Annotated in this window: 55 protein-coding genes, 1 tRNA gene and 3 pseudogenes (1 of these 59 only partly in view); 28 read left to right on the forward strand and 31 right to left on the reverse strand. The window is 69.9% G+C overall.

What is annotated here, in order from left to right:
* Positions 1-38 precede the first annotated feature (38 nt).
* The 4 genes from E1294_RS08700 to E1294_RS08715 all read left to right on the forward strand — a co-directional run bounded on the left by E1294_RS08700 (position 39) and on the right by E1294_RS08715 (position 4,281).
* Positions 39-1,007 carry a hypothetical protein gene (locus E1294_RS08700; protein ID WP_132506599.1) on the forward strand — a complete coding sequence of 323 codons (969 nt, stop codon included), beginning with the start codon at positions 39-41 and terminating at the stop codon, positions 1,005-1,007.
* Entirely contained in the window at positions 1,004-2,452 is a 1,449-nt protein-coding gene (locus E1294_RS08705; protein WP_132506623.1) for an oligosaccharide flippase family protein, read from the forward strand. Before E1294_RS08700 ends, E1294_RS08705 begins: the two co-directional genes overlap by 4 nt.
* Positions 2,439-3,326: a glycosyltransferase family 2 protein gene (locus E1294_RS08710; protein WP_132506625.1), complete on the forward strand. Its 888-nt coding sequence runs from the start codon at positions 2,439-2,441 to the stop codon at positions 3,324-3,326. Before E1294_RS08705 ends, E1294_RS08710 begins: the two co-directional genes overlap by 14 nt.
* A gap of 85 nt (positions 3,327-3,411) precedes the next feature.
* Complete coding sequence (locus E1294_RS08715) at positions 3,412-4,281, forward strand: hypothetical protein (RefSeq protein WP_132506627.1); 870 nt, start codon at positions 3,412-3,414, stop codon at positions 4,279-4,281.
* Here E1294_RS08715 and E1294_RS08720 read toward each other — a convergent pair.
* Positions 4,260-5,132, reverse strand: a complete 873-nt coding sequence (locus E1294_RS08720) for a DUF6492 family protein (protein WP_132506629.1) — start codon at positions 5,130-5,132, stop codon at positions 4,260-4,262. The genes E1294_RS08715 and E1294_RS08720 overlap by 22 nt on opposite strands.
* 132 nt (positions 5,133-5,264) lie before the next feature.
* Here E1294_RS08720 and E1294_RS08725 point away from each other — a divergent pair, with 132 nt between their 5' ends.
* Both E1294_RS08725 and E1294_RS08730 read left to right on the forward strand, forming a co-directional pair.
* Positions 5,265-6,017: a YveK family protein gene (locus E1294_RS08725; RefSeq protein ID WP_132506631.1), complete on the forward strand. Its 753-nt coding sequence runs from the start codon at positions 5,265-5,267 to the stop codon at positions 6,015-6,017.
* A gap of 3 nt (positions 6,018-6,020) precedes the next feature.
* Positions 6,021-7,367, forward strand: coding sequence for an O-antigen ligase family protein (locus E1294_RS08730; protein WP_132506633.1), 1,347 nt, complete (start codon positions 6,021-6,023; stop codon positions 7,365-7,367).
* On the opposite strand, the gene E1294_RS08735 is transcribed toward E1294_RS08730, so the two are convergent.
* Positions 7,316-8,215 carry a hypothetical protein gene (locus E1294_RS08735; RefSeq protein WP_132506635.1) on the reverse strand — a complete coding sequence of 300 codons (900 nt, stop codon included), beginning with the start codon at positions 8,213-8,215 and terminating at the stop codon, positions 7,316-7,318. The two genes, E1294_RS08730 and E1294_RS08735, sit on opposite strands and share 52 nt — an antisense overlap.
* Before the next feature lie 12 nt (positions 8,216-8,227).
* Positions 8,228-8,776, reverse strand: a complete 549-nt coding sequence (locus tag E1294_RS08740) for a dTDP-4-dehydrorhamnose 3,5-epimerase family protein (protein WP_132506637.1) — start codon at positions 8,774-8,776, stop codon at positions 8,228-8,230.
* A 26-nt stretch (positions 8,777-8,802) separates the two neighbouring features.
* On the opposite strand from E1294_RS08740, the gene E1294_RS08745 reads away from it, so the two are divergent.
* Positions 8,803-9,648, forward strand: coding sequence for a glycosyltransferase family 2 protein (locus tag E1294_RS08745; protein WP_132506639.1), 846 nt, complete (start codon positions 8,803-8,805; stop codon positions 9,646-9,648).
* Here E1294_RS08745 and E1294_RS08750 read toward each other — a convergent pair.
* The 11 genes from E1294_RS08750 to E1294_RS08790 all read right to left on the reverse strand — a co-directional run bounded on the left by E1294_RS08750 (position 9,621) and on the right by E1294_RS08790 (position 21,384).
* A complete protein-coding gene (locus E1294_RS08750; RefSeq protein ID WP_132506641.1) occupies positions 9,621-10,805 on the reverse strand; it encodes a glycosyltransferase family 4 protein in 1,185 nt (394 codons plus the stop codon). The two genes, E1294_RS08745 and E1294_RS08750, sit on opposite strands and share 28 nt — an antisense overlap.
* Positions 10,795-12,102 carry a nucleotide sugar dehydrogenase gene (locus E1294_RS08755; RefSeq protein WP_132506643.1) on the reverse strand — a complete coding sequence of 436 codons (1,308 nt, stop codon included), beginning with the start codon at positions 12,100-12,102 and terminating at the stop codon, positions 10,795-10,797. Before E1294_RS08755 ends, E1294_RS08750 begins: the two co-directional genes overlap by 11 nt.
* Before the next feature lie 101 nt (positions 12,103-12,203).
* Entirely contained in the window at positions 12,204-13,223 is a 1,020-nt protein-coding gene (locus E1294_RS08760; RefSeq protein ID WP_132506645.1) for a GNAT family N-acetyltransferase, read from the reverse strand.
* Entirely contained in the window at positions 13,220-14,122 is a 903-nt protein-coding gene (locus E1294_RS08765) for a glycosyltransferase family 2 protein (RefSeq protein WP_132506647.1), read from the reverse strand. The genes E1294_RS08760 and E1294_RS08765 overlap by 4 nt, the downstream gene beginning before the upstream one ends.
* Positions 14,122-14,784 (reverse strand): polysaccharide deacetylase family protein, encoded by a 663-nt coding sequence (locus E1294_RS08770; RefSeq protein WP_132506649.1) that lies wholly within the window; start codon positions 14,782-14,784, stop codon positions 14,122-14,124. The genes E1294_RS08765 and E1294_RS08770 overlap by 1 nt, the downstream gene beginning before the upstream one ends.
* Before the next feature lie 55 nt (positions 14,785-14,839).
* Complete coding sequence (locus tag E1294_RS52530; RefSeq protein ID WP_165977179.1) at positions 14,840-15,775, reverse strand: NAD-dependent epimerase/dehydratase family protein; 936 nt, start codon at positions 15,773-15,775, stop codon at positions 14,840-14,842.
* Positions 15,776-15,786: 11 nt separating this feature from the next.
* The gene (locus E1294_RS52535; RefSeq protein WP_165977180.1) at positions 15,787-16,719 is read right to left on the reverse strand and encodes a hypothetical protein; all 933 of its coding nucleotides are present in this window, start codon (positions 16,717-16,719) and stop codon (positions 15,787-15,789) included.
* A 20-nt stretch (positions 16,720-16,739) separates the two neighbouring features.
* Positions 16,740-17,813, reverse strand: coding sequence for a 2-oxoacid:ferredoxin oxidoreductase subunit beta (locus E1294_RS08780; protein WP_132506651.1), 1,074 nt, complete (start codon positions 17,811-17,813; stop codon positions 16,740-16,742).
* Complete coding sequence (locus tag E1294_RS08785; RefSeq protein ID WP_132506653.1) at positions 17,803-19,650, reverse strand: 2-oxoacid:acceptor oxidoreductase subunit alpha; 1,848 nt, start codon at positions 19,648-19,650, stop codon at positions 17,803-17,805. The genes E1294_RS08780 and E1294_RS08785 overlap by 11 nt, the downstream gene beginning before the upstream one ends.
* Before the next feature lie 121 nt (positions 19,651-19,771).
* Entirely contained in the window at positions 19,772-19,861 is a 90-nt protein-coding gene (locus E1294_RS57955) for a putative leader peptide (RefSeq protein WP_311132193.1), read from the reverse strand.
* A gap of 32 nt (positions 19,862-19,893) precedes the next feature.
* Complete coding sequence (locus E1294_RS08790) at positions 19,894-21,384, reverse strand: polysaccharide deacetylase family protein (RefSeq protein ID WP_132506655.1); 1,491 nt, start codon at positions 21,382-21,384, stop codon at positions 19,894-19,896.
* Positions 21,385-21,494: 110 nt separating this feature from the next.
* On the opposite strand from E1294_RS08790, the gene E1294_RS08795 reads away from it, so the two are divergent.
* From E1294_RS08795 to nuoH, 4 genes are all read left to right on the forward strand, one after another.
* Positions 21,495-21,866 (forward strand): NADH-quinone oxidoreductase subunit A, encoded by a 372-nt coding sequence (locus tag E1294_RS08795; RefSeq protein ID WP_132506657.1) that lies wholly within the window; start codon positions 21,495-21,497, stop codon positions 21,864-21,866.
* A 128-nt stretch (positions 21,867-21,994) separates the two neighbouring features.
* Positions 21,995-22,528, forward strand: coding sequence for an NADH-quinone oxidoreductase subunit B (locus tag E1294_RS08800; protein WP_132506659.1), 534 nt, complete (start codon positions 21,995-21,997; stop codon positions 22,526-22,528).
* Positions 22,525-23,067 carry an NADH-quinone oxidoreductase subunit C gene (locus E1294_RS08805; protein WP_132506661.1) on the forward strand — a complete coding sequence of 181 codons (543 nt, stop codon included), beginning with the start codon at positions 22,525-22,527 and terminating at the stop codon, positions 23,065-23,067. The genes E1294_RS08800 and E1294_RS08805 overlap by 4 nt, the downstream gene beginning before the upstream one ends.
* Positions 23,060-24,001, forward strand: a complete 942-nt coding sequence (nuoH, locus tag E1294_RS08810; RefSeq protein WP_132506663.1) for an NADH-quinone oxidoreductase subunit NuoH — start codon at positions 23,060-23,062, stop codon at positions 23,999-24,001. Before E1294_RS08805 ends, nuoH begins: the two co-directional genes overlap by 8 nt.
* Positions 24,002-24,218: 217 nt before the next feature.
* Here the strand turns inward: nuoH and E1294_RS08815 are convergent, their stop codons facing one another.
* On the reverse strand, positions 24,219-25,403 hold the full coding sequence (locus E1294_RS08815) for a serine/threonine-protein kinase (RefSeq protein WP_165977181.1): 1,185 nt from the start codon (positions 25,401-25,403) through the stop codon (positions 24,219-24,221).
* Between the two features lie 313 nt (positions 25,404-25,716).
* On the opposite strand from E1294_RS08815, the gene E1294_RS55595 reads away from it, so the two are divergent.
* The 8 genes and pseudogenes from E1294_RS55595 (at position 25,717) to E1294_RS08865 (ending at position 36,534) form a co-directional block, all read left to right on the forward strand.
* Positions 25,717-27,315, forward strand: a complete 1,599-nt coding sequence (locus E1294_RS55595) for a 4Fe-4S binding protein (RefSeq protein ID WP_342775030.1) — start codon at positions 25,717-25,719, stop codon at positions 27,313-27,315.
* Positions 27,312-28,088 carry an NADH-quinone oxidoreductase subunit J family protein gene (locus tag E1294_RS08830; protein WP_246082890.1) on the forward strand — a complete coding sequence of 259 codons (777 nt, stop codon included), beginning with the start codon at positions 27,312-27,314 and terminating at the stop codon, positions 28,086-28,088. The genes E1294_RS55595 and E1294_RS08830 overlap by 4 nt, the downstream gene beginning before the upstream one ends.
* Positions 28,088-28,369, forward strand: a pseudogene (gene nuoK / locus E1294_RS57705) (NADH-quinone oxidoreductase subunit NuoK); the annotation flags it as partial. The gene E1294_RS08830 and the pseudogene nuoK, both read left to right, overlap by 1 nt.
* A 467-nt stretch (positions 28,370-28,836) precedes the next feature.
* The gene (locus tag E1294_RS08845; protein WP_132506667.1) at positions 28,837-30,783 is read left to right on the forward strand and encodes an NADH-quinone oxidoreductase subunit 5 family protein; all 1,947 of its coding nucleotides are present in this window, start codon (positions 28,837-28,839) and stop codon (positions 30,781-30,783) included.
* Entirely contained in the window at positions 30,783-32,534 is a 1,752-nt protein-coding gene (locus tag E1294_RS08850; RefSeq protein WP_132506765.1) for a complex I subunit 4 family protein, read from the forward strand. Before E1294_RS08845 ends, E1294_RS08850 begins: the two co-directional genes overlap by 1 nt.
* Positions 32,531-34,072 carry an NADH-quinone oxidoreductase subunit N gene (locus E1294_RS08855; RefSeq protein ID WP_132506669.1) on the forward strand — a complete coding sequence of 514 codons (1,542 nt, stop codon included), beginning with the start codon at positions 32,531-32,533 and terminating at the stop codon, positions 34,070-34,072. Before E1294_RS08850 ends, E1294_RS08855 begins: the two co-directional genes overlap by 4 nt.
* A gap of 117 nt (positions 34,073-34,189) precedes the next feature.
* Entirely contained in the window at positions 34,190-35,041 is an 852-nt protein-coding gene (gene htpX, locus E1294_RS08860) for a zinc metalloprotease HtpX (protein ID WP_132506671.1), read from the forward strand.
* Positions 35,042-35,061: 20 nt separating this feature from the next.
* The gene (locus E1294_RS08865; RefSeq protein ID WP_246082891.1) at positions 35,062-36,534 is read left to right on the forward strand and encodes a hypothetical protein; all 1,473 of its coding nucleotides are present in this window, start codon (positions 35,062-35,064) and stop codon (positions 36,532-36,534) included.
* Here E1294_RS08865 and E1294_RS08870 read toward each other — a convergent pair.
* Both E1294_RS08870 and E1294_RS08875 read right to left on the reverse strand, forming a co-directional pair.
* Positions 36,509-36,982: an NUDIX hydrolase gene (locus E1294_RS08870; protein ID WP_165977182.1), complete on the reverse strand. Its 474-nt coding sequence runs from the start codon at positions 36,980-36,982 to the stop codon at positions 36,509-36,511. The genes E1294_RS08865 and E1294_RS08870 overlap by 26 nt on opposite strands.
* Before the next feature lie 138 nt (positions 36,983-37,120).
* The gene (locus E1294_RS08875) at positions 37,121-37,612 is read right to left on the reverse strand and encodes a YajQ family cyclic di-GMP-binding protein (protein ID WP_132506677.1); all 492 of its coding nucleotides are present in this window, start codon (positions 37,610-37,612) and stop codon (positions 37,121-37,123) included.
* 560 nt (positions 37,613-38,172) lie between these two features.
* Here E1294_RS08875 and E1294_RS08880 point away from each other — a divergent pair.
* Together E1294_RS08880 and E1294_RS08885 are read left to right on the forward strand one after the other, a co-directional pair.
* Positions 38,173-38,257 (forward strand) — tRNA-Tyr (locus E1294_RS08880).
* A gap of 398 nt (positions 38,258-38,655) precedes the next feature.
* Positions 38,656-39,219, forward strand: a complete 564-nt coding sequence (locus E1294_RS08885; RefSeq protein WP_132506679.1) for a dihydrofolate reductase family protein — start codon at positions 38,656-38,658, stop codon at positions 39,217-39,219.
* Between the two features lie 178 nt (positions 39,220-39,397).
* On the opposite strand, the gene E1294_RS08890 is transcribed toward E1294_RS08885, so the two are convergent.
* From E1294_RS08890 to E1294_RS52540, 3 genes are all read right to left on the reverse strand, one after another.
* Positions 39,398-40,042: a tyrosine-type recombinase/integrase gene (locus tag E1294_RS08890; RefSeq protein WP_342775029.1), complete on the reverse strand. Its 645-nt coding sequence runs from the start codon at positions 40,040-40,042 to the stop codon at positions 39,398-39,400.
* Between the two features lie 628 nt (positions 40,043-40,670).
* A complete protein-coding gene (locus tag E1294_RS08895; RefSeq protein WP_132506681.1) occupies positions 40,671-41,948 on the reverse strand; it encodes an MFS transporter in 1,278 nt (425 codons plus the stop codon).
* Positions 41,949-41,955: 7 nt separating this feature from the next.
* Entirely contained in the window at positions 41,956-42,102 is a 147-nt protein-coding gene (locus E1294_RS52540) for a hypothetical protein (protein WP_165977183.1), read from the reverse strand.
* Positions 42,103-42,542: 440 nt separating this feature from the next.
* Here E1294_RS52540 and E1294_RS08900 point away from each other — a divergent pair, with 440 nt between their 5' ends.
* From E1294_RS08900 to E1294_RS08910, 3 genes are read left to right on the forward strand one after another with little or no spacing between them, the layout of a single operon-like run.
* Positions 42,543-43,148, forward strand: coding sequence for a helix-turn-helix domain-containing protein (locus E1294_RS08900; protein ID WP_132506683.1), 606 nt, complete (start codon positions 42,543-42,545; stop codon positions 43,146-43,148).
* Positions 43,145-43,624 carry a GbsR/MarR family transcriptional regulator gene (locus E1294_RS08905; protein ID WP_132506685.1) on the forward strand — a complete coding sequence of 160 codons (480 nt, stop codon included), beginning with the start codon at positions 43,145-43,147 and terminating at the stop codon, positions 43,622-43,624. The genes E1294_RS08900 and E1294_RS08905 overlap by 4 nt, the downstream gene beginning before the upstream one ends.
* Positions 43,621-44,499 (forward strand): alpha/beta fold hydrolase, encoded by an 879-nt coding sequence (locus E1294_RS08910; RefSeq protein ID WP_132506687.1) that lies wholly within the window; start codon positions 43,621-43,623, stop codon positions 44,497-44,499. Before E1294_RS08905 ends, E1294_RS08910 begins: the two co-directional genes overlap by 4 nt.
* 77 nt (positions 44,500-44,576) lie before the next feature.
* On the opposite strand, the pseudogene E1294_RS08915 reads toward E1294_RS08910, so the two are convergent.
* Positions 44,577-44,963 (reverse strand): annotated as a pseudogene (locus E1294_RS08915) (transposase family protein); the annotation flags it as partial.
* 123 nt (positions 44,964-45,086) lie between these two features.
* A complete protein-coding gene (locus E1294_RS08920; protein ID WP_132506689.1) occupies positions 45,087-45,554 on the reverse strand; it encodes an ArsR/SmtB family transcription factor in 468 nt (155 codons plus the stop codon).
* A 377-nt stretch (positions 45,555-45,931) separates the two neighbouring features.
* Between E1294_RS08920 and E1294_RS08925 the strand changes: the two genes are divergently transcribed.
* The gene (locus E1294_RS08925; protein ID WP_132506691.1) at positions 45,932-46,315 is read left to right on the forward strand and encodes a VOC family protein; all 384 of its coding nucleotides are present in this window, start codon (positions 45,932-45,934) and stop codon (positions 46,313-46,315) included.
* A gap of 157 nt (positions 46,316-46,472) precedes the next feature.
* On the opposite strand, the gene E1294_RS08930 is transcribed toward E1294_RS08925, so the two are convergent.
* Complete coding sequence (locus tag E1294_RS08930) at positions 46,473-47,348, reverse strand: NAD(P)-dependent oxidoreductase (RefSeq protein WP_132506693.1); 876 nt, start codon at positions 47,346-47,348, stop codon at positions 46,473-46,475.
* Between the two features lie 125 nt (positions 47,349-47,473).
* On the opposite strand from E1294_RS08930, the gene E1294_RS08935 reads away from it, so the two are divergent.
* The gene (locus E1294_RS08935) at positions 47,474-48,436 is read left to right on the forward strand and encodes a GlxA family transcriptional regulator (protein ID WP_425465197.1); all 963 of its coding nucleotides are present in this window, start codon (positions 47,474-47,476) and stop codon (positions 48,434-48,436) included.
* Here E1294_RS08935 and E1294_RS08940 read toward each other — a convergent pair.
* The 5 genes and pseudogenes from E1294_RS08940 to E1294_RS57085 form a co-directional block, all read right to left on the reverse strand.
* Complete coding sequence (locus E1294_RS08940) at positions 48,409-49,275, reverse strand: sigma factor (protein WP_220447629.1); 867 nt, start codon at positions 49,273-49,275, stop codon at positions 48,409-48,411. The genes E1294_RS08935 and E1294_RS08940 overlap by 28 nt on opposite strands.
* Entirely contained in the window at positions 49,272-50,087 is an 816-nt protein-coding gene (locus E1294_RS08945) for an SDR family oxidoreductase (protein ID WP_220447630.1), read from the reverse strand. Before E1294_RS08945 ends, E1294_RS08940 begins: the two co-directional genes overlap by 4 nt.
* The gene (locus E1294_RS54385; protein WP_220447631.1) at positions 50,084-50,365 is read right to left on the reverse strand and encodes a hypothetical protein; all 282 of its coding nucleotides are present in this window, start codon (positions 50,363-50,365) and stop codon (positions 50,084-50,086) included. The genes E1294_RS08945 and E1294_RS54385 overlap by 4 nt, the downstream gene beginning before the upstream one ends.
* A 303-nt stretch (positions 50,366-50,668) precedes the next feature.
* Positions 50,669-52,369 carry an MFS transporter gene (locus tag E1294_RS57080; RefSeq protein WP_342775031.1) on the reverse strand — a complete coding sequence of 567 codons (1,701 nt, stop codon included), beginning with the start codon at positions 52,367-52,369 and terminating at the stop codon, positions 50,669-50,671.
* A pseudogene (locus E1294_RS57085) lies at positions 52,355-52,957 on the reverse strand (endonuclease/exonuclease/phosphatase family protein); the annotation flags it as partial. The pseudogene E1294_RS57085 and the gene E1294_RS57080, both read right to left, overlap by 15 nt.
* A gap of 20 nt (positions 52,958-52,977) precedes the next feature.
* On the opposite strand from E1294_RS57085, the gene E1294_RS08960 reads away from it, so the two are divergent.
* Positions 52,978-53,475: a WYL domain-containing protein gene (locus E1294_RS08960; RefSeq protein ID WP_132506699.1), complete on the forward strand. Its 498-nt coding sequence runs from the start codon at positions 52,978-52,980 to the stop codon at positions 53,473-53,475.
* A gap of 32 nt (positions 53,476-53,507) precedes the next feature.
* Here the strand turns inward: E1294_RS08960 and E1294_RS08965 are convergent, their stop codons facing one another.
* Together E1294_RS08965 and E1294_RS08970 are read right to left on the reverse strand one after the other, a co-directional pair.
* Positions 53,508-54,812: a glycosyltransferase gene (locus tag E1294_RS08965; RefSeq protein WP_132506701.1), complete on the reverse strand. Its 1,305-nt coding sequence runs from the start codon at positions 54,810-54,812 to the stop codon at positions 53,508-53,510.
* The gene (locus E1294_RS08970) at positions 54,805-55,377 is read right to left on the reverse strand and encodes a TetR/AcrR family transcriptional regulator (RefSeq protein WP_165977184.1); all 573 of its coding nucleotides are present in this window, start codon (positions 55,375-55,377) and stop codon (positions 54,805-54,807) included. Before E1294_RS08970 ends, E1294_RS08965 begins: the two co-directional genes overlap by 8 nt.
* 269 nt (positions 55,378-55,646) lie before the next feature.
* Here E1294_RS08970 and E1294_RS08975 point away from each other — a divergent pair, with 269 nt between their 5' ends.
* Complete coding sequence (locus tag E1294_RS08975) at positions 55,647-56,147, forward strand: ArsI/CadI family heavy metal resistance metalloenzyme (RefSeq protein ID WP_132506705.1); 501 nt, start codon at positions 55,647-55,649, stop codon at positions 56,145-56,147.
* A 27-nt stretch (positions 56,148-56,174) separates the two neighbouring features.
* On the opposite strand, the gene E1294_RS52555 is transcribed toward E1294_RS08975, so the two are convergent.
* On the reverse strand, positions 56,175-56,406 hold the 3' portion of the coding sequence (locus tag E1294_RS52555) for a hypothetical protein (RefSeq protein ID WP_165977177.1). It continues 50 nt past the right edge of the window; only the last 232 of its 282 coding nucleotides appear in the window; its start codon lies beyond the right edge, outside the window — the gene reads right to left on this strand; it ends in the stop codon at positions 56,175-56,177.

The raw sequence follows: 56,406 nt of genomic DNA on the forward strand, positions 1-56,406 counted from the left end.
GCGCTGGGGGCGGCGGGACTGCTGAAGAGGGAGGACGCGTGAACCTGCGGGTGGGCGATCTCGTCGAGGTGCGTGGCGAGGCGGAGATCCTGGCCACGCTGGACGAGCGGGGCGAACTGGAGAGCCTGCCGTTCATGCCGGAGATGGCGCGCTTCTGCGGCCGGCGGATGACGGTGCACAAGGTCGCGCACAAACTCTGCGACACGATCAGCCGCAGCGGCATGCGCCGTATGGAGAGGGCCGTCCACCTGACCGGGGCACGCTGCGACGGCGGGGAGCACGGCGGTTGCCAGACGGCCTGCTCGTTGTACTGGAAGGAGGCCTGGCTCAAACGGGTCGATCCGGACGAGCCGCAGGCCCCGCCCACGCCCGAACCGGAGCTGCTGCCGCTCCTCCGGGCCAACACCCGCAAGGACGCCGACCACTACTCCTGCCAGGCCACCGAGCTGCTCAGGGCGGCGCCGGCCTGCCTGCCGTTCCGCGACCTCGGCCAGTACGTCACCGACGTGCGCACCGGCAACGCCGGCGTGGCGTCGGTGGTCCGCGCGTTCCTCGCCGGGCTGTTCAACCGCTTCCAGGAGCTCAGCAAGAAGGCCCTGCCGCGACGCCTGTGGATCAGGCGCGGGCTGCGCTGGGGTTTCGTCGAGGGACGGGCCGGCCGCGTCACTCCGACGGAGGAGCTCGACCTGAAACCGGGCGAGCTGGTCAGGATCAGGTCCAAGAAGGAGATCCTCGACACCCTCAACGCCGACCTGCTCAACCGCGGGCTGGGCTTCGAGGAGGAGATGGCCCGCTACTGTGGCAGGACGGCGCGGGTGCGCGCCAGGGTCGAGCGTTGCCTGGACGAGAAGACCGGCCGCATGCTCAGCATGAAGAGCCCGTGCATCGTCCTCGACGACCTCGTCTGCGAAGGCGTCTACAACGCCAACTGCCCGCGCGAGTTCGTGCCGTTCTGGCGGGAGATCTGGCTGGAGAGGCTGCCCCCGGGCGACGGGGACACCCCATGAGCGAAGCCGGCGAGATCGGCAGGAAGGCGGGGCGGGGGCTGCGCTGGAGCCTGCTGGGAAACCTGGTCATGAAGGCGGGCTCGTTCGTGATGAGCCTGGTCCTGGCCAGGCTGCTGGTGCCCGAGGACTTCGGCGTGTTCGCCATCGCCCTGGCCGCCAGCCAGTTCGTCATCTACGTCAACGACGCCGGGGTGATCTCCGCGACCGTCCAGTGGCGCGGCAGGCTGGAGGAGGTCGCGCCCACGGCCACGGTGGTGGCCATCCTGTCGAGCGCCACCCTGTACGCGCTGTTCTGGGTCATCGCGCCGTTCTACGCCCGGCTGGCCGGCAGCGAGGACGCCACCTGGGTGATCCGCATCCTCATGGCCACCAACCTCGTCTACGGGCTGACCGCGGTCCGCAGCGCCGCGCTGATGCGCACGTTCCGGCAGGACAGGCTGGCCTGGGCCAACCTCGCCGGGTTCGCCGCCAACGCCACCGTCTCCATCACCCTGGCCGCGAACGGCGCCGGGGCCTACAGCTTCGCCTGGGGCCAGCTCAGCGGGGCGGTGCTCACCGGCATGCTGGTGGTCGTCCTGGCCAGGATCAGGATCGAGCTCGGCTTCGACCGCGCGGTGGCCGCCAGGCTGCTGCGTTTCGGGCTGCCGCTCTGCGCCGGCCTCGGCATCGAGGGGCTGCTCCTCAACGTCGACGCGGTCATCGTCGGCGACGTGCTCGGGCCCGCGTTGCTGGGCTTCTACCTGCTGGCTTTCAACATCTCCAGCTGGGTGCCCGGGCTCATCGGCACGGCCATCCGCTACGTCGCGCTGCCCAGCTTCTCCCGCCTGGCCGAGGAGGGCACCGAGCCGTTGCGGGCCGGCGTACGGCAGGCGGTGCCGCTGCTGGCGACGCTGGTGGTGCCGGTCGCGGTGCTCATGGGCACGCTCGCCCCCGCGATCGTGGAGTTCCTCTACGGCGCGCGCTGGCTGCCGTCGGCCGAGGTGCTGCGCTTCCTGGCGGTCGTGATGGCCGTGCGCATGCTGACCCTGCTGATCACCGACGTGCTGGCCGCGACCGGCGCGACCAGGTCGCCCATGTGGGTGAACCTGGCCTGGGCGCTCGCGCTCGTGCCCGCGCTCATGGCGGGCGCGCGGCTCGGCGGCATCGAGGGCGCCGCCGTGGCGCACGCGGTCATCGCGGTGGTGGTGGCGCTGCCGCTGCTGGGGGTGGCGCTGCACCGATCCGGCGTGCCGCTGCGGTTGTTCGGCGCGGGGCTGGCCCGCCCGCTGGCGGCCGCCGTGCCGGCCGGCATCGTCATGGCCGGGCTGTCCGCCGTCGTCGACGGGGCGTTCGCCGAGCTGTGCGTGGCGGGCGGCGCGGGGCTGTTGGTGTTCGTGCTCGCGGCGGTGCCGCGTGCCGTGCTGGAGCGACTCGTACGTCAAGGGAGAGCACATGCCGGAACCTGAACTCGTCTCGATCGCCCTGCCCGTGCGCAACGGCGCCGACCGGCTCGAAGGCGTGATCGGCTCGGTGCTGGCCCAGGACTACCCGCGCATCGAGCTGGTCGTCTCCGACAACGCCTCCACGGACGGCACCGAGGAGCTCTGCCGCGACCTGGCGGCCGGAGACCCCAGGATCGTCTACCACCGGCATCCGCACAACGTCGGCCTGCTCGGCAACTTCACGCACGCGGCGCGGAGCTCGCGCGGCGCGTACGTCCGGTGGATCGGTGACGACGACCGGCTGGAGCCGGCCTGCGTCTCGCGCGCGATGGCGGCGTTCGCGGCCGACGAGCGCGTCATCCTGGTCACCAACCAGGTCTCCTACAGCCGGCCGGACGGGACGGTCGCCACCACCGCCTACGCGGGCCCTCACGAGGGCACGGGCCTGGGCTCCGACGACCCGGTGGAACGGTTCACCGAGATGCTCAGGCTGCTCAACGAGAGCCCGTTCCTGATCGATCCGCTCTACGGCCTGCTGCGCCGCGAGCCGGCGGTCGGCATCCCGCGCAGGAACATGTTGCGCGAGGACGAGGTGTTCGCCGCCAAGCTGGCGCTGGCCGGGCCGTGGGCGCACGTGCCCGAGGTGTTGTCGCACCGCAACTGGCGGCTCGAACGCATCTCGGGCCTGGCCCGCCGCCTCGGCGTGCCGTCGTGGCAGTCGCACGCGGCGAACACGCTGCAGTGCAGGGAGCTGCTCAGATGGGTGCGCGACGCCGACCTCACCGAGGACCGGCGCCGCCGGGCGCGCTCCGCGGTGCTGCGCATGTACGCCCGCCGCCAGCGCCGGACGATCGCCCACCGGGGCCGCAAGCTGCTGTCCATGGCGCGGATGGTGTAACGGCGTTCACGACAAGGGCGATTTCCACTTTGCATCGGTACAAAAGTCGACGGGGGCGGAAATAGTGCGCTTCTGGACAACCGTCTTGGGTCTGGCCCGGAAGAAGCTGATCGGGCCGCCTGTCGCCGTCGTGGCGATCGGGCTCGCCCTGACCGCGTACTTCCTGGTCCCGAGCCGCTACGTCTCCACCGCCTCCATGGTGCTCACCGTGCCCGCCACGGGAGGGACGCTGGAGACCGGGCCCCAGCGGCGGCCAGGGCTGACCAACCCGCTCCTGCAGTTCAACGACGCCCTGCGGACGACCGCCGGCATCCTCATCCTGTCCACCAACACGCCCGAGGTCGCCGCCGAGCTGGGCGTGACGGAGGACGGTCCTACCGTACTGACCGTCAACGACGGGCGTACCAACCCCGACCTGCTCGGCATCAGCACCAACGGGCCGTTCGTCTACGTCGAGGTGGAGAGCACCTCTCCGGCCGTGGTCAGGGAGGTCATGCGCAAGGCGCGGCTGCGCATCAGGGTGGAGCTGGCCAGGCGGCAGACGGCGCTGGGCGCGCCGGTGAGCACACACATCGCGATCCTCGACGTGATGCCCGCCTCGGTGCCCCGGCTCGTCGTGACGGACCGCCTGCTGGGGGCGGCCTCGGGCGGCCTGTTCGGGGTGGTCGCGGGGCTCGGCGTGGCCTACGGCGTGCAGCGCCTGCGTGCCGCCCGCCGTGCCGGCGAGCCCGGCCTCCGGGAAGCCCCGGACCCCGTCACCGAGCCGTCGCGGGAGAACGGCGCCGCGCCGTCTAACGGTGCGCCGCCTGACGCCGTGCCGCCCAGTGCCGCGCCGCCCAACGGCGCGCGGCCGCACGCCGAGGACCTGCCCGCCTCGCCGGTGACGGCCGAGGAGGACACCGGGCCCATCCCGGCGATCGAGCGGGAGGGAGATCAGCTCGACTCGACGACCTGAGCGCACCGCCGGATCGCGGCCATCCTGGCCTCGTGCGGGGTGTGCGACTTGGCGGAGATCATCATGCCCACCGCGTCAGGGGGCAGCCGGTCGGCGAAGGCGACCGCCTGGGTCTCGTCCCACGGCTCGTGGTGGTAGCTCAGGTGGCAGATCGTCGTGTTGACCGGCGGCGACGCCTTCAGCACCTCGTCGACGAACACGCCGTACAGGACGAACTCCGAGACGTGCAGCCGCCCGTTGAACGCGTCGAGCCAGTCGCGGCCGGTGACCTCGGTGACGTGGCGCCGCATGCCGAGCACGATCCGCGGGTCCCAGAACGTCAGCGCGGTCACGTAGTCGGGCAGCGGCGGTGGCGGCGGGGGCGGCAGGCCGAGCAGTTCGCGGGCGACCCGGTGCCACAGGAGGTGGCGCTCCATGTCGGCGGTCACGGCGTTCTCGACCCGGTGGAGGCAGAGCCGCCCGTCCACGCTGAACGACTCGACCCCGGTCGGGCGGACCAGTACGGCGTCGGAGTCGACGATGAGCAGGGCGTCGGCGTCGATCAGGCCGGCGGAGGCGATCTTGACGGTCTGCTGCATGACCCAGCCGCGCAGCGGGGGCCACGGGCGGCGGCAGTTGACGTGCACGTCGGTGAAGGGCACGCGGACGTACCTGCGGGGCAGCAGCTCCGAGCGTATCCACAGGCGGCAGCGCGGGCCCTCGAACCTGGCGAAGGCCCGCCGGTCGCGGGCGGGCACGAAGACGTGGTGGACGGTGTCGTCCGAGGTGTGGCGGAGAACGGACCTGTGCAACTCGGCGAAGAGGCCGGCGTCCGGGGCGTAGGACGGGGTGATGACCGCCAGCTTGCTCACGGGTCGACTCCCATCGTGAAACGGCCCCTGCCTTCCCCTTATCGGGGAGCCAGAGGCGGTGTTACAGGGTTTATGTAACGCTCCACCCCATTCGCGGCGACATCCATGAGGCAGGACTCGCAGGGAGGGCACGTGGATTTCTGGGGGACCGTCCTCGTCCTGACGCGACGCTGGTTCGTCGCCCTACCGGCCTTCCTGCTGGCCGTCGGCGGCGCGTTCTACGCCTACTCCACGATCCCCGTCACCTACACCGTCTCCGCGGTCCTCGTGCTCACCGCGCCGACCAGCGGCGGGACCGTGCCACCCGACCCCGACCAGCCCGTCCCGCAGGTCAACCCGCTGCTCAACTTCGACCACGGGCTCGACGTGGCCGCGTCGATGCTGATCAACGTCATGAGCACGCCGGACATGGTGGCCGAGATGGGCGTGCGCCCCGACGGCGACACCACCTACGCGGTCAGTAACGGCACCAACAACCTGGAGTCGCTGGCGACCGGCCCCCTGGTCTTCGTCGAGGGAGAGAGCCGCACGCCCGAGGCTGCCACACGGATGGCCCGCGAGGTCATCGAGCGGGTCCGGCAGGAGCTGGACGTACGCCAGCGGCAGGTGCAGGCGCCACCCGAGACCTACATCTCGATCAGCGAGACGGTGCCGCCCACCACACCCGTGCCCCAGCAGGGCAGGAAGCTGCGCTCCGCCGCCGCGGCGCTCGGTCTGGGGCTGATCGCCGCCCTCTGCGCCTCGTTCGCCGCTGAGAGCCTCTCAGAGGCGCGCAGGACCGGTTTCCCCGGGCTTCCGAGAACCCGGCGCAAACGGGACCCGGACGAGTCCGAGTCCCCGGACGCCGAGCAGGAACTGGTCACGGCCAGGAAGCCGGGGTCGTAACCGGTGGCCGCCGCGACTTCCGGCGCCCCGCCGCTGCCGGGGCGCGCCGACGGCGCCACGGTCGCCGCCGCCTTCACCGTGGTCCTGCTGATCGTGCCCGCCCGGCTGGTGCTGAAGTACCTGCCGCTCTCGCTCACACCCGCGAACGTGGTGAGCCTCGCGGCGGCGCTGCTCTGGTTGTGCGCGCAGCTCACGCTCACCCTGGGCGTCGCGAAGGGGCGCAACCCCGTGCGCACGGTCCTGTTCGCCTACTTCACCGCGATGCTGGCGACCTTCGGGTTCACCACGTACGGGTACATGGACTCCGACGAGCTCAACCTGAGCGACCACTCCTTCGTGCTGGTGATCGCGACCGTCGGCATCGCGCTCACGGTCTGCGACGGCGTGCGGGGCCTGCGGCGGCTCGACTTCGTGCTGAAGACGCTGGTGGTGGCCGGCGCGGTGATCTCGGTGATCGGCGCCTTCCAGTTCCTGTTCTCGGTGGACCTGACCAGGTTCATGGAGCTGCCGATCCTGCGCTACAGCACCGAGGGCGACTCGTTCGTCCTGGAGCGGGCCGAGCTGCGCCGCGTCGCGGCCACCACCGGCCACCCCATCGAATTCGGCGTCGCCTGCGCCATGCTGCTCCCGCTGGCCGCCCACCACGCCGTCAAGGCGCGCCTGCGCGGCGAGCCGGCGCTGCGCTGGTGGGCGTGCACGCTCCTCATCGGGCTCGGCCTGATGTTCTCCGTGTCGCGCTCCGCCATGCTGAGCCTCTTCGTGGCCGGCGTGGTGTTGTTCATCGGCTGGCCCGCGCGGCAGCGGCTGCTGGCGCTGCTGGCGGGCGCCGGGTTCGTGGCGGCCATCTGGGTCGCGGTGCCCGGCCTGCTCGGGGCCATCGCCGGGCTGTTCACCGACCTCGGCAACGACGAGAGCATCCAGTACAGGACCCACGACTACGCCGTCGCCGGCCAGGAGATCGGCCGGCACCTCTGGCTCGGCCGCGGCCTGGGCACCTGGTACGCCCCCAAACACCAGATCTTCGACAACCAGTACATCCTGTCGATGGTGGAGACCGGGCTGATCGGGACCGTGGCGTACGCATCGGTGTTCGTGGTGGCCTGCTACGCGGCGCTGAGGGCCCGGCACCTGAGCGCCGACCCCGGCGACCGCGACCTCGGACTCACCGTCGCCGCCTGCCTGCTCGTGCCCCTCGCCGGGTCGTTCACCTTCGACCTGCTGTCGTTCGCGACCGTGACCGGGATCGCGTTCGTGCTCGTCGGCGCCGCCGGCGCCCTGCTGCGGGCCGCGCGGGCCGATCAGTTCTCACCCTCGCAGACCAGCGGGCCGACGATCGAGGTGACCCGATAGCTCGCGTCGATGGTGACCAGCTCGTTGCCGGACCACTCCGTCCCGCCGCACTCGGAGTCGACGGGCCCGTACACCCACGACTTGTCGACCAGCTTGTTGCCGCGCACGACCTGCTTGCCGCGGGCGTTGCGCACCTGGAGGCTGAACGTGCCGCCCATGATGAGGTTGTCGGTGACGATCACGTCCTCCGACTTCTCGTCGACCAGGAAGATGGGCGCGGTGATGTGCTCGGCCTCGCGCTGGTCGACGGTGTTGTGGTGGAACAGCAGCCCCTTGCCGCCGTTGTAGGCCTGGATGCCGTCGGAGTGGTCGCCGGGATTCGAGCACAACTTCACGTACGAGTCGCGGATCTCGACGTCGTCGCCGGAGACCCGGAAGCCGTCGCTGTGCCCCTGCACCAGCACTCTGGTCGCCTTGTACTTGTCGTAGCCGATCCCGGGCAGCGGCTCGCACGTGCCCGTGGTGCCCACCGTCGTGTCGGTGATGGTGAACCGGAACGACTCGGGGCCGTCGGAGTTGATCACGTCGCCGTCGATCACGCTGTTCCTGACGGTCACGTCGTCCGCGTGGATCAGCAGATGACCGGGCACGTGGACGCCGTCGAGCACGGTGCCGGGCTTCCTGACGCGGTAGGCGACGTTCTCCGTGTCGAGCCGTACCTTGGTCAGCTTGGTCCCGCGGGGCGCGCCCGTGCAGGCCGGGGTGGGGTGGTCAGGGCAGGACGAGCCGTCGGCCCTGGTGATGCTCGGCGTGGGGGAGGGGCTCGGCGGCGGCTGCTCGGCGGGCGCGGCCTGGCAGGCCGTGGCCAGCACCGCCACGACCACCATCAGGGGGAGGGGTCTGCGCATCGCCGTCACCTCTCAGCCACCCAGCCGCCGCAGCAGATCGGCCCACGAGCCCGCCTCCTGGTCGCGCCGGCTGACCTCGGTGACGGGAAGCGGCCAGGCGATCCGCAGATCCGGGTCGTCGTAGCGGACCGCCAGATCCTCGGCGGGATCGTGCCGCCTGTCGATGCGGTAGCAGGTGTCGGCGGGCTCGGTGAGCGCCTGGAAACCGTGCAGGAGGCCCGCGGGCACGTACAGCGTGACGAAGTCCTCGTCGTCGAGCCGCACCGCCATGCTGCGCCCGAACGTCGGCGAGTGCGGCCTGATGTCCACCAGCACGTCGTGGACCGCGCCGCGGGCGCACCTGACGAGCTTCGCCTCGCCCTTGCCCGACCGCCCGTGCAGGCCGCGGACCGTGCCGCGCCGCGAGCGCGACTGGCTGTCCTGGATGAAGGTCTCGGGGGCCAGGCCGGCCTCGGCGGCGACGGCCGCGTCGAAGGTCCTGGTGAACAGGCCGCGGCTGTCATGGTGCGGGGTCGGCCTGAACAGCACGACCCCGTCGAGCTCGCCCTGCTCTGCTTTCATGTGTCGTCCTTCCTGGAGGCGGTCCGATGAAGCCGGTGGTCAGTGTCGTCATCCCGGCGCACAACGAGGAATCGGTCGTCGCGGAAGGGCTGGACCTGCTGCTCGACGGGACCGCGCCCGGCGAGTTCGACGTCGTCGTGGTGGCCAACGCCTGCACCGACCGCACGGCGCGGGCCGCGGCACGGCCGGGCGTGCGGGTCCTGGAGACCGCGACCCCCGGCAAGGCCCACGCGCTGCGCCTGGGCGACGCGGCGTGCGTGACCTTCCCGCGCGTCTACCTCGACGCGGACGTGCGGATCGACGCCGGCTCCGTGCGGGCGCTCGCCGCCGCGGCCGCCCGGCCCGGCGTGCTCGCCTGCGCACCCGCGCCGGAGTGGGACCTGTCCGGTACGGGCCCCGCGGTCCGTCGTGTGCACCGGGTCCACGACCGGCTGATCGCGCCGGCCAGGGTGCTCGCGGGCGTCGGCGTCTACGTGCTGAACGAGCGCGGGCACGGGCGGGCCTTCCCGGTGCCCGACGTGATCTCCGACGACGGGTGGGTGGACGGCTGCTTCACCGGGGACGAGCGGGTCGTGGTGGCGCGGGCGCGCTCCGTCGTGCGTCCCGCCCGCACGGTCCGCGCCCACCTGCGCCGGCGGATCAGGGTCAGGCAGGGCAACAGGCAGCTCGCCGAGCTGGGCGTGCCCGCGCGCCCGCTGCGCCCGAAAGAGCTGCGCGCGTTGCTGGCCGCGCGGGCGGTCAGCCCGCTCGACGCCGCCTGCTACCTGGCCGTCCTGGCCGTGGACCGGCTGCTCACCAGGCTCCGCGGCGGCAGGACGAGCTGGGGCACCGACGCCGGCAGCCGTCATCGCGACCCCACGGCGACTTCGTAGGCCGCCAGTAACGCCGCCTTCGAATGGTGCCAGGACAGGGGGCCAGCGACCCTGCCACGGCCGATCTCGCCCATCCGCCGCCGCTCGTCCGGGTCGTCGAGCAGGCGCGCGATCAGCTTCGCGAACTCCGACTCGTCGTTCGCGGGCGCGTACAGGGCCGCCTCGCCGGCCGACACCCGCGCCTCGCGCAGCTCGAAGGAGACGATGGGCCTGGCCATGGCCATGTACTCCATGATCTTGTTCATCGTCGAGACGTCGTTGAGCGGGTTGAGCGGGTCGGGTGACAGGCACACGTCGGCCGTGGACAGGTGGCGCAGCAGGTCCTCGTCGGGGATCCTGCCGGTGAACTCGACGGTGTCCGCCAGGCCCAGCTCGCGGGAGAGCGCCACCATCGCGTCGAAGGTGTCGCCGCCGCCGACGAACACCGCGTGCCAGTCCGTACGCCCGTGCTCGTCCCGCAGCCGCGCGAGGCTGCGCAGCGCGTAGTCCACGCCGTCCTGCGGCCCCATCACGCCGAGGTAGCACAGCAGGTACGGCTTGCCGCGCCGCAGGCTCTCGTCGGGCGGCACCTGGCGGAACCGCTCGACCGCCGGGGCGCTGCGCACCACGAAGACTTCCTCCGGACGTTTGCCGCCCCGCGACAACGCCACCTCCCTGTAGCTCTCGTTCGTCGCGATCACCACGTGCGCGGCCCGGTACGTCATCCGCTCCAGCCGGCACACCGCGCGGTAGAGCAGGTCCTCGCCCCGGCCGAAGCGGGACAGGTAGAGCTCGGGCACCAGGTCGTGCTGGTCGAAGACGAACCGCGTGCCCTTGCCCCGCATGGCCCGCGCCACCAGGAAGAACAGGTCGGGCGGGTTGCAGCCGTGCATCACGTCGAACGTGCCGAGCCGCCTGGCCAGGCGGACGGTGTGCCACAACGCCGAGCCGTATTCACGGAGGTAGCCGATGGGGCCGCCGGTGGCGGCGCGCAGCGGGTAGCGGTGGATGTGGATGCCGTCGATGACGGCATCGGGCTCGGTGTCCTGCTTGACGCCGCGCGGGCAGATGACGTGCACCTCCCAGCCGGCCTGGTACAGGGCCGTGCACTCCTGCCAGACGCGCCGGTCCATCGGTACGGACAGATTCTCGACGAGGATGAGCGCTCTACCACGCAATGCCTGTGTAGTCCCTTCTGCCCCGCTGGGCCTCCGCGTCAGGAACGCGTACGAGATCGACGATCCTGCGGTCCCCCACGCGGCTCAGCGCGTCGAGCACCGTCGGGTCCGCGCACCCGATCACGCACACCTCGGCGTGCCGGAGCACCTCGTCCACCGAGTCGCCGAGCAGCTCGCCCAGGTGGGGCAGGCGTTCGGCGATGTAGGCGCGGTTGGCTCCCACCAGCCGCGACAGGGTCACGTTGGCGTCGTAGATGCGCAGGTCGTAGCCCTTGCCGAGGAGCCGCTCCGCGAGTTCGACGAGAGGGCTCTCGCGCAGGTCGTCGGTGCCGGGTTTGAACGACAGCCCGAACAGGCCGATCCTGCGCCGGCCCGCGGCGGTGACCAGGTCGAAGGCGCGTTGGAGGTGCGCCTCGTTGGCGGGGAGCACGTGGGAGAGCAGCGGGACGGACACGTCGGCCTTGCGTGCCGCGTAGACCAGACCGCGCAGGTCCTTGGGGAGGCAGGAGCCGCCGAAGGCGAAGCCGGGCCGCAGGTAGGCGGGGCTGATGTTGAGCTTGCGGTCGGCCAGGAACACGTCCATCACGCGGTGCGAGTCGAGCCCCATGGCCTGGCAGATCGCGCCCAGCTCGTTCGCGAACCCGATCTTCACCGCGTGGAAGGCGTTGTCCGCATATTTGGCCATCTCGGCGACGGGGATCGGCACTCTGAAGACGTCGCCGGGCAGCCCGTCGTACAGCGCGGCGACCACGTCGCCCGCGGCCCCGTCCGACTCGCCGATCACCGTCTTGGGCGGCGCGAAGAAGTCGCGCACGCTGGTGCCCTCGCGCAGGAACTCGGGGTTGACCGCCACCCCGAAGTCCACGCCCGCCCGCAGTCCCGACGACAGCTCCAGGATCGGGACGAGCAGGTCGGCGCAGGTGCCCGGCAACATCGTGCTGCGGAAGACCACCACGTGGCCCGCGGCCAGCGAGCGGCCGATCTGCTCGGCCACCCGCTCCAGGAAGGTCGTCGACAGGCTGCCGTTGGGCGCCGACGGGGTTCCCACGCAGACCAGCGACACCTCGCTGTCCCTGACGGCCTGGGCGGCGTCCGTGGTAGCGCGCAGCGCGCCGCCGGCGACGGACGCCGCGACCAGCTCCCCGATGCGCTCCTCGACGATCGGCGCGCGGCCGTCGTTGATGAGATCGACCTTGGCCTGGTTGACGTCGACGCCCACGACCTGGTGCCCCATGGAGGCCAGGCATGCCGCCGAGACGCATCCGACGTAACCGAGTCCGAAGACACTAATTCGCACAGCCGCCTCCGTTAGGGACCGTCTGCTGTGGACCGCCGTCTGGAGGGCAGCGCGCGATTTCCCCCGCCTCCACCGATATGTCGGGCATGTCCGTTGGAACGTTACGGTTTTCTCCGCGCCCTGACCGATCGTGCGATCGACCTCGCCTCCGACAGCGCCGACGCGACGGCTCTGCGTACCGGATTTCTGGTGACGACGCCCTGGCAGACCACGCTCTCGCCGGTCTTCGCCCGCCGCTTGTACTCGTCCTCGCCCCTGCCGAGATCGATGCGGGCGACCCCGAGCGCCGGGGCGGCGGCCACCAGCTCGCGCAGCAGGATCCAACCCGGCGACAGCCGGGCGAAGGCGGGGTCGTAGACCGGGAACCACCAGTGCAGCACCGCACCCGACCTGAGCCCGAAGTGCGCCGCGAGCAGGTGCTCCCCCGCGTGCAGCGTGGACAGCAATCCGCCGAAACCGGGGTCGCGGGCGCGCAGCAGGCCGTCGAGCAGCCGGACCCGGTCCGGCTCGGCGAAGTAGTCCTTGGCGCCGGTCGCGGCGTACTGCGCCCGCTTCAGCTCGATCACCCGCGCCAGCGCCTTCGGGTCGGACGAGTCCGCCACGAACCGCAGCTCCCCGAGCTCCCGCCCCGCCTTCGCGGCCCGACGCCTGGCCTGGCCCATGTTCTCCTTGCCGCTGCGCGAGGCCCGGCCCAGATAGCCCGCCAGCCCGCCGGTCACATCCAGGTAGGGGGACGGCCTGCGGGAGACCACCCACCGCTCGAAACCGGGCGCCGCCTCCACCAGGTGGTCGAACGTGTAGGCGGCGGCCCCGTTCCCGAGCAGGTCGAGTGGCCGGAACCCGGTGCCGGCCGCCAGGATCGGGCCCTGGAAGTCCGCGCCCGGCCAGCCCACAGGGCGCAGCAGCCGCCCCTCGCGATGGTGCGGCAGGAACGCGACGGGCGCCCCGCCGTCGCCCGCGACCGCCACGTGGACGGGCCGCCCGGCGGCGTGCACGGCCGCCGCGAAACCCGGATGGAAATAGGGGCTGTCCAGGGCCGGGTTAGCCGCCCGCAGCGCATGCCAGGACTCCAGCTCAGCCGGGGTGAGCGCGGTGAACGGCTCCACCCGAGGCCCGCTCATTGCGGCAGCGCCGTCATTCGGCGTGACGGCCGCAGCAGCGCCACCACACAGGCCCGCGACGTACGCCGCCCGGCCAGCGCCCGCACCGCCTCACCGGCCAGCACGGCCAGATAGTACGCGGCCCCCGACGCCGGCCCGTGGCGCCGCCGGTACAGGCGCACCTTGTTCACCACGAGCAGCGCCGCCAGCGTCGGATCGACGCCCGAGTCGCCGCCGATGTGCTCGATCACCGACGCGGGCTCGTACCACGTCGTCCATCCCAGGTCGGCGGCGCGCAGGCAGTAGTCCGTCTCCTCGCTGTAGAGCAGGAACGACTCGTCCCAAGCGCCCACCTCGCGGATGACCCGCGGCGAGAGCAGCATGGCCGCGCCGGTCGCCCAGGCGTACGCGCCGGGACGCGCGTAGTCGCGCGGATCGGTCACCAGCTCGCCCAGCCCGCCGACGCGCCCGGCCAGCGCCCCGCCGACCAGCGCCTCGGCCAGCGCCCTGCCCACGGTCGGCGACCTGCGCAGCGACGGTTGGAGCGTGCCGTCGGGGTTGACCATGTAGGGGACCGCGATGCCCCTGCCCGGCTCCCGCAGGCAGCCGAGCAGCGGCGCGATCGATCCGGGGCGCAGCCGGCAGTCGGGGTTGAGCACGTAGACGCCGTCGAGCCGGTCGAGGTCGAGCACGGCGGTCCCGGCGTTGATCGCGGCGGCGTACCCGGCGTTCCTGCCGATCTGGACCACCGCGACCCCGGCCCGCTCGGCGACGGCGACGGAGCCGTCCTTGGAGGCGTTGTCGGCCACCACCACGTCCGCCAGTTCCACCCCTTCCGCGCCCCGCGCCAGCGAGTCGAGGCAGCCCGCGAGCACCGACGCGCTGTTGTAGGCAACGATCACGACGGCGACCCGGCCCATCAGCGCACCCGCTTGTACAGGCGCATGCCGAGCTTGCCCGCGCGCCGGGCGAGCGGTGCTCTGCCGTCGAGCACCCGCCCGATCCAGGCGCCGTCGAGGTCGTGCCGGAGGCTGGTGCGGGCCTGGAGCCAGGAGCCCGGCCTGGCCCGGCCGCCGTCGCTGGTGTAGGCGCGGGTCACCCCGGCCATCCGCAGCCGGCGCAGGACCCGGCGGTCGTAGGAGCCGAACGGGATCGCCACCCGCGACACCGGCGCGCCGGCGAGCCCGGCGAGCACGGCCCTGGCCCGGGTGAACTCCTCGGCCACTTGCGGGCCGTCCAGCGTGCGCCAGTCGCGGTGCGCCCAGCCGTGCGAGCCGACCCGCATGCCCGCGCCGGCCAGCTCGCTCACGCCGTCGGCGTCGAGCCTGCCGGGCTCGCCGAGCAGCCCGGCCAGGACGAAGAACTCCGCCCGCAGCCCCCGCTCCACCAGCCGGGGAAGGGCGATCTCCACGTCGGACGCGTTCCCGTCGTCGAACGTGAGCCGCACGTCGGGGCGGCCGGCCACCGCGTCGACCACCTGCTCGAACTGCTCGACCGTCACCCACGTCGCGTCCTCGCCCCGTTCGAGTGCGCGGGCCGTCTCGCCGATGCCGTGCACGGTCAGGTTGGTTACCGCACGCATCCTGCCCCCTGGTCAGAAGGTCACCAGGAGAGTTATCGCAACCCAGGATGGACCGTTACATCCGTTTCGCGTACCAGTCGACGGTCTGGCGCAGCCCGGCTTCGAGCGTGGTCGCCGGCCGCCAGTTCAGCACGCGCTCGGCGGGCCCGAGGTCGGAGCGCTGCGTACGGTCCAGCGGCCTGGCCGCGACGGCGCCGAACTCGGGCCGGGCCGGGCCACCCGCGCCGCCACCCGCGCTGTCGCGCTCGATGCCGCCCACGATGCCGGCGAGCAGCTCCACCGTCTCGCGGATGGAGACCGGCTCCGGCGTGCCGATGTCGAGGACGTGCCCGGCCGCGTCGCTCCCCGCCCCCGCCAGGACGAACGCGTCCACCACGTCCTCGACGTACACCCAGGTGACCAGCCTGGTGCCGGACGTGAGCCGGGGCGACCGCCCATTCAGCAGGGACGTCGTCACGTACGGCACGAGCCTGGCCGTGTTCGGCTCGCCCGGCCCGTAGACCATCGCCACGCGCAGCACCGAGACCGGAACCCGCCACAGGGCGTGGAACATTCGGGCGTACCCCGTCGCCGCGGCCTTCGCCGCCGCGTACGGCGAGCTCGGCGCCTGCCCGTCGCCCGGCTCCTCCACCGAGCCCGCCAGCACCACGCTGCGGACGGGGGTGCCGGTCACGGACCTCAGCAGGTTGACGGCGGCGCCCAGGTTGCCCGCCAGCGTCGGCGCCACGACGTCCGGCTCGCGGGCGCCGGTGACCTCACTGGCCAGGTGGAAGACCACTTCCGGCTGGACCGCGTCCACCAGGGCGGCCGTCGCGGCGGCGTCGCGCAGGTCGGCCGCGTGCCAGCGCTCGCCGTGCCCGGTGGCCGCCGGCGGGCGGCGGCTGACCGCGTGCACCCGCGCGCCCAGCCCGGCCAGGCGGCGGACCAGGTGGGAGCCGATGAACCCGGTGGCGCCGGTGACCAGCGCGCGCGTCCCCCGCCAGGCTGACATACGGCCTCCGGCTAGTCGTGTTGTTCCGGTGAGGGGATGGCCTGGCCCGTGTCGTGCCAGACGTTGCCCGCCTTGGCGGCGAGCTCGGAGCGGGTGCTCAGCAGGATCGGGCAGTCGTGCGCGGAGTTGCGCCCGAACCGGTTGCCGGTGACGCGCTGCCCGGCCAGCGGGCGGTCCAGCGGCGTGTGGTCGATGTTGACGACGCAGGCGCCGCCGTCGAGGTAGTTGTCCTCCACCCGCAGTTCGTCGGCCGAAGACTGGACGGCCGCGTTCGGGTCGCGCGTGGTGGACAGGTCGATCGTGTTGTGCCGCAGCGTGACCCCGCTCTGGTCGGCGAAGGCCTGGACGCCGTCGTTGTGGGTGGGGCCACCGCCCTGGTCGGGGTCGTGGGCGAACCAGCTCAGGTCGTGGATGTAGGAGTCCTGGACCAGGGTGGCGGTGTGGGCCTTGACGCCGTCCACCGTGCCACGGAACTCCGAGCGGTAGATCTTCGTCGAAGCCGCCCAGATGCCGTCGATGGACGGCGAGGGATGGGCGGGGTAGAACTCCGAGTCCTCCACCACCGTCTCCTTGGCCTGCTCGGTGTCGAGCAGCGGCCGCACGTCGGAGGTCGCCGCGCCGCGGAAGACACATTTGCGGAACGTGACACCGCGCGCGGTCACCACCACGAAGCCGTGGAAGACCTTCCCCTCGACGACCTCGCCGTCCTTGGCGAAGGTCTGGTCACCGGTGACGACGGTGAGCGTGGTGCCGGGCGGGACGCCCGTGGAGGCCGCGTCGGGAAAGCCGGGAGGGCCCGGCCCGCCGGTCTCCGGAGGCGGGCTCCCGGGCGCGGCCGGGCTCTGCGAGGCCCGGCCCGCGGGCTCGCCGAGTTGCTGGGCGACCGTGACGGTCAGGGCCAGAGCGGCGACCGCGGCTATGACATACGACCACGTCTTCGCCACCCTGGCATATTCGCGAAAAATCAGCTGATGCGCCAGGTGTCGCCACCCAGCAGCAGCTCGCTCAGATCGCCGGCCCCCGTGCGGGCCGCGGCCTCGTCGAGCTGCTCGGCCATGAGCGTGTCGTAGGCCGGTCGGGCGACCTGCCGGAAGATGCCGATCGGCACGTGCTCGAACGCCGGCTCATCGAGCCTGCTGAGCGCGAAGGCCACCGACGGGTCGGGGTTGTGCGCGTCGTGCACGAGGATCTGGTCGTCGCCCACGCTGTCGCGGGCCACCACCTCGATGCCCCCGTTCGCGGCGCGTACGACGGCCTTCGAGGCGCTCACGATCGGCTGGCCGTGCTCCAGCCGCACCGTGATGTCGTCGCGGACCTCGGGGTCCTTGAGCTGCTCGAAGGCGTTGTCGTTGAAGATGTTGCAGTTCTGGTAGATCTCGACCAGCGACGTGCCGCGGTGCGCGGTCGCCTCGCGCAGCACCGACTGCAGATGCTTGCGGTCGGAGTCGATGGTCCTGGCCACGAAGGACGCCTCGGCGCCGATGGCCAGCGAGATCGGGTTGAACGGCTTGTCCAGCGACCCCATCGGCGTCGACTTGGTGATCTTGCCGACCTCGCTCGTCGGGGAGTACTGGCCCTTGGTCAGACCGTAGATCCGGTTGTTGAACAGCAGGATGTTGAGGTTGACGTTGCGGCGAAGCGCGTGGATCAGGTGGTTGCCGCCGATCGACAGCGCGTCGCCGTCACCGGTGATCACCCACACCGACAGGTCGGGCCGCGAGGCGGCCAGGCCGGTCGCGATCGCGGGCGCGCGCCCGTGGATGGAGTGGAACCCGTAGGTGTTCAGGTAGTACGGGAACCGCGACGAGCACCCGATGCCCGACACGAACACGATGTTCTCGCGCTTGAGCCCCAGCTCGGGCAGGAAGCTCTGCACCGCGGCCAGGATCGCGTAGTCGCCGCAGCCCGGGCACCAGCGCACCTCCTGGTCGGACTTGAAGTCCTTCAGGCTCTGCTTAACGTCGGTCTTGGGAACGAGCGAGAGCCCCTTCCCGTTCACCGAAGTCTTGCCGGAGGCGAACAATGGTTCACTGGTCACTGTCGATCACGTCCTGGATGACTCCGGCCAGCTCCTCGGCCTTGAACGGGAGCCCGCGCACACGGTTGTAGCTGATCACGTCGACGAGGTAGCGGGCCCGCAGCAGCAGGGCCAGCTGGCCCAGGTTGATCTCGGGCAGCAGCACCTTGTCGTAGCGCTTGAGGATCTCGCCGGTGTTGGCGGGCAGCGGGTTGAGGTGGCGCAGGTGGGTCTGGGCGACCTTGCCGCCGCCCTTCCTGATGCGCCGTACGGCGGCGGCGATCGGGCCGTACGTCGAGCCCCACCCGATGACGAGCACCCTCGCGTCGCCGTCGGGGTCGTCGACCTCGAGGTCGGGCACGTCGATGCCGGCGATCTTGGCGGCCCGGGTGCGGACCATCAGGTCGTGGTTGGCGGGGTCGTAGGAGATGTTGCCGGTGCCGTCGGCCTTCTCGATGCCGCCGATGCGGTGTTCGAGGCCGGGGGTGCCGGGGATGGCCCACGGGCGGGCGAGGGTCTCGGTGTCACGCTTGAAGGGCAGGAACGTGCCGTCCTCGCCGTTCGAGGCGGTCGTGAACTCCTGCGAGATGTCCGGCAGATCGGAAATCTCGGGCAGGCGCCAGGGCTCCGAGCCGTTGGCGAGGTAGCCGTCCGACAACAACATGACAGGCGTGCGATATTTGACGGCGATCCTGGCCGCCTCGATGGCCGCGTCGAAGCAGTCGCTCGGCGACATCGGTGCCACCACCGGCACCGGCGACTCGCCGTTGCGGCCGAACAGGGCCATCAGCAGGTCGGTCTGCTCGGTCTTGGTCGGCATGCCGGTGCTCGGCCCCGCACGCTGCACGTCGACGACGATCAGCGGCAGCTCGGTGGTGACCGCCAGGCCGACGGTCTCGGCCTTCAGCGCCACGCCGGGGCCCGACGTGGTGGTCACGCCCAGCGCCCCGCCGAACGCGGCCCCGAGCGCCGCGCCGACACCGGCGATCTCGTCCTCGGCCTGGAAGGTGCGGATCCCGAACCGCTTGTGCTTGGACAACTCGTGCAGGATGTCGCTCGCCGGGGTGATCGGGTAGGACCCCAGGAAGAGCGGCAACCTCGACTGCACGCTGGCGGCGATCAGACCGTAGGCGAGCGCCTGGTTGCCGGAGATGTTGCGATAGACGCCCGGAGCCAGCCGCGCTGGCTTGACCTCGTAGCTCACCGAGAAGCCCTCGGTCGTCTCCCCGTAGTTCCAGCCCGCCTGGAAGGCCGCGATGTTGGCCTTGGCGATGTCGGGCTTCTTGGCGAACTTCTGCTCGAGGAACTTGATGGTGTGCTCGGTCGGCCGGTGGTAGAGCCAGGACAGCAGGCCGAGGGCGAACATGTTCTTCGACCGCTCGGCGTCCTTCTTCGACAGGTCGAAGTCTTCGAGTGCCTTGACGGTCAGCGAGGTCAGCGGGACCGCGTGCACGCGCCACTCGCTCAGGGAGTCGTCCTCGAGCGGGCTGGTGGCGTAGCCGACCTTCTGCAGGTTGCGCTTGGTGAACTCGTCGGTGTTCGCGATGATGTCGGCGCCCCTGGGCAGGTCGCCCAGGTTGGCCTTCAGCGCGGCCGGGTTCATCGCCACGAGCACGTTCGGCGCGTCGCCGGGCGTGAGGATGTCGTGGTCGGCGAAGTGCAGCTGGAAGCTCGAGACACCGGGCAGCGTGCCCGCGGGCGCGCGGATCTCGGCGGGGAAGTTGGGCAGTGTCGACAGGTCGTTGCCGAACTCCGCCGTGCCCGCCGTGAAACGGTCGCCGGTGAGCTGCATGCCGTCGCCGGAGTCTCCAGCGAATCTGATGATCACGCGGTCGAGTTGCTGGACCTGCTTCGTCACAGCTCAGTCCTCCTCGACGCGCCAAGGCGCGGTTGATGTAGGCGCGTTCTCTGTTTCCATGCTAGATCCTCGGAAGGTCACGCGTTTTACTGGCCGCGAAAGCGGGTAAACGCGGGCGGGGTCAGGGTGAGGTGGGAGAACGACGACACAGCCCGGACGCGAGCCTGCAGAGGTCCACATGCAGGCGGGCGAACAGGACGGTTCGGGTCACGTGCGCCAACTATACGTCCCCCTACACGCGCGCTATGTCCGGGGCTGCTCGCTCCCTGACCTGTACATGCGTCCGGCCTGCATCCCCGCAGAGCCGTACAACTCAGGAACGGTGACAAAGCTGTAACCCTTCCCGCGCAACCTTTCGAGGATGTCCGGAACCGCATCGACGGTTTCCCGATGGATGTCGTGCATGAGAATGATCGCACCTGGATGCGCCGCGCGCACCGCTCGGTCGGCGATGTCGGCAGATTTCCCGCCCTTGTGGTCGTGGGCGTCGACGTCCCAGGTCACCAGCGACACGCCCTGATCGGCCGCGACGGCGCGCAACTTCGGGCCCACGGCCCCGTACGGCGGCCGTACGAGCGTCGGCGTCCGCCCGGTCGCGGCGGAGATCGTGTTCCCGGCCTGCCTCAGCGAGTCGGCGATCTTGCTGGTGGGCAGGTCGGAAAGGTTCCTGTGCGTCCAGCCGTGGTTTCCGACCAGGTGCCCCTCGGCGCTCATCCGCAGCACCAGATCGGGATTGGCGGCGGTGTTCGTGCCGAGAGGGAAGAACGTGGCCCGCGCCTTGCCCTCCTGGAGTTTGTCGAGCAGCGCGCCGGTGTTGGGGCCGGGACCGTCCTCGAACGTCAGCGCCACACACTTGGTCTCGGCGCAGTCGGTGGTCACGGCCAGGTTCCTGACGGCCTCGGTGTTGTTCGCGGGGTCGTCCGTGGGCGGGGGCCCGTTCCTGTCCCCGTTCATAAGCTCTGCGGCCTTCCGCGCCGCCGTCCTGACGCCCTCCTGGGCCCGCGTCCCCAGGTCGGACAGCAGCGGCGCCACGTCGTCCGCCGGCACAGCCGCGGCCACCCGGCCCAGCCGGCACGGCCCGACCTGGCAGTCGTCGAACTCGACCACCAGGTCCCCGTCACGGTTGAAGGCCATCGAGTCGAACCGGTCGCCGTCCGCGATGATCCCGTCCGCCTCGATCTGCGACCCGCGCTCCTGGAGCAGCCGCCGCTTGACCAGCACGCCCAGCCTGCGCATCGCATCCTTGCCCGCGAGCAGCCCGGAGGAGCGGACCGCCTTGCCCTCGTGCGGGTCGAACCAGTACGTCCGCGTGGAGTAACCCCAGCCCGCCGTCAGCTTCTCGCCGGTGCGCAACCGCACGGCGACCGCCTCGGGGGAGGCGGCGGCGAGCCGCCAGGTCACGTTCAGCTCAGGCCGCAGGCGGGGCGCCCTCGTCTTCGTGCGCTCGCGGAAGACACGCAGTTGCTCGCGTACCCGCTCGCGCAGCGTCCGGTTGAGCGCGGGGGCCTCGTCCACCTCGGGGTAGGTGATGTGCGCGTATCTGTCGTTGGTGGAGTCGCCTTCGGTGAGCGTCCTGGTGGACAGGCCGACCACGGTCGTGGGGTCGACAAAGTCGATCGATGTCGGCTCTGCCGGGACCACGATGTCCCCGTCGGGCACGGCTGCGGTCACGCCGCAACCGGACGCCGAGAGGGCCAGCAGAGCGATTCCTGAAGAGAATCGCTTTTTGCGCATGCATGTCAGGGTATGGGGGTGATCTTCCCATTTACTCTGATTTGGGATGATCAGGAACGGACTTTTGACCACCCCCCCCGGTTTGGGTCTCCTTGAGTTACCATCCCGTCATGGACGGCTATTTCGGGTCCTACGTGCTCGTCGCCGCGCTGCTCGCCATCGGCGTCGCCATCGTGGCCGGCGCCCTGTTCGCCAACCGCCTGCTCCGCCCGTCCAGGCCCACCCCCGACAAGCTGACCACGTACGAGTGCGGGGTCGACCCGGTGGGCGAGGGCTGGGCGCAGTCCCAGGTCCGCTACTACGTCTTCACGTACCTCTACGTGGTGTTCGCGGTGGACGCCGTCTTCCTGTTCCCCTGGGCGACCGTCTTCGACGCCCCCGGCTACGGGCTGACCACGCTCGTCGAGATGTTCGTGTTCCTGGGATTCATCACCCTCGGCATCGTCTACGCGTGGCGCAAGCGCGTGCTCACCTGGACGTGAGGATGTGGCACGTCGCGAGCCATGTGTGCCATGTCCGCCTCTACCCCTGACCCCGGCCCAGTCCCAACGCCTGTTCAAGCCGGGGAAGATTCCTTTGCGTTCCCCCTGATCCGCGTAAGAATGGCGACATGGCAGCAACGGATCTCCCGATGCCCACAGTGGGGCCGATCTCCAGGTTGGCCCCCAAACCCATGCGCTTCGTGCTCAACTGGGGCAGGCGCTATTCGCTGTGGGTGTTCAACTTCGGGCTGGCCTGCTGCGCCATCGAGTTCATCGCGACGTCGGCGAGCCGCCACGACTTCATCCGCTTCGGCGTCATCCCGTTCGCGAACGGCCCCAGGCAGGCCGACCTCATGATCGTCTCCGGCACGGTCACCGACAAGATGGCCCCCGCCGTCAAGCGCCTCTACGAGCAGATGCCCGACCCGAAATACGTGATCTCGTTCGGAGCATGCTCCAACAGCGGAGGCCCCTACTGGGACTCCTACTGCGTGACCAACGGCGTCGACCAGATCATCCCCGTGGACATCTACGTCCCCGGCTGCCCGCCCAGGCCCGAGGCGCTCCTCTACGGCATCACCAAGCTCCAGGAGAAGATCGCCGGGGAAAAGCTCAGCGACCGCTACCTGCGGTCACGCGCCCACTCGTCGGAGGAGGCGTGAGCGCCCGCATCGCCGAACGGTTCGGCGGGCGCGCCGAGGTCACCGAGTCGTACGGCGACGTCACCGTCGACGTCGCCCCCGACGACTGGATCGAGCTGCTGACGTTCGTCCGCGACGAACTCGGCCACACCTTCTTCGACTGGCTGACCGGCGTCGACGACCCGCCGGACACGTTCCAGATCGTGGCCCACGTCTACAACCCCGACGCCCGCACCCGCCTGCTGCTGCGCACCCGAGTCCCGCGCGCCGACCCCCACCTGCCCAGCGCCGTCGACGTCTACAGGGGCGCCAACTGGCACGAGCGCGAGACGTACGAGATGTTCGGGGTGATCTTCGACGGTCACCCCCACCTGGTGCCGCTGCTGTTGCCCGACGGCTTCGAGGGCCACCCGCTGTGTAAGGACTTCGTCCTGGCCGCCCGCGTGGCCAAGGCGTGGCCCGGCGCCAAGGAACCCGGCGAGTCAGGGCACGGCGCCCCGAGCCGCCGCAAGACGCTTCCGCCAGGAGTTCCAGCCGGCTGGGGGCCGCCCGATGCTTGACGTGGTGCTGAGCTTCGCCGTCATCCTCATCGTGTTCCTGGTGCTGCCGCTGATCGTGGGGCAGACCGAGCACAAGGTCATGGCGCACATGCAGTCGCGGCTGGGGCCCATGTACGCGGGCGGCTTCCACGGCTGGGCGCAGCTCATCGCCGACGGGGTGAAGTTCGCGCAGAAGGAGGACGTCGTCCCGGCCGCGGCCGACCGCCGCATCTTCATGATCGCCCCGGGTGTGGCGCTCGTGCCGTATCTCCTCGTGCTGATCGCCATCCCTCTCGACCGCGGCCTCGTGGCCGTCGACCTCGACCTCGGCCTCTTCTTCGTGCTGGCCGTCATGGGCGTGGGCGTGCTGGGCGCGATCATGGCCGGGTGGGCCTCGGCCAACAAGTATTCCGTACTCGGCGGCATGCGCTCGGCGGCCCAGCTCATGGCGTACGAACTGCCCCTCGTGCTGGCGGCCTCGTCGGTGGCGATGGCTGCGGGCACGCTGTCGATCCCCGGCATCGTCGAGGCGTGGCAGTGGTGGTGGCTGCCGTGGCAGGCCATCGGCGGCGTCGTCTTCTTCGTGGCCGGGCTGGCGGAGCTGCGGCGCCCGCCGTTCGACATGCCGATCGCCGAGTCCGAGATCATCATGGGCCCGATGACGGAGTACACCGGCATGCGCTTCGCGCTGTTCATGCTCTCCGAATATGTCGGGATCGTGGTCCTGTCGTTCCTGACCACCGTCCTGTTCCTGGGCGGCTGGCACGGGCCGTTCCTGCCCGGCTGGTTGTGGACCCTGCTCAAGGTGTTCGCGCTGGCGTTCGTGGTGATCTGGCTACGGGTGACCTATCCGCGGCTGCGTGAGGACCAGTTGCAGAAGCTGGCCTGGGCCGGGCTGGTCCCGCTGGCGCTCGTGCAGCTGGCGCTCACCGGGGTCGTCAAGGTCCTCATCTGACGGAACGCCTCCCCTGGCCAGGCCGAGACACCTGCCCGGCCGGTCGATGCCGCGCCACAGGTGCTGAAGTGCTCGCACGCAGCACCATGACCTCTGGCCGGTCGCGCACCTATCCCCCGCGGCACTACGGTCGCCAGCCGGCCGTGCGCCGCGGGACGCGCCGATTGCCCTCCCCGAAAAGGGTGGGGGAAGCGTGGGGGTGGGGGCGGATCGAGCGTCAGTGAACGATGGCCAGCATCACGTCGGAGGCCGAGGGCCGTTCGTCCGGTCGCTTGTTGAGGCACGCGCCCACGATCCCTCGTATAGCGGGCGGTAGCGGCGACAGATCAGGCTGAATGGTGAGCACCCGGTTGAACACGGCAGGCACCGTGTCCTCTCCGAACGCGGGTCGGCCCGTGGCCGCGAAGATGATCGTCGATGCCCAGCTGAACACGTCGGAGGGCGGGCCCACGGTCTCTCCGGAGAGCTGCTCGGGCGACATGTAGGGCGGCGTGCCGACCATCTTCCCCGTCGTCATGGTCACCTGGTCGAGCGCCTTGGCGATGCCGAAGTCGATCACCCGGGGGCCGTCGTGCCCGATCAGCACGTTGCTCGGCTTGAAGTCGCGATGGACGATGCCCGCCTTGTGGATGGCCGCCAGTGCCCCGGCCGTGGCCAGCGCCAGCCGGGTCAGGCCGTCCTCGTCGCGCGGCCCATGCTTCTTGACCAGTTGCTCGAGCGACGGGCCCTCGACATATTCGCTGACGATGTAGGGGTGCTGGCCGGAGATGTTCACATCGAGCAGGCGGGCCGTGGAGAACGTCGCCACCCGCCGGGCCGCGTCCACCTCTCGCGCGAACCTTTTCCGCGCCACCTCGTCGACCAGGTCATGCAGCACTTTCACGGCCACCTGTGCCCCGTTGGGCGCCGCCGCCAGATAGACGGCCCCCTGCCCGCCCCGTCCGAGTTGCCGGAGCACCCGGTAGTGGCCGATCCACTCGGGCTGCCCCGGACGCGGCTGTTGCCGAAGGCTGGGGGAGGTGGTGCGCTTGTGCACGTCCACCGGCCGGTGCGGAGGAAGGGACGTCGCTCGGAGGCGGGAGCGCACCATCTGGGGCACGAGAATGCCCGAATGGATGACCCCTCCGCCCCAGCTGAGCAGCAGCCCGAGGGTGACCAGAACGGCCAGGGGCTCCGGGATGTCCTCGAAGTTGGCGTACGCGAGGGCCGAAATCGTGAACGAGCCGACACCGACGAGGTAGACGCACGCGGCGACGAAGTGCCAGACGTTTCGCAACCAGTAAGCCGCGAACCCGATGCAGAACGGGGTCGCCAGGCCGCAGGTGAACAGGGGCAGGCAGGCCCACAAGACGGCGGCCGCCCACCTCCCGCCACTGGGACGGACTGAATGGCTGTGCTGCATGGCGGAGAGACTATCGTTCAGCGACCGGTCATATCGGGCGAGTGCACAGGTTGTGGATAACCGCCACTCAGCCTGTGGATAGCTGTGGAAAAACTGGGGACAATGCTCTGGCTCATTCACCTGCGAGGCCAAGTGCGTCATGATGTTGAACATGGGGCGGATACCGGGAGTCGGACTGGCAAAAGGGCTGTCCATCACCCTTCGCCACATGCTGCGTAAATCGGTAACGCAGCAGTATCCCGAGGTCAAGCCCGCTCTGCCGCCGCGGAGCCGGGGTGTTATCGCCCTGGTTGAGGAGAACTGCACCTCCTGCATGCTCTGTGCCCGTGAATGTCCCGATTGGTGCATCTACATCGACTCGCACAAGGAGACGATCCCGGCACCCGAGGGCGGCCGCGCCCGCCAGCGCAACGTCCTCGACCGCTTCGCCATCGACTTCTCCCTGTGCATGTACTGCGGCATCTGCATCGAGGTGTGCCCGTTCGACGCCCTCTTCTGGTCGCCGGAGTTCGAGTACGCCGAGGGCGACATCCGCAACCTTCTCCACGAGAAGGACAAGCTAGCCGCCTGGACCCAGACCGTACCGCCGCCTCCTGCCCACGACCCCGGCGCCGAGCCACCGAAGGAACTCACGGCCGCCCCGCGCCGCCCTGCCGCCGACCGCGCCGCCCGCACCACACCGTCCGGCAGGCGGCCCACACCACCGAAGCCCGCGTCCGGCACCTCACCGTCCGGCGAGCCCCCCACCGCACCACAGCCCGCGTCCGGCACCGCTCCGTCTACCGGCTCGGAGCCCGCATCCGGCACTGCGCCAGAAGCCGGTACGCAGGGAACCGCCCAGGGTGGGCGCGCGACCGCTACGCCCGGCTCCAGAGCAGACTCTCCGGCGCCAGGAGCGGGCACAGCGCCCCCTGCGAGCGCAACGGACCCTGACGGCACAGCGCACCCCGCGAGCGCGACAGATCCTGACGGCACAGCGGATCCCGCGACCGCCCGACCGAAGCGCGCCGCCGGTGCACGCGAGCCCAGCGCCAGCACGCCAAAGCCTGAGAACGGAAGATCGTCCAGCACGTCAGAGCCTGAGAGCGGGCGGTCGTCCGGAACGTCAGCATCGGTGAGCGGAGCAACGCCCGGCACGACGGAACCGTCACGCGGAACCACGAAGCCGTCACGCGGCCCGTCCGAGCCCTCCGCCGGAGCCGCCGAGGAGAGGTCCACGTCCGGCACGCCTGAGCTGGCCACAGGCGCGCCCACGACAGGCCCTGCGGCACCGTCACGGCCCACAGGCGGTCGCGAGCGTCCACGCCGATCAATGGCCAACGTGCGGGCCATCCGCCCTCCTGGAGCTCTTCCGTCCCGTCCTCAGGGCGACGCTCCAGCCGAAAGCCCTGACCCGACGGACACCCGCACGCCAGAGACCGACCACGACACCTCCACGGACCCCGGCAAACCCACCACCGGCACCGCCGCAGGGGAAGACGCCGGCACAGACACCTCCATCGAGGAAGCGACGCCCACCGACACGTCCTTCAGCGGACCAGCGGCCCTCTCGCCCGGCCCTGAGGATTCCAAGCCTGAATCGGCGGAGGACACCGGACGCTCCGCAGACCGCTCTGAGAGACCTGCTCACTCTGAGGGGCCGGGAGGTCATTCTCAGGGACCTGCTCACTCCGAGGAGTCGGCAGCTCACCCCCAAAGATCGGCTCCCTCTCGGGGAGCGGCTTCATCCACAGGCCAGCCGTCCTCAGACAAGTTGTCCACAGCTTCGAGCCGGCCACCACCCGAGCCCGGCTCGCCGGAGCAAACTTCACCCGCGAGCCCCCGCAAGCGCAGGATGGCCGATCCACGGTCCATCCGTCCGCCAGGGCGGCTCGGTCCTGACGACACAGGGGAGTCCGAGGAGGAGTCGTGACCGAGGCGGTGCCCTCCTACCTGTCACCCACCGGGCAAGAGATCGTCTTCTTGCTGCTGGGCGCGGTAGCGGTTGGATCGGCGCTGCTCGTCGTCACGACCAGGCAACTCGTTCACGCCGCTCTCTGGCTGGTGGTCTGCTTCGGCGCGCTGGCCGGCGGCTATCTCGTGCTGACGGCGGAGTTCGTGGCCTGGGTCCAGGTCCTGATCTACGTCGGCGCGGTGGTCGTGCTGATGTTGTTCGGCATCATGCTCACCCGCGCTCCCATCGGCCCTTCCACGGATCTCGACGGCGGCAACCGGGTGGTCGCCGCCGTGGTGGCGGTGGCGACGGCGGCCCTCCTGGTCACCGTGGTGATCGACGGCTTCCGCACCGCCTACGCCCCGCTGCACCCGGGCAAGGGTGCCGCCAAAGAGCTCGGCGCCAGCGTGTTCGCCACCTGGGTGCTGCCTTTCGAGGCGTTGTCCGTGCTGCTGCTCGCCGCGCTGATCGGCGCGATCGTGCTGTCCCGCACCGACATAGCCGGCGGCCCACCCGCCGAGCCCGCGAGCGCACCGCCCCCCGGCCGGCCGGGAAACTCCTCCTCTCCGAGCAGCCCGGAAACCATTCACCCTGCGGCCCAGCCCGGCAGCGTCGAGTCCCCGACCCAACCCGGAGGCCTGCAGCCTGGGGCACGGTCCAGAGGCGGGCAGCCTCCGGTCCAGTCTGAGAACACTTCGCCGTCCGACCAGACCATGGGCAGCACACCACCCGAGCAGACCGGGGGTCACTAGTGCACATCGTCTACCCGGCGATCGTCTCCGCGCTCCTGTTCTCCGTGGGCGTCTACGGCGTGCTCGCCCGGCGCAACACGATTCTGGTGCTGATGTCGGTCGAGCTGATGCTCAACGCCGTCAACCTCAACCTGGTCGCGTTCGACGTGTGGCTGGGCGATCGCCTGCACAGCGGTCAGGTGCTCACCCTCTTCGTCATCGTCATCGCCGCGGCGGAGGTGGGCCTGGGCCTGGCCATCATCCTGGCGCTCTACCGCAACCGCCGCACCGTCGACATCGACCACCTCCGCGACCTCGCCGAGCCCACCGACGACCCCCGGGGCGTGCAGACCGTGCCGAGCATGCCCACCGCCGGTCCGCAGACCGCACCAGGTACGTCCACCGCCGGTCCGCGGACCGTACCGAGCGTGCGCACCGACGACGGGCTGCGGACTGCGCCACGCACGTCCATCGATCCGCTCACCGCGAACGACCCGCCCAGCCCGTTGGCTCCGGCGGAAACGCGCGCCGACCACCCCGGCCACGACGCCGAGCCCGGCACAGCACCACCGACCTCAGCCGACACCACCGCTCTCCGGTCCGACAGGACGGCCGACCCCGACGCGAACCGAGCAGACCAGAACCAGGACCGTGTCCAAGCCCGGAACCAGGACCAGGACCAGGATCAGGGCCCAGATCAGGACCAGGGCCCGGGCCAGGATGCCGGCGGTCGCGGGGGCGAGAAGCCCGTCAAGCGAGGGGGCCGGCGATGACGACATTCCCCCTGCTGGCCGTCCTTTTGCCGTTCCTCGCCGCCTTCGCGGGCCTGCTGCTCTCCCGCCTGCCCCACAGACGAGGGCCGGCGACCGAAGACCTCGCCCCGACATCAGGAGCCGGCACGGCCAGAGTGGCGAGCGTGCGGGCGAACACCAGGGCGGCCTGGATCGCCGTCCTGCCCACGGCCGCCTCCGCCGTCCTGGCCATCTGGCTGGCCTGGGGCCCGGGGTTCGCCTTCCTCAACGGCGAAGGCGCCACCACATCGCCGCCCACCGGCCAGACCTACGGCACGATCGTCACCGGCGGCGTGCCGATCTCGCTCACCCTGCAGGCCGACAACCTGTCGGGCATTCTCGGGGTCCTGGTGACCCTCGTCGCCCTGGCCGTACAGATCTACTCGGTCGGCTACCTCAGAGACGACCCGCGCTACCCCTCTTACAGCGCGTTCATCAGCCTGTTCACCAGCGCGATGTTGCTGGTCGTCTACGCGGGCGACCTCCTGGTCCTCTACGTGGGCTGGGAGATCATGGGCCTCTGCTCCTATCTGCTCATCGGCCACTGGTGGGAAGACCGCGGCAATTCGCGCGCGGCGGTCAAGGCGTTCCTCGTCACCCGCCTGGGCGACGTCGGCTTCCTCTTCGGCATCTTCGTGCTGGGCCTGGCCGCGGGCAGCTTCCGCGTCGCCGACGTGCTGGCGAAGGTGCCGGAGATGTCGCCGGCCACCCTGGTGACGGCCACGATGCTGCTGCTGGCCGGGGTGGCGGGCAAGAGCGCCCAGGTGCCGTTGCACACCTGGCTGCCCGACGCGATGGCCGGTCCGACGCCGATCAGCGCCCTCATCCACGCCGCGACCATGGTCGCCGCCGGGATCTTCATCGTGGCCCGGCTCTTCCCCGCGTTCCTGGCCGCCCGGCCCACGCTCGACGTGCTGGCCGTCATCGCCGCGCTGGGCATGCTGGGCGCCGCGCTGGCCGCGCTGGCGCAGGACGACCTGAAGCGTGTGCTCGCCTACTCCACGGTCAGCCAGCTCGCCTACATGGCCGGCGGGCTCGCCGCGGGTTCCGACACGTCGGCCGTCTTCCACCTGGTGACGCACGGGGCGTTCAAGGCGCTGCTGTTCCTCTGTGCGGGCGTGGTCATCCACCACGTCGGCTCCAACCTGATGTCCCAGATGGGCGGCCTGCGCCGGGAGTTGCCGGTCACGTTCGCGGCGACGACGATCGGGTTCGCCGCGCTGATGGGCCTCCCGCCGGCCAGCGGTTTCTTCAGCAAGGACGGCCTCCTCGTGGCGATGGACGGCGCGCTCACGACCGGGGGCCTCACCGACGCGGCCGCCCTGCTCCTGTACGCCTGCGCGCTCGCGACCGTGGCCGTCACCGGCGCGTACGCCACCAGGGCCTGGCTACGTACGTTCTTCGGCGAGGCGTCACCCGCGGCGCTCCCCGAGCCCGAGCCCGGCACCGCCCACGTCGTGGACGGCAGGGAGGCCCCGCGCTCGATGCTCGTGCCCGTCGCCCTGCTCGCCCTTCCTGCCCTGCTGCTGGGCTTCGCCGTCGAGCCGCACCTCGCCCTGGGCGTGGCGGCAACCAGCGTCGTGCTCGCTCTGCTCGGCGCGGGGGTGGTCTACGCGTTCTGGCGCATTGATCCCGGCGCCGACCCGGCCCGCCTGCTGGGGCCGTTCCGGCTGCCGTGCGAGCGGGCGTTCTACGTGGACGGCCTCTACGCCGCGCTCTTCGTACGCCCGGCCATGGCGCTGGCCAGGCTCGTGGTCAGCATGGACGACCGGGTCGTGGACGGCGCGGTGCGCGGGTCGGGCAGGTCGGCGCGTGGCCTGTCGGGAGCGCTGAGATTCGTCCAGAACGGCAACGTGCAGCTCTACGTGAGCGGGCTGCTGGCCGGTGTCCTGCTGATCGTGGTCGGGGCGGTGGTGTTCACATGATGGGCTGGCTTCCCGTCGCGCTGCTGGCCGTGCCGCTGCTCGGCGCGCTCCTGCTGCTCCTTGCGCCGCACGCGCTCCGTCCCCATCTGCGCGCGTACGGGTTGGCCCTGTCCGGCGTCACGCTGGCGCTGGCCGTGTTGCTGGTGGCGGCGTTCGACTACGGCCAGGCCGGGCGCCCGCAGTTCGAGGTCGACCGGCCGTGGATCGCCGGGCTGGGGCTCCGCTTCCACCTTGGCGTCGACGGGATCTCGCTGCCGCTGGTCGCGCTGACGGCCCTGCTGACGTTCCTGTGCTTCGTCTACCTCTGCTGGGGCCGAGCGCGGGCCGGCGAGCAGCTCATGAGGGCGCGGCCGAGAGCGCTCGTGTTCACGCTGCTCGTGCTCGAAGTCGGCATGATCGGCACGTTCCTCGCCCTCGACCTGCTGCTCTTCTTCGTGTTCTTCGAGGTCGTGCTCATCCCGATGTACTTCCTGATCGGCATCTGGGGCGGCGAGGGGCGCAGGGCGGCGTCGGTCAAGTTCATCCTGTACACCCTGCTCGGCTCGGTCGTGATGCTGCTCGGCCTGCTGCTCGTGTGGGCGCAGACCGGCACGCTCGACATCGAGGCGCTGGCCGCGGCCCACGGTGCCGGCATGGCGAGATCCGTGCAGATCTTGGCGTTCGTGGCGATCGGGGTGGGCCTGGCGGTCAAAACGCCCATGTGGCCGCTGCACACCTGGCTGCCCGACGCCCACACCGAGGCTCCCACCGTGGGCTCCGTGCTGCTCGCCGGGGTGCTGCTCAAGATGGGCACGTACGGCTTCGCCAGGATCGCCATCCCCATCCTCCCCGAGGGAGCCGCGGCCGTGGCGCCGTGGCTCGGCGCGCTCGCCGTCGTCGGCATCGTCTACGGCGCCCTGGCCTGCCTGGCGCAGCGCGACCTCAAACGCATGATCGCCTACTCCTCCGTCGGCCACATGGGCTTCGTCCTGCTGGGCTTCGCCACGCTGACCCCCGTGGGCATCAACGGCGCCCTCTTCGCCAACGTCGCCCACGGCCTGATCACCGGCCTGCTGTTCTTCCTGGCCGGGGCGGTCAAAGACCGCTACCACACCGCCGACATGCCGTCGATGGGCGGCGGCATGCTGGCCACGTTGCCGCGGCTGGGTTCGGTGCTCACGTTCGCGTCGATCGCCTCGCTCGGGCTGCCGGGCCTGGCGGGGTTCTGGGGGGAGATGCTGGCGCTGTTCGGGGCCTTCCAGCCGGCGGACGGCCTGCCGCGCCCGCTGTTCCTCACTTACATGGTGATCGGCGGCCTGGGGGCGGTGCTGACGGCGGCGTACTTCCTGGTCATGTTGTCCCGCGTCACCCACGGCCGTCCCCCGCGCCCCGCGCGCCCGGCGGCGCGGGCCCTCCAGGGCGTGGGCGGTCCGTCACCGGGCGCGGGAGCCCTGGACGCACCGGACACGGGCGACACAGGCGTCCCGGATGGCGATGCCCATGACAGCCCTGACGAGCGCCCGGTAGCGCCGCTCGACGCCGGCGACCAGCCACTCGAGATCAGCGACCAGCCGGTCGACGCCGGCGGCCGGCCGGGCCACATCGGTCACCGGCAGGACGACAGCGGCGATCAACCGGACGACATCCGCACCCACGAGCTGCTGGCGTGGACGCCGCTCGTGGTGCTGATCCTGCTCTTCGGGCTCTGGCCGGGCCTCCTGCTGTCGCTCATCACCCCCGCCGTGCAGATCCTGCTGGGAGGCGCCTCGTGATCCAGCAGATCGACTATTTCGTCATCGCGCCCCCGCTGGTGCTCGCGCTGGCGGCCGGCCTGGTGCTGCTGCTCGACGCGTTCCTCCCGGCCCGCCCGCGCACGAGAGGCGTGCTGGGGCTCGTCACGCTGGCGGGCGTGCTGGTCTCCCTGGGTTTCGTGGTCGCCCAGGCGGCGGTGGGCGGCACGCCGCGGCCGACGTTCTGCGTCCCGCCGAGCCTCGCGGACCCGGCGACGGCGCAGTGCTCCTTCGTGGCCGACCGGTTCACGCTGGTGTTCGCGGGCATGGTGCTGGTCGCGGCCGTGGTCGTCGTGCTGTTGTCGATGACCGAACTGGCCGGCGGCGGCATCCCGGTGGGCGAGTGGTATTTCCTGCTGCTGTGCACGTTCGCCGGCGCGGTCATCCTGCCGGCTTCCCGCGACCTGATCATGCTCGTGGTGGCGCTGGAGCTGGTGTCGCTCCCGGTCTTCGCCCTCACCGCGCTCAAACGTTACGACGGCCGCTCCTCCGAGGCCGCGGTGAAGTTGTTCGTCGTGTCGGTGGTGTCGACCGCCGTCATGTTGTTCGGCGTCTCCCTGCTGTACGGCATCGCGGGCACCGTCTTCCTGTCCCGCCTGGAGGCGATCTTCAGCGGCCAGGTCCAGGCGCCCGGCGTGACGCTCGTTCAGGGCGAGCTGCCCGCGGTCGGCACGGTCGGCGTCGTGCTCGTCGTGGCGGGATTCGCGTTCAAGATCGCCGCCGTGCCGTTCCACTCCTGGGCTGCGGACGTCTACCAGGGCGCGCCCGTGCCCGTGGCCGCGCTGCTCTCGGTCATCTCCAAGGCGGCCGGGTTCGCGGGCCTGATCCTCGTGCTGGTGGCCGCGCTGTCCGGGCAGGCCGCCACGTGGGTCCCGCTCATCGCCATCCTCGCCGCGCTGACCATGACCGCGGGCAACCTGCTCGCCCTGCGCCAGCGCTCGGCCGTACGCCTGCTGGCCTGGTCGTCGGTGGCGCAGTCCGGCTACATCCTGGCCCCGCTCGCCGTGACGGTCACCGCCGACGGCGCCACCGCGATCGGCGCGTCCATGGCCTACCTCGTGATCTACGCCGCGATGAACCTGGGCGCGTTCGCGGTCGTCATGCTCGTCTCGAAGACCACCACCCGCAACGAGCTCGACGACTACCGCGGGCTGGTGTTCCGCCGTCCCGCCGCCGGGCTCGCGCTGGCGTTCTGCCTGATCTGCCTGGCGGGGCTCCCGCCGGGGCTGGCCGGGCTCTTCGCGAAGGTGTTCGTCTTCCGGGAGCTCGTCGAGGGCGGCTCCGGCTGGCTGGCGCTGGTCATGGCGGTCAACACCGTGATCGGCCTCTACTACTACGCCGTCTGGACGGCGCGCCTGTTCGCCTCCGCCCCGGAACCGGAACCCGCGCCGGAGCCCGCGCCGCGGCGCACGTTCCCGGCGACCTTGCCGGCCATCGGGATCGCCGTGGCCGTCGCCGTGCTGTTCTCGCTCGCACCGCAGCTGGTTCTCGACGTTACCGCTCTGTCCGCGTTCGGTTGACGCGCGATGGCACGCAGGTGAAAGGTCGCGCTCTGCCTTCAGCTGAGCACACCGGGGAACGAAGAACCGGGTCATCATCGTTGGACTGAGGTGAACCCAGGCACGAAAGGGGGAGCCTTGCACCACAACGGTCTGCGCACCGCCGTTCTGCTCGGCGGATTGTCGGCGTTCATTGTGGCGGTGGGCGCGTGGTTGGGCGGCGGCACCGGTGTACAGATGGCGCTGGTGCTGGCCCTGGCGGCCAACGGCGTCGCCTACTTCTTCTCCGACCGCATCGCCCTGTCGGCCATGCGCGCCCGGCCGGTCGGCGAGGTCGAGCACCCCACGCTCTACCGGATCGTGCGCGAGCTGTCGACACAGGCCAGGCAGCCGATGCCGCGCCTGTACATCTCGCCGACCGTGCAGCCCAACGCGTTCGCGACGGGAAGGAGCCCGCGCAAGGCCGCGGTGTGCGTGACGTACGGACTGACCCAGCTGCTCGACGAGGCCGAGCTGCGCGGTGTGATCGGGCACGAGCTGTCACACGTGTACAACCGCGACATCCTCGTCTCCTCGGTGGCCGGCGCGCTGGCCACGATGATCACCTGGCTCAGCTATGTGGCCGTGTTCTTCGGCGGGTCAGATGACGACGAAGGGCCAGGTTTCGTCGGCGCGCTGCTGATGATGGTGCTCGGGCCGGTCGCGGCCGGGATGGTGCAGATGGCGATCTCTCGTTCCAGGGAGTTCCAGGCCGACGAGTCGGGCGCCCGGCTCACGGGCGACCCGCTCGCGCTGGCCTCGGCGCTCCGCAAGATCGAGCTCGGCGCCCGCCGCCTCCCACTTCCAGAGAACAGCCGCCTCACCTCGGCCTCCCACATGATGATCGCCAACCCGTTCAGCGGTTCCGGCTTCGGCCGCATGTTCTCCACCCACCCGCCCACCTCCGAGCGAGTCGCCCGACTTGAGCGCATGGCCGGATATCGTCGTTGACGATGGGCCGATTTCCACGCTTGAGCAAGGCAGAGCGCAAACTCTGGAACGCCTTCCCCACGGGCCGGCTCGTCGAGCTGGGCCCGTTCGAGATAGGCGCCGACCGCACGGCAGGGGCGAACGCGCCCACCGACGGCCACACCTGGGGACCTGACCGTACGATCAGGGCCGAAGTGATCACCCGGCTGCTGCTCGGCGCCCGTGACGACGGCGGGGGCGCCGCGCCGGCCTTACGCCTGCGCGGTGCCAGGATCACCGGCCGGCTGTCGATCGTCGGCGGCACGATCCCGTACGAACTCGTCCTGAGCGGCTGCCATCTGGACGAATCCATCCAGCTCACCGGCTCGGCCACCCGCACCATACGCCTGACCGACTGCCGTTTCCCGGGCCTCAGCGGCGGCGGCATGCGGGTCGCAGGCCACCTCAGCCTCTCGGGCTCCCACGTCACCGGCACCGTCCGCGTGAGCCGGGCCCAGTTCGAGAGCGGCCTGTGGCTGGGCGGCACCAAGGTGGTGTCCGACGACGGCGAGTGGGCACTCTACGCGAACTCCATTGTCGTCGACTCCGGCATGTACATGCGCAACGCCGACCTCGCCGGCGGGGTCGGCCTGGTCGGTTCCCGCCTGAACGGGGGGTTCTTCCTCGACGGCGCCACCCTCCGCAATCCCGGCAAGGACGCCCTGACCGCCGACAACATGGTCGTCGAAGACAGCATGCGCTGCACCGGCGGATTCCAGGCATCCGGCTGCGTACGATTACGCGGCGCCCGCATCAACGGCACGCTCGCGTTCGGCGGCATCATCAGGAGCCCCGACACCCGCTACGCACTCCACGCGAGCAACATGGAGGTTCGCGAGCTGGCACTCACGCCGTCGGAGCCCATCGACGGCGTCGTCACGCTCGCCCACACCACGGTCGGCACCCTGCACGACAACCCCGACACCTGGCCGGACAAACTCCGCCTCAACGGCCTCACGTACGACCGTCTGCGCGGTTCGGGCGTGGCCCGGCGCATCGAGTGGGTCACGCGCGATCCGGAGGGGTTCCGGCCGCAGCCGTACGAGCAACTGGCCGCCTGGTACCTCAGCGACGGCAACGACGCGCTCGCCCGCCGCGCCCAGCTCGCCAAGCTGCGCGCCAGGCGGCAGACGCAGGGGCTGGGCGGCCGGATCTGGGGGCGGCTGCTCGACACCGCCGTCGGGTACGGCTACCGGCCGTGGCTGGCCGGCATGTGGTTCACGCTCCTGCTGGCGGTCGGAACGGTCGTCTTCGCACTCAACCCGCCGAGAGCCCTCAAACCCGCCGAGAGCCCCGACTTCAACGCGTTCGCCTACAGCTTCGACCTGTTGCTCCCGATCCCGGCGTTCGGGCAACGGGAGATGTTCGACCCGGCGGGCTGGACGCAGTGGCTCGCGTACGGGCTGATCGTCTGCGGCTGGATCCTGGCGACGGCGCTGATCGCGGGCGCTACGCGCGTCCTTCGCCCGCAGTGATCTTCTGCAGGATCTCCGCGAGATTCTTCGGGAAGAAGACCTCGCGGGTGCCCTCGAGCTCCGCCACGCTCCACCACCGGTAGGCAGTCGTCGTGTCCTTCTCGATCTGCTCCATGTGCTCGAACGACACCGCCGCGTCGGATCCGACCCTGATCGCGAAGAAGGTCTGATCCTGAGTGATGGCGTAGTCGGACCACTCGAACTCGATCACGCTGGATTCGTACGGCCCGGTGAACTCCCTCACATCCGCCCGGATCCCGACCTCCTCGAACAACTCCCGCGCCGCCGCCTCCTGCAAGGTCTCGCCGCCCTCGGCGGCGCCGCCGATCGTGAACCAGAACGGCTGATCCGGGCGAACAGGATCGAAACCGTGAAGCAGGAGAACCCGGTCGTGATCATCAATGGGCAGGGCACGTGCCGTAAAGCGGCGCAGGGGGATCTTCGTCACGGCAACCGAGCATATGCGGGCCGGACCCGGGGCACAGGAGGGGCCACGCCGCCCTCGTACGAGAACGCCGCGCCCAGCCATGTGCCCCGGGTAGCCCCTCAGCCACCTCCAGAGCCGTCACGGTTCCACGCCCGCGAACTAGCGGTAGTTCACGAACTGCAGGGCGATGTCCAGGTCCTTGCCCTTGAGCAGCGCGATGACGTCCTGGAGGTCATCCTTCTTCTTCGAACTGACCCGAAGCTCCTCGCCCTGAATCTGCGCCTTGACCCCCTTGGGCCCCTCATCGCGGATCATCTTCGAGATCTTCTTAGCGTTCTCCTGGTCGATGCCCTCCTTCAGGGCGACCAGCATGCGGTATTCCTTGCCCGACAGCTTGGGCTCGCCCGCATCGAGAATCTTCAGCGACAGCCCCCGCTTGACCACCTTCTCCTTGAACACGTCGAGTGCGGCGTTGGCCCGCTCCTCGCTGTTCGCCTTGACCTCGATGTTCTCCTGCCCGGACCAGCTGATGGCCGCCCCGGTGCCCTTGAAGTCGAAGCGGTGCCCGAGCTCCTTGACCGTCTGGTTCAGAGCGTTGTCGACCTCCTGCCGGTCGATCTTGCTGACGATGTCGAACGACGAATCAGCCAAAACACCCATCCTCTCACCTGCGACAGCACTCTCCGGATCCCGCCGGTACGGCGTACGCCAAGGCGCGGACCCAGCGCACGAGCCTAGCCAGCATCGGCCCGCCGTGCAGGACCCCAACCCGTTGCTCCCCCACCACACACTTCACCCCGTTTTCCACGGAGGCCCGTGCGACCCGCTTCCACGAAGGTCCGTGTGGCGTTCCCGCGGAGGTCGATACGGCCGCGGAGGTCGATACGGCGTTTCCACGGAGGTTGACGCGGCCCGTTTCAACGGAGCTCCATGCGACCCGCGCCCGTGACGCCTTCTAGCTCTCCCGAGAGCGTCAGCGTTCCCCACAGTCCTGTCGAAGAACGTCCCGAGGCCTTTCGCAGAGCGTCGCGACGGCCATTCCGGAGGCGTCCCGACACGACACGACCGCAGACGGAGGATGTTGCACGCGCCGGAGGACCGGCCAGTGCCTGTGTGGCACGCGACCGGGGTCCGGTCCGGGACAAACCGGTGTCACGTACACCTCGGAAGTCCGCTATCCTTCTGTCTGTCGCCGCGAGAGCGGAAGACACGGCAGGTTGCCCGAGTGGCCAAAGGGAGCGGTCTGTAAAACCGTCGGCTCAGCCTACGCAAGTTCGAACCTTGCACCTGCCACCAGCAGTAAGCGCAGCTCAGAGGCCCTACGGGGCCTCTTCTGCGTTTGTGGGTACGCAGCCAGATGCCATCGAGAGCGACCGTATGTCGGTGGCCCACCAATATACGTGCAATGATCTTGACGGCGTTTCCGCTGGTCGGGTGCCGATTTGGACTTGGGTAGCGCACTTGACTGGGATCAGATCGGTGCGCGCGACCTGCCCGGCTGTCCCACCTGTCGTCCCCGAGGGTCGGTTATCCACCTCGGGCACTCCAGGCCCGCGCGTACGCGCGTACGCTCGTCCGCGCGCCCTGTCCCACCTGCTCCGGTACTTCGGCGTAGATGGGAGTGGCCTGACCAATGACTTTTCCGCGCCGTGCTGGTCTGTACGCCGAGTACCGACTCACAGGAGGCTGACGCCATGCGGAAACTGACCTTCGGCATGAACCTGAGCCTGGACGGCTACATCGCCGCGCCCGGCAACGACCTCGGATGGAGCGTACCGAGCGACGAGCTGTTCCAGTGGTGGTCCGACCGGGTGGGGGCAACCGGCCTGGCGCTGTACGGGCGCAAACTGTGGGAGACGATGAGTTCCCACTGGCCGACCGCCGACCAGCAGCCTGGCGCCACACCGGCGGAGATCGAGTACGCCCGCCGCTGGCGAGACATGCCGAAGGTGGTGTTCTCCTCGACGACCAGCACGGTCGACTGGAACACCCGCCTGGTCACCGGCGACGCGGTCACCGAGATCACCCGGCTCAAGGCCGAGGACGGTGGCCACATGGACATCGGCGGCGCCACACTTGCCGCAGCGGCCACGCGGGCCGGGCTGATCGACGAGTACGTGCTGGTCACCGCACCGGTCTTGCTGGGCAGCGGCACGCCGTTCTTTACGGCCCTGGACAACTGGGTGAACCTGACCCTGATGGAGACCCGGACGTTCCCCGACGGCGTACTCCTGACCAGGTACGAGACCAGGCGCTGAGTACCCAACCTCGGATCCCCCGCTTCGGGCCACCCAAGGAAGGGGCGCACGGTACAGCCGAGAAGTACAGCAACTGGGGGTCACGGGGCCGCAGGTCCAAACCCGGCCAGTGCGAGCGAGTCATGGAACGGCTAAGGGCCCCTGGCTGGTGTCCCGTGCCCTGTGGGTTGGCTGCGTATCACGCCGCCAGTGCCTCGCCGATCCGCTGGTTGGTGATCTCCTGTTGGCCGTCGATGCACTTGGCGTAGACCCTCAGGAGGACGTCAACGCTGTGGCCCGCTTGTTCGGCCACATCCGGGGCTGACACGCCCGCGTTGAGCCAGAGGGTCACCGCCGCGTGCCGGAGATCATAGGGACGCTTGGCGAGCGGAGAGGCGGCCCTGAGCGGGCGTGAAGCGGCCTGCCACACCTTCGTGTACGCCGTCGAGGCGACGACACCGCCACGGTCGCTGCGAAAGATCCGGCCGTCCTTGGCCGTTCCGTACTCGGCTATATGGTCGCGACGGATCTTGACCAGTTCGGGAGGGACGGGCACCGGTCGGACGTCTTGTCTGCCCCGGTGCTTGAGGCCGCGTTCCTCGTGTGCGTCCTCTGCGTCGGTCCACTGCGTGTCGACCTGGGGTCGAGACACGTCGATCGTCAGCCGTCCCCAGCCTGAGGCGGGTAGGTGGCAGTCCTGGACACGAAGGCCCACTGCTTCCGCCGGTCGAAGGGCGGCGTAGTAGATGCAGGCGAAGAGGGCCATGAGTCGCCGGCCTCTGCCGCGTCGGCCTACGTAGGTCACCGCGGTCAGCAGCTCTTGCGCCTGGCGCGGATTCACCACAACGCGAGGGTCTACCGTCTCGAGTCCGTTTCCGGCTGCATGGCGTAGATAAGCGCACCCCTTTGTGGCGGCTACGGCCCGCGACGCGGACCAGCGTCGATACGCATTGCGTGGGCCGTGAGCAACAGCATTTGCGAAACGATTTCCGAAGCGGGTGACTTCCGGGAGAACATCCGGGGCATCGATCTCGGCCTGCCTGGCTGGGTGTGAAGCAGGTCCGTGCGCCTCACGATGGACTCCTGGCCGGGTGAGAGACCGACGTGGTCCAACTCGCCTCACTCATGCGCGGCGCCTTCACCGTGAGGTGGGGTGGGCGCGGGAGGCGACCATGGATCAGGTGCTCGCCCGGCGGGTTCCCGCGACCGGCGGGGTAGGCGGGCTGCTCAGAGGCTTCATCAGGGACCTCATCGCACACAGCAGACCTTCACCCCGGCTGGCCAGCGGCGGCTCACCATATCTCGGTGAGCTGTCTGCATCGGCCGTTCCTGGAACAGGGCGACACGGTGGCGGCGTGGATACGGGATTAGCGGCTGGGCCGTACTGGCCGGGATCTCGCCGATTCCGCGCTGGCCGATGTGCCGATCCGTGAGATCGCCGGTCGGTGGGGGGGTCGGCCAGGTCGTGGGCTTCAGCCGTGCCTTCCGCGCGTTCTACGGTATGTCGCCGCGCGAGTTCCGACGGGAGGCGCTGGGGGATCTGACCCGTTCGTGACCTCGAGTGCCGGGCGGCGCAGCGCGGGGGCGGCGCCGCAGGCGAGCGCGACTGCCAGGGCGAGCGCGCCGCAGATGCCCACCGTGGCCGACGCAGGCACGCCGAGCCCGGAGATCCAACCGGCCAGCAGGAATCCGCCGCCTTGGCCGCCGGTGAGGCCGGCGATCGCGACGCCCATGGCCCGTCCTCGGTAGGCGGGTGCGACCCGCTGTATGAACACCGCGTTGAGCGGGGTGCTGAATGAGCACCCTATGCCGCAGCAGAACAGCAGGGCGAGCGCCACCGCTGCGGGCGGCTGGGCGAACAAGGGCAGGAGCGCGGCCCCCGCCAGCGCGGCGAGTGGAAGCAGTGCCCGATCGCGTACGGCAGGCGGAGTCCATCGGGTCAGCAGCAGTGCCCCGGTGGCGTAGCCGAGCGCGATCGTGGCCATGATGACGCCGGCGAGTTCCGGGCCGCCGCCGAGTTCGTGGGCGAGCGGGTAGGCGACGGCCTCGGCGCCGAAGGCGAAGGCCGGTACGAGCCAGACCAGCAGAAGGCACGCTCGCAGCCACGGGTCACCGAAGACGTATCGAACGCCTGCCCGCGCGTCTCTCAACGGGGACCACGTCCCGTCGGCGGCGGGCGCGGGGCGTGGCCGAACGCCGCGCCAGATCAGCGCCGCGGACAGCGCGAAGGTCGCCGCGTTCACCAGCAGCGCGCCGACCGGCGTGATGAGAACCACGGCCGCGCCGCCGAGGGCGAATCCGGCTACCTGGCTGATCTGATGAGTCAGGTTGGTCAGCCCGTTGCCCCTGATGTACGCCTCGCCGTCCAGCACTTCGGGCATCAGCGCGGCGCGTGCGCCGGTGAACGGCGGGGTGAACAAGTGTGCCAGATACAGCAGCGCGATGGCCGCTCCGACCGGCATGCCGGGCGCGGCCAGCAGCGCGACGAGCCCTGCCCGAGCCAGGTCGCACACGATGAGGAGGCCGCGGCGGGGCAGCCGGTCGGCGAGCGAACCCAGAACGGGCCCGAGCGCGGACGGCAAGAACGCCGCAGCGAGTGCCACCGCGGTAACCAGCGTTGAGCCGGTCTTGTCGAAGACCAGAACTGCCACGGCGATCCCAGCAAACTGATCACCGAAATACGACAGCGCGTACGCCGGGTAGAGGTACCGGAACTCCCGGACCCGAAACAGATCGGAGAAGGTGACCATTACCGGGTCACCTCTCGAGAACCGAGACCCAGTGGACGATCGCGTCCTTGCCCTGTTCGTAAACGCCGGCGGTCACCCCGGCCCGGGACTTGGTCGGCTCGGACACGCGCCAGGGCACCCTGAAGGCGCCGGTCCGGCCGCACTCGCGCGTCACGTTCCATACCTTTCGCGGCGTGTATGCGCGAAGCATTACGCAGACCGGCCGGGTGGCTTTCCATGTGTGAGGGAGCGTCGCCTTCGGCGAGCGCCGATGACGGCAGCCCCAGGACGCGTCGCCGTGGCCAGAGGCCGGAGTAATGATCTCCCGGAAGCAGGGGCGGTCCTGTACGGCGGAGGCCTGAGCGGGGATGGCGGCTGACATTACGAGTAGCAGCCCCGGCGCGGCGAGACTCGCGGCGATTCGGAGGTTTCGCATCGCTCCACTATCCGGCGTCGGCTTCGAGCCGGTCGATCCGTGAGGGTCCACACATCATGCGCGAAGCGTCGACAGGTGGCGTTCGAGTGGCGCGTTTCGAGTGGAGCACTGGGGACCTCTACGCACATGACCTCGCTCGGCTCGATGAGTTGTGCCTTCGGTACGACGGGAGCGAGAGAGTGGAGCTGGCTCTGGTCGCCATCCCCAAGGCACTGCTGCCGCTGCGGGAGGGCGTGATGGACAAGGTGCTCGGGCGTGCCATGCCGGTGGAGGGCGGTGTGAGCGGGCTGCTCAAGCGGTTCATTGAGGATCTGTCCGATGAGAAGCTATCGCTCCGGCCAGCGGCTCGGGTTGGTGCTGGTGGATCTGGTGACGGCGTGCTTCGCCAGAATCGTCGAATCTCTACCGGGCCTACGGCCGGTGGCCGGCAGGCCCTGACCTTGCGGCTACGCGCTTCCGTTCTGCGCCATCTGCACGACCCCGAGCTGAGCCCGCGGTCGGTCGCCGCGGCGCATCACATCTCGGTCAGTCACTTGCACCGGCTCTTCCAGGAAGACGGCGACACGGTCGCGGCGTGGATACGCGATCAACGGCTCCAGCGCGCACGTTCAGATCCCAGACGGGCAACCAATGGTCGCGTCTGTGAACACCGGCCGCTTCCGCACCCACAGGCTCCTACAGGGCCTCCGCGACTGGCAAGTGCGCTCCTGGCTGCTGATTCGTTTCTGAATCCTCGCTTCTGTCGTTGCAGTCAGCACTGCAACAACAGTAATCTTGAACCATGAACCGACCCACCGAGGACGAACTGGCCTTCGTGGACGACGTCGCGCTGCACCTCGAGCGTGAAGGCCTGCCGCTAATCACCGGACGGGTGATCGGTTGGCTGCTGATCTGCGACCCGCCGGAGCAGAGCCCAGCCCAGCTCTCCGAGACCCTTCAGGTCGGCCGCAGTTCCATCAGCACTGCCGTCCGGCTACTCACCCCCAGCGGCCTGGTCGAGATCGTGCGCAGACCAGGCGACCGCCACGCCTACTACCGCATCGCCGCCGATGGCTGGAGCCGGATGCTGGAGCGCCGCTACGCGCAGGCCGCGGGCGTTCGCGAGATCACTGAGCGCGGCCTGCGCGCGTTGGACGGCGCACCGGCTGCTCGTCGCGAGCGCCTTGCCAACCTCCACGCGCTATACCAGTTCCTCGAAGCCGAACTGCCCGCCGTCCTTCGGCGCTGGCAAGACACCCGCAGAAGGGAAGCCTCCCCATGACCGGAGCCTTCGACCGCACCGCCATCACCTGCCCGGAGGGGCCGCTAAGCGTCATCACGGCAGGACAACGCGGAGCCCCCGTCGTCCTGCTCAGCGGCGGCGGTCAGAACAACGCCCTGCTGAGCTGGCGTCATCTCATTCTTGCCCTGGCCACCGACTACCGCGTTTTCGCACTCGACTGGCCCAAACAGGGCCACAGCAGGCCGTGGAACGGCATCGCCAACCACACCGCGCTCATGCGCCTGATCACCGTCGTCCTCGACCATTTCGACCTGGAAAAGGTCACCCTTGTCGGACAGTCCCAGGGCGGCACGCTCAGCCTGGCCTACGCCATCGAACACCCCGGCCGAGTGAAGCAACTCGTGGCGATGGCTCCAGCCATCACCTTCTCCTTCCCCCCGGTCGTGCAGCAACTGGTCTGGCTCGTGACCCGCAGTCGCTTCCTCACCACCACCGTGCCCAGCCTGATGTTGCGCTCCCGTGCGGGCGTGGAACGGTACATGCGGAACACTCTGCTGCCCGGTCCGGTCGACGACTTCGACGCCATCGTGGACGAGTACGTCGAAGATATACGTCTCCACGGCAACAACTCCTCGGACTGGCAGAAGACCGCCATCGGCTTTCGCGCCAGCAACGTCGACCTTCGCCCACGTCTGGGTGAGATCACCTGCCCGGCTCTGTTCATCCAAGGCGGCAAAGACGTCTATGTACGTCCCTCGTCCACCATCGCGGCCGCCGCGCAGGTGCCCGGCTCCCAGCTCGAGATCCTGGAAGATGCCGGCCACTGGGCGAACCGCCAGTGTCACCGCCGGGTCAACGCCCTCGTCCGCGACTTTCTCTCCCAGGATTCCTTCCCTACCACCACCAGCAACTGAACAGCAGCGTCGCGCTGCGCCGTGGCGTTTCTTCGCACGTTTCTCAAACGCGATCCCGAAGGTTGAAGAACAAGCTCAGCGCCGGCCAGGGCGTCGATCAGGCCCACTGCCCGGGCCGCGGTGACGTCGTGGATGGCACCCGGCAGAGCAGGCGAGGTCGACACCAGCCGCTCCACGGGATCGGCGAGTATCTGCAACGTTCATCCCGTGCTATTTGGGTTTCCCGCTGTAGTACGGCCCGTTCGTCGGGAGGCGGTCGATGGGAAACGAGCGTGCCGTCCACGATGATGGAGGCCAACCGGGGCGTAGGTGTCGCCGTTGCGCAGGCGGGCCAGGACCAGCAGCGCTTGCTGGGCCGGGTCCAACCGCCGCCATCGGCAGCGGCGCTCGGCGCGCCGCATGCGGATGGGCTCGGCCAGGCGAGCCAGGGTGTGGTTGGAACAGATTTCCGTATGGATGATCAGGCAGGTTCGAGGCGGTTGGCGAGGCGATGGAGGGCGATCGCGAACCGGCCGCGGAGGCGCAGAAGAACAGGCCGGCGCGAGCGCGGTGGGATCATGCGTAAGCGTGCGGCCTCGGCTCGCTGCTCATTGAGGTGAGCGCGGGCCAGCTCCTCGTTGCGCGAGCTCATCCTTGGTGAGCCGTAGGTGGCGGCTGCTTCCGAAAGCCGCGTTCTGCCAGTCCTCGGGAAGCGTCATGTGAGTGCGTTCGAAGTCACGCAGCCGCTCGAACTGGTCGATCACCCACTGTGAAGTCCACGCCTGCACCACGGCTCTGGCTTCCGGGGTTTCGAAGTCCCTGTCCAATACCCACCCGCCCATGGCTGAGCGCACCCAGCGTTCCCGGCTGTCCCGGGCGAGCTCCGGCACGTCCTCGATCAAGCCATGTTTCTGCATCTGCCGCAGGTGATAGCTCACCTGGCCCGGGTCGGCATCCATCCGTCTGGCGAGCTCGCTTACCGTGACCGGGCCAATACGGAAGAGGAGGCTGAAGAGCTTCATCCGGAACCGGCTGGTCAGGACCTTGCACACGTCCAGGTCATCGATCTGTCGCATGGCCACGACGGTAAGACCGGCACGTGAAGATGCTCAAGGTGTCTACTGGATCTTGAAATGACGCGTTGGTGGCGTCGAGGCTGGTGGCGTGATCGTGCCTGCCGCCGCTGCCTCCCGAGATATACGCGGGATGATCTCCCCGTTGCGTACAAGCGAGAGCCGTACCCCGGAGGTCAGGGGTCTGACGGAGCCTCTCGCTTTGTGTCCTGCGTGAGTGCCCTGATTTCCCGTGGTATCTGGCGCGGATCTGGCACGCGGCCATGCACCGCAGGCGCCTTGCATCGCTGACGCGATGGTCACCGGGGTGGGGCGCGGACGCGGCTGGGGCAGCCGGAATTCGGTAGCGCGCGAGATGGCGCTCAGGCAGGCTCTCCCTCATGGTCTCGGTATTGCAGAACGTGGCGATCGACTGTGCGGATGCTTATGAGCTAGCCAGATTCTGGAGCGAGGTGACCGGCCGTTCCCTGCATCCGGAGGACAAGTCGGGTGACCATGAGACTCAAGTGATGTTGCCAGATGGCCCGCTGCTGCACTTCAACCAGGTGCCGGAGAAGAAGACGATCAAGAACCGGATCCACCTATGCCTGCGTCCGGAGACGTCGCGCGAGGAGGAGGTAGAGCGCTTGCTTGGCCTCGGCGCCACCTTGGTCGCCGACCACCGGAAACTCGATGGCTCAGGCTGGGTCGTCCTCGCCGACCCCGAAGGCAACGAGTTCTGCGTCCTGCGCAGCGAGTCAGATCGTGCTGCGATGTCCTCCTGACCCGGAGCGGTACCCGATCAAGGTTGATCCTCGAAGCCGCCGGGACCCTGCCGGACGTCGACGCGGGCGCCCGATCGATTCTTGCCTGGACAGGGATCTGGTCGCCACCTGCGCGCTTATCCGGGGCCAGGGCGCCCGGCTGCCCTTCGGGGCGTGCTCACACGACGCTTCTGAGCGATTCAACGGCTCGCGCGAGGCTGGCGGTGCCGTGCCCGGCGGTGACCTGCTGGTCGATCAGCTCCTTGAGTGGCAGGAGGAGTGCCGCCGGGACGCCCTGTGACGTGCTGGCCGAGATGATCGTGTCCAGTCCGGCCTGGTTCATGGCCAGGTTGGACTCCTCGGTGGTGTAATCCCCGCTGTCGATCTCCCCGGCGAACGTGGTGAGGGCCGGGAGCAGGCTCGTGAGCCAGGACACCAGCATCGGGGTGAGTTCGGTCGCGGCGAGGCCGGATGCCCGTGCCACGGCGGCGGCGTGCAGGTAGCCGCCGAGCATGCCGTACATCCCGGCGAGGATGGCCACGTCGTAGCCCGAGGCACGGCCGGCGTCGGTGCCGAGGAAGGTGGCCTTGCCCAGGATCTCCAGGTGGGTCCGCCAGCGCTGGTGGACGATGGCCGAACCGCTGTAGTTGATCGACGACTCGGTGGTGCCGATGGTCTGGGGCACCGCGTAGACGGCGCCATGGAGGTAGTCGGCGCCGTGCTCGGCCGCCCAATCAGCCGTCTCCCGTGCGTCCTGCGGGCCGCCGGAGGTGAGGTTCACCAGTGCGTGTCCGCGCACGGCCTGGGCCGCGTCGGCCAGGACCTCCCTGGTGACCTGTGGGTCCAGCAAGGCGACGATGACCAGTTTGCTGGCCGCGACAGCGTCGGCAACCGTGGCCGCCGCCGTCGCGCCGCCCGCGACCAGCGTGTCGGCCTTGGTAGTGGAACGATTCCAGACAGTGGTGGGATGACCGTTGCTCAGGAACGTTCCGGCCAGCGCGCGGCCCAGGTTGCCCAGTCCGATGACGGTGACAGGTTCCCGTGTGATGCTCATACGTCCAGGCTCGCGACACAGGGCCCACGGTGGCCAGTGACACAGATGTCGGGTAGCACCAAATTCCTGCCATTAGGATGACGGCCGTGAGCGCTGGTTCTGTCGCCCTGGTCGTGCCCGAAGAAATCGGTGTCGCCTTCTGGGACCTGTACGAGGTGAGCATCCCCGCCACGGTCTTCGGGACGCCGCAGCCCGACCTCGCCAACCCGTGGTACGACCTGCGGATGTGTCGGATCCGTGCGCACGGGCCGGCTGGCGCGCCTGGGTTCGCGCTGCGCACCCGGTACGGCCTGGATGACATCGTCGGCGCCGACACGGTCATCGTCGCCTCGGTGCCGGAACAGGTCGTCGAGGACGGCGAGCCCGTACCGGAGGAGCTGGTAACGGCGTTGTGCCGTGCGTACGACGCCGGTGCCCGGATGGTGTCGTTGTGCACCGGCGCGTTCGCGCTCGCCGAGGCAGGGCTGCTCGACGGCCGCCGGGCCACCGCGCACTGGATGCACACCGCCGCGTTGGCCGAGCGCTACCCCAACGTGCAGGTCGACGACTCCGTGCTCTATGTGGACGACGGTGACGTGCTCACCAGCGCCGGGATGACGGCCGGTCTCGATCTCTGCCTCCACCTGGTCCGCCGCGACCTCGGCGCGTATGTCGCCAACCAACTGGCCCGCCGGATGGTGGTACCTGCGCACCGGCCCGGTGGTCAGGCACAGTTCATCGACCTGTCGGTGCCCGCGACCGACGATCAAGGGCTGGCGTCCGTGCTGGATTGGGCACGGGCCCGCCTTGACCAGCCACTGAGCATCGACGAGCTGGCACGGCAAGCCATGGTGAGCCCACGGACCTTCTACCGACGACTCCAGCGGGCCACTGGCGCAACCCCGCTTCAATGGCTGCTTCACCAGCGTCTTGGCAGAGCCCAGAGTCTGCTGGAGGAGACCGGCCTCTCGGTGGAGAAGATCGCGAAACTCAGCGGCCTCGGCACCGCGAACAACCTGCGCCACCACTTCCTCAGGCAGATCGGGATCTCACCGAGCGACTACCGAAACGCGTTCCCCCGTCAGACGCAGGAAACCTCCTCCAGGTGAACTCGAACGGTCGACCAGGCCAAGCCGGACACCGCAAACAGCTGGGGGAGTTGCTGTAGGCGTTTGGCCTGGCACACGCGCGGTGATGGCATCGGGAATTGTCGGCTGCCGGAATGGCCCAGGATCGCCTGCACCTTCCGCGTTCCGGCGGTGAGGAATGACGGCGCCCGCATGCTGCCCGACTTCCCGGGAAGCGTCGCCGCCCTGCTCCGCGCCGCTGCCGGCAGCACGGCCTGAGCCCGACATCCTGGGCGGCTCACGGTGGGGTGAGGCGCTGCGCCGGCCGGTCGCTCCTGGCACCGGTGGGAGGAGGTGCCGGAGCGTGAGATGCGGATCACGCGGTCCGTCCTGTTGAGGGGGATCGGGGCAGCTTTGGCAGGGGCGCGGCCGATGTCGATGCGGCTGATGCGGTTCTCGAGGAGCGTCATGCCGGACAGGTCGTGCAGAACCCAGGCGGTGCGCTCGGCCGGGGTCAGCGTCTCCAGGACGACCAGGAGCGCGTAGCTGATCGTGTCGTCAAGGGTGACGCGGTCGGCCGGGTCCTGATCGGTCGGGCCGAGTTCGACGGCAGGCTCGGGCAGCCACGCTCCGAGGTAGAGCTCGCGGCGTCGGCGCGCCGAGCGCAGCGTGTCGAGGGCGGATCGGGCGACGGTGGTCGTGGCGAACTTCTCCACGTTGACGACCGGTTCGCGTCCGTCCGCGGCGATCAGGCGCAGCCAGCAATGGGAGACGACGTCCTCGGCCTCGGCACGGCTCCCGAGCACGGCATACGCAACACGGATGAGGCGGGGCCGGACCTGCTCGTACGCTGCGGCCAGTTCGTCATCCCGGGTGTTCACGGCCGATCCGATCCGGGGGTGTTGTGGGATCCGGCGTTGCGGTCCCGGCCATGGGCGGCGGGCGCCGGGGTCCTGGCATCGCCGCCGAGCCATTCGGCGAAGGTGATCTTGCCGCGTGGTCCGGGCTCGGCGGGAAGCAGCCCGCCGCCTGCCATGGCCTCGCCGACCGGACCGGGCAGGCGCACCGGCATGACGAGGCGGCGTTCGCCGCGCGCTCTGAGCAATCCGCGCACCAGGTCCGGCATCGTGTGCATCTCGGGGCCGGCGAGCTCGGGAGCGAGACCGGTGGGGGTGCTCCTTCGAGCGAGGCCGACCAGGGCTTCGGCGACCTCTCGGGCCGCGATCGGCTGGTTGAGCTGCCTGGGCACGAGCACGACCGGTCCCCCGCGTGCCAGCATTTGCGCGGCGAACTCGTGGAACTGCGTCGTTCGCAACACGCTTGCCGGGACCTTGCCGGAGAGCACCAGTTCCTCCTGACGCCGCTTGCCGAGGTAGTACCCCAGGTCCACGCGGTCGCTGCCCACGATCGAGAGGGCGACATGATGGACGACTCCAGCACGCTCGCCCGCTGTGAGCAGGTTCGTGGTAGAGGCATGGAAGAACGCGATCGCTCTCCTTTTGCGGAGGGTGACCACATTGCTCACATCGATCACGGCCGTGACGTCATGGAGCGCTTCGGGAAGACCCGCGCCCGTGGTCAGGTCGACGCCCGTCGAGCGTGAGAGCACCACCGGAGTGTCGCCGGCGGCGACCACCGCGTCCACGACCAATCTGCCGATCCAGCCGGTGCCCCCGGCCACCGCGATCTTCACGTCGTGCTCATCCGATTCGCCTCGACGGGTACGGGTGACCGGGTGGGCAACAGCAGCAGTGCGGCAACGACGATCGTCCCGCCCAGGCCGACAATATTCGCGATCTTGTCAACCGTTTCATACATGTCCATGTGGAACATGTGGAAGACGCCGTGCGGGACGCTGAATACCAGCCAGGCGATCCCGGCCAGTCGCATCGTCTCCGCTCGCGGGCGTGCGGTGGCCCATGCGCTGACGACCAGCATCGAGAGGAACAGTCCACCGGTGTCGCGTGTCATGTGCTCGTTGTAGGGGCCCAGTGCCGACGCCCAGTGCCGGCCGGCAGCGGGAACGAGGTGTAGAAAAAGTGAGGAGCGCACTGCGCCCACACGCCGAGGCCGGCTGCCTGCAGCGCGAGCACGGCGGCGAGTAGTCGTTTGGTGCGAAGCCTCATACCTATTGGACGAGGTTGTCCGGCCGAAGTGTGACACCGACTGGCTTGAGTGACTGAGACCCGCGTTCCGCAGCTCATTCATGAGCCAAGCCACGTTCAGGTCTGAAACCGCACGACGTGATGGAACGGCGGTTGAGCCGCAGTCTGATCACGCTGTGCTTTCCGGCACGCCGTCCCAAGGGTTGCTGCCCCTGTGCTCCGGCGTTCGGTGCTCCCGTGGCAGCCGACGCTCCAGGCGGAGCATCAGCCCCGCTCCCAGCGCGGCGAGGAGGCCCACGGCGAGCCAGGGGAGCAGCCGATCCTGGCTGAAGAGCAGGCCGAACAGCCCGGGCGCGAGAATGTTCGCGACGGCGAACGAGTACTGGAACGCCGCCAGATAGGTGCCCCGCGACCCGGCCGGTGCCGCGTCCGCCGCGAGCGCGTTCGACGCGGGTCCGTAGATCATCTCGGCGGCGGTGTAGCACAACACCACCGCCACCAGGAAGGGCACCAGGGCGTCGGACGGCAGCAGGACAGCCGCCGCGGACGCGGCGCACCACAGTGTCCACAGCCCGCCGGCCCACGCAAGGGCGCGGGGGCGGGTGCAGCGGCGGCGGACGAAGCGGGTGAGGGCGGCTGTACAGGTGGCCAGCAGCAGGGTGTTCAGGGCCAGTAGGGGGCCGGACACCCAGCCCGGTCCTGACAGGCCCTGGACGACGTAGACGGGCAGTGACAGGGCGAGGAAGGTGCTGCACAAGGCGAAGATCGTGCACGTCCCGATCAGCGCGAGGTAGGGCCGGTCCCGCAGCAGCGCCCGGTGGCCGGAGGGGCCGTCGGCCGGAGGCAGGGTGTGCGGGGTGGACGGCACCATGAGGACGACCACCAACGCGGCGGCCAGGAACGCCAGCGCGCTGCCGAGAATCAGCCCGTCGTAGACGCGCGCGGAGTCGAAGGTGAGCGCCACACCCGTGAGCAGCGCGCCACCGCCGACGCCCGTTTCCCGCATCATCCCGGCCCGTGCGAACCAGTGGTCCTTGGCGTCCGACCTCTCGGTGTCCGCCTGGTCCGCGATCAGCGTGAAGACCGAGGACCAGTAGACGCGCAAGCCGACCGTCGCCACCAGGACGGCGACCACCAGAGAACCCGCTCCGGAGACCGTCAGGTAGAGCAGGAAGCCGACCCCTTGCAGCGTCTGGCCGCCGGCGACCACCAGCCGCGGCCCGAGCCGGTCGACCAGCCATCCGACGACCATCGGCACCGGCAGGGTCAGCGCGGTGGTCATGCTGATGAGCAAGCCGATCGTCGACAGGTCAAGGTCGGTGACCTTGAGGAAGTACAGCAGCGACAATGGGAGGTACAGGCCCGTGCCCAGTGAGTCGACCGCCACCGCCGTCAGGAGCGGCCAGCGCCTTCGGCCGCTCCGCCCCGCGTTCTCGTCCGCCCCTTCCCGTGCCACGCGACGCACCGCCCTTGTCAGACCTCGGCCACCCGATGACCAGCCGCCATTTCTAACACGAGGGCCGACGGCCCTCAACCGCGCATCCCCTGAAGGTGCGGAGACGGTCCTCTGCCTCAGCGGTTCTTCTCCAGGGCCGATGGGGCTTGTCTCTTCTCGATCAGGTGGCTTTACCGCTCCGGCCAACGGATCATGGCGGTGCCGGCCGGTGTGGTGCAGCGTCACCTGCGCGCCGACTCGACCTGGAGGAAGCGGTGACCCGGTCGAGTCACCTGTCCTTGGCGATCTCAACGTCGACGACGACGCCGTAGTGGTCGCTCGGCCAGACACCGTCCGTGGGTTGGTCGAAGGCCAGGCTCGCGGCCCGGATCTCGCAGCGTGCCTGGGATGGGCGTGCCAGGAGCCGGTGAACACATAGTCGATCCGGCGCCGGTGCCCCGGCTGGCGCACGATCTGGTCGACCAGGGCGGCGTTGGTGGCGTTGTCGACGTTCCAGGTGTGGCCCGGTCCCTCGCCGGCGACCCCCCAGGCGTCGTGGTGGTGGACGCTGCGCCCGGAGATCGACTGGCCGCCGGTGAGGTAGCGGATGCTGGCCGCGTCGGAGCCGGCGTTGAAATCGCCGGCGATAATGGTGGGCAGGTCGGTGCGGTGCCGGGCGTCGAGGTCACTGAGCGCCAGGGCCTGCTGCTCGCGGACGGCCTCGGCGTCCAACCGCCAGGACGCGGTGGCGGAGATGAACAGTACGTCGCCTTCGCCCGGGAGCGGGACTTTGACCGCCAGAGTGCACCAGGGAACATCACCGGCGCCCGCCAGGCGCAGGTCGAGGACCTCCACCACCCGGTGGGGCCAGCGCGTGGCCACCGCGTTGCCGCCATAGCGATCGGCGAACGGCGGCGCGTAGGCCAACGCGTCGGCCTGATGGGTGCCATGCAGCCCGGTAGCTTCCAGAAGCTCGTCGAGTTGCCGGCGCCCGTCGCCGTCGACGACCTCCTGCAGCGCGACGAGGTCAGGGTCAGGGCCCGGTGGGCTTCGACTACCTGGGCCGGTCGAGGGACGGCGGCACGCGCCGTGTCGAGCCCCACCACTTGGTCACCCTCCAGGGCCGGTGGTACTTGGTCGCCTACGATCCCGGCCGTGCGGGCTGGCGCACCTTCCGCGTGGACCGGCTTGAACATCCCGTGCCGGCGCACGGCCGCTTCACCCCGCGTGAGCTGCCCGCGCCGGACCCGGTTGCCTATCTCACCCGGTCCTTCGCCGACGCCACGTACCCGTACACGGCCCGGCTCACCGTCGAGCTGAGCGCCGACGCGGTGCGGTCCCGGCTGTTCGTCCACGTGCCGGGCGACATCGAGGCCCGCGGGCCGGATGCTTGCGCGGTCAGGGTCAGCGCGGAATCGGCCGAGCTGGCGACACAGTACGTCGTCGCGATCGCAGGGCTCGGCGCCGGCTTCACCCTGGTAGAGGCATCAGAGGAGATCATCGCCCGTCTCCGAAATCTCCGTGGCCGCCTCCCGGAGTGATCGCCGGTGATGTCTTGCTCGGGGGCGCATCGTCACATGTCTCCATCGCCCCGGCGCTGAGCGGTGAGATTCCGAGCGGCTCCCCGTTCGGCGAGGGCCTCGAGTTCGGTGACTGCCCGGTCAGTGGCCGTCTCGGCGGCGATCTCGACACCCAGGCGCTGCGCTTCGCGGCGGTACGACGGGTCGTGCAGGACCCGGTCGACCGCGCGGGCGATCGTACGGGGCGAACTGCTCTTGCTCACCGTGATCCCGGCGCCGGCGTGTTCGACGTGCCGTGCCACCTCGCGCTGGTCCCGGCCGAGCGGCATGCAGACCAGTGGGACCCCGGCGGCCAGGGACTTGACGGCCGTCCCGTGGCCGGCGTGCGTGATGGTCACCGCGGCGTGGCGCAGCGCGATGCCGTGCGGAGCGGCCCTGGTGACCAGGACGTTGCCGGGCGCGCGGACCGCCGCCGGGTCCACGGCGGGGCCGGTGGTCAGCAGCCCGCGTACCGGCAGCGTGCCGAGGGCTTCGGCGATGCGCTCAAGCACGGTGTGCTGATCCATGAACGATGAGCTCAGGCCGACCAGCGCCAGCGGTGCGTCACCCGCCGGCAGCTCCAGTTCACCGGCCCAGGCCGGGTCGTCAAGCCGCGGGCCGACGTGCCGCACGTGGGCGGGGAAACGTCGGCCGGGGTAGTCGAGCACACGCGGGGACAACACGAGCAGCCGGTTGACACGGTCGAACGCGTCGATGACCGAGCCCAACGGCGCCAGGCCGTGGGCGACGCGGGCGGCGTTGAGCGCGGGCAATCCCCTCTCCCACGGTTTGAGGACCAGCCGGGCCAGGACTCGGTCACGCAGATGCCCCAGCATGCCCGTGGCGGGAGCGAGGCCCGGCCCCGGAGGCGGCCCGCCAGGAGTGGGGAACGGGTACAGGGTCGTCACCAGGGAGGCCACGGGGATCCCGGCCGCCTCGCCGCCGGTGAGAGCGCCGAGCAGCAGGTGCTCGGCGACCAGCACGTTCGCCGGGCGGGCACGCAACTCGGCCAGCGTGTCGCGCGCGTAATCAGCCGCGGGGCCGCAGACGATGCGATCCCTCAGCCGCGAGAACTCGCCCAGCGGCGTGCGAGCCTCGAAGTCCCTGATGACGTCGGTGGCCGGATCGGCGGGATCACCCTGGGGCGCGGTCGTCCAGGCGATCGGCTCCACTCCGATGGCGGCCACCTCCTCGTGCAGCGACCGGTCGGCCAGCACCCGCACACTGTGACCGCGTTCGCGCAACGCGCGGGCGACCGACAGGACGGGCGGCACGGCTCCGCCCCCGGCCCAGGTGGCGAACAGGAAATCGCTACTCATCGTTCCTCTTCCGCGGGTCGATCGAGGTCAGCAGGTCGCGCATGCCATGTTCGGCGTCCTCACGCGACAGGCCGAGGTCGCGCCGCCACAGTTTCCACAGGTAGACGTCCGTGGCGGCGTAGTGCAGGTTCAGCGCGTGCTCGCGGGCGGGGCCCGGCTCCGGGAGGCGGTCGGCGAAAACCCGCTCCAGCCACTCCCGATGCTGGACGCGCGCCTGAGCGGCCGCGCGGGCGATCGCCGGGACACGGTCGATCTGCGCGATCCAGAGCAGGTTCGCGTCGCCGTGCCGCTCGTAGTCCTCGAACAGGATGGCCACGATCGCCGCCACGTCACCGGTCGGCGCCTGACGGGTGACCGCCGTTTGCGACGCCATCCGGTCGGCCATGGCGTCCGCCAGCTCGTCCTTGCCGCCGAAGTGGTTGACGATCGTCTGCACCGACACACCGGCCTCATCGGCGAGGTGCTGCAGCGTGACGTCGTCGTACCACCGCTGCGTCCACAGCGTGGCCGCCGCCTCCAGCACGCGCGTACGCGTGGCCTCCATGGCCGCGGCACGCGCACCCATACGGTACGGACGCCTGGCCTCGCTTTCCATAGAGTCATGACTACATTCAATTGAGGCACGAGTCAAACGGAAATAGGTCAGGCCCTCCGCCGGAGGGTCTCGTACTTGCTCGGGTCCGAGAGAACGTCGGCGGCCCGGGCGCCGGGCGCAACGAAAACGAGCACCGGAAACCTCTGATTCGACATATCTCTAATTTGACAGGCTCCTAAGCAGGAGTGCAGACTCGAAACTACTTAGACATTCGTCGAAACACGAGATGGGAGATCGTCATGTCACGCGTCCAGCTCGCTCTGCGCGTCGCCGACCTGGAGAGCTCGATCACCTTCTACTCCAAGCTGTTCGGCGCCGAACCGGCCAAGCGCCGTCCCGGCTACGCCAACTTCGCCATCACCGAACCCCCGCTCAAGCTCGTGCTCATCGAGGGAGAGGAGGGCGAGGACACCCGCATGGACCACCTCGGCGTCGAGGTCGAGGACACCGCCCAGGTCAACGCGGCCACCCAGCGGCTCAAGGACGCCGGGCTGGCCACCTTCGAGGAGAACGACACCTCCTGCTGCTACGCCCTCCAGGACAAGGTCTGGGTCCACGGCCCCGGAGCCGAGCCGTGGGAGGTGTACGTGGTCAAAGGCGACGCCGACACCCTGACCAGGCAAGCCGGCTCGGTCTGCTGCACCACGACCGCAGAGGCAGGCGAAGGGGTGGTCGACGGGCAGCAGCCGAACGAGACTGCCCAGGGCACCGCAAAGGCCCCGACGTCGCCCTGCTGTTGACGGTCCGTTCCGGATGACTCCCCGACATCATCGTGCTCCGGCGCCCGCACCACCGGAGGATCGACGGGCGGAGACGGCCGCGCCCAGCCTGCGGAGCAGCGGGCGCACGCGCTCTCCGTGCCGTCGCCACCAGGCGCGGACCCAGATGGACTGGAAGAACGCCACCGAGGCGATGATCACCAGCACGTCCGCGAGGTCGGCCGTCGAGGTGGCCTGTGTCAGGTTGCCGTACGTCTGGCTCACCATCCGCACGGTGATC

Origin of the sequence: Nonomuraea diastatica (genome assembly GCF_004349015.1) — a bacterium.
Taxonomy (GTDB): domain Bacteria; phylum Actinomycetota; class Actinomycetes; order Streptosporangiales; family Streptosporangiaceae; genus Nonomuraea; species Nonomuraea diastatica.

Bases quoted from the DNA above. Each gene is read 5' to 3' on its own strand.
- E1294_RS08705 (WP_132506623.1), top strand. From the start codon at position 1,004: ATGAGCGAAGCCGGCGAGATCGGCAGGAAGGCGGGGCGGGGGCTGCGC.
- E1294_RS08710 (WP_132506625.1), top strand. From the start codon at position 2,439: ATGCCGGAACCTGAACTCGTCTCGATCGCCCTGCCCGTGCGCAACGGC.
- E1294_RS08735 (WP_132506635.1), bottom strand. From the start codon at position 8,215: ATGCGCAGACCCCTCCCCCTGATGGTGGTCGTGGCGGTGCTGGCCACG.
- E1294_RS08740 (WP_132506637.1), bottom strand. From the start codon at position 8,776: ATGAAAGCAGAGCAGGGCGAGCTCGACGGGGTCGTGCTGTTCAGGCCG.
- E1294_RS08745 (WP_132506639.1), top strand. From the start codon at position 8,803: ATGAAGCCGGTGGTCAGTGTCGTCATCCCGGCGCACAACGAGGAATCG.
- E1294_RS08760 (WP_132506645.1), bottom strand. From the start codon at position 13,223: ATGAGCGGGCCTCGGGTGGAGCCGTTCACCGCGCTCACCCCGGCTGAG.
- E1294_RS08765 (WP_132506647.1), bottom strand. From the start codon at position 14,122: ATGGGCCGGGTCGCCGTCGTGATCGTTGCCTACAACAGCGCGTCGGTG.
- E1294_RS08770 (WP_132506649.1), bottom strand. From the start codon at position 14,784: ATGCGTGCGGTAACCAACCTGACCGTGCACGGCATCGGCGAGACGGCC.
- E1294_RS52530 (WP_165977179.1), bottom strand. From the start codon at position 15,775: ATGTCAGCCTGGCGGGGGACGCGCGCGCTGGTCACCGGCGCCACCGGG.
- E1294_RS08790 (WP_132506655.1), bottom strand. From the start codon at position 21,384: ATGCGCAAAAAGCGATTCTCTTCAGGAATCGCTCTGCTGGCCCTCTCG.
- E1294_RS08795 (WP_132506657.1), top strand. From the start codon at position 21,495: ATGGACGGCTATTTCGGGTCCTACGTGCTCGTCGCCGCGCTGCTCGCC.
- E1294_RS08800 (WP_132506659.1), top strand. From the start codon at position 21,995: ATGGCAGCAACGGATCTCCCGATGCCCACAGTGGGGCCGATCTCCAGG.
- nuoH (WP_132506663.1), top strand. From the start codon at position 23,060: ATGCTTGACGTGGTGCTGAGCTTCGCCGTCATCCTCATCGTGTTCCTG.
- E1294_RS08815 (WP_165977181.1), bottom strand. From the start codon at position 25,403: ATGCAGCACAGCCATTCAGTCCGTCCCAGTGGCGGGAGGTGGGCGGCC.
- E1294_RS55595 (WP_342775030.1), top strand. From the start codon at position 25,717: ATGCTCTGTGCCCGTGAATGTCCCGATTGGTGCATCTACATCGACTCG.
- E1294_RS08845 (WP_132506667.1), top strand. From the start codon at position 28,837: ATGACGACATTCCCCCTGCTGGCCGTCCTTTTGCCGTTCCTCGCCGCC.
- E1294_RS08850 (WP_132506765.1), top strand. From the start codon at position 30,783: ATGGGCTGGCTTCCCGTCGCGCTGCTGGCCGTGCCGCTGCTCGGCGCG.
- E1294_RS08885 (WP_132506679.1), top strand. From the start codon at position 38,656: ATGCGGAAACTGACCTTCGGCATGAACCTGAGCCTGGACGGCTACATC.
- E1294_RS08895 (WP_132506681.1), bottom strand. From the start codon at position 41,948: ATGGTCACCTTCTCCGATCTGTTTCGGGTCCGGGAGTTCCGGTACCTC.
- E1294_RS08905 (WP_132506685.1), top strand. From the start codon at position 43,145: ATGAACCGACCCACCGAGGACGAACTGGCCTTCGTGGACGACGTCGCG.
- E1294_RS08910 (WP_132506687.1), top strand. From the start codon at position 43,621: ATGACCGGAGCCTTCGACCGCACCGCCATCACCTGCCCGGAGGGGCCG.
- E1294_RS08920 (WP_132506689.1), bottom strand. From the start codon at position 45,554: ATGCGACAGATCGATGACCTGGACGTGTGCAAGGTCCTGACCAGCCGG.
- E1294_RS08925 (WP_132506691.1), top strand. From the start codon at position 45,932: ATGGTCTCGGTATTGCAGAACGTGGCGATCGACTGTGCGGATGCTTAT.
- E1294_RS08930 (WP_132506693.1), bottom strand. From the start codon at position 47,348: ATGAGCATCACACGGGAACCTGTCACCGTCATCGGACTGGGCAACCTG.
- E1294_RS54385 (WP_220447631.1), bottom strand. From the start codon at position 50,365: ATGACACGCGACACCGGTGGACTGTTCCTCTCGATGCTGGTCGTCAGC.
- E1294_RS08965 (WP_132506701.1), bottom strand. From the start codon at position 54,812: ATGAGTAGCGATTTCCTGTTCGCCACCTGGGCCGGGGGCGGAGCCGTG.
- E1294_RS08970 (WP_165977184.1), bottom strand. From the start codon at position 55,377: ATGGGTGCGCGTGCCGCGGCCATGGAGGCCACGCGTACGCGCGTGCTG.
- E1294_RS08975 (WP_132506705.1), top strand. From the start codon at position 55,647: ATGTCACGCGTCCAGCTCGCTCTGCGCGTCGCCGACCTGGAGAGCTCG.